Genomic DNA, 57,671 nt, shown 5'->3' on the forward strand with positions numbered 1-57,671 from the left:
CAGGAACACAACGTTTTAACGAACTTGAAAGGAATATTCCGGACATCACCAGAGCTATGCTGACCAGACAGTTAAGACAATTGGAAAATGACAAACTGATAACCAGAAAGGTATATGCCGAAGTTCCTCCCAGAGTTGAATATAGTCTTAGCGAAATGGGCGAAAAATTCAGGAAGGTCTTGGATCAGATTGAACTTTTCGGCTTTGAATATATTAAAGAAATAGAAAAAGCTGAAGGTTGAGCCCTCAGCTTTTTCATTATTGCAAATTGTTGTCCATCAAAAGAGCTTCTTTCCATCTGAAAAAGCCTCTCCGACTCTTCCGGACACCTTATAATAACCATGTGTGTAAGGATCAAAAGGCGATAGCTTCAAGAGAATCTATATTAACCTTGTCTCCAGACATATTTGCTTCCTCAATAGAGGTTTTTACGACTTTTCCGATAACTCCCATAACTGATTCATCAAAATAGTCCGGAACTCCTGAAGTGTGATTCAATAGTTGTCTTACTGTCACACAGGGATCGATGTGTTTAAGATCAAAATCCAGAATTGCTCCGATAGTATCTTCAAATTTCAGCTTCTCTGCTTCAATCAATTGCAAGATGCCCACAGCAACAAAAGTCTTACTCATGGAAGCAGACGCAAATCTTGTTTCAATCGTATTGGGAATCTCATTTGCCAAGTCAGCAAACCCGCCGCTGTAATTCAGTAATACTTCTTTGTGTTTTACTATATATGCATTCCCTCTAAAATCTTTATCCATCACCATAGTAATCTCCCCTAAGCAAGATAAAACTGAAATTAAATAGTGATACTATCCTTGTATTTTTCAAACAGCTCGTGTGAATATTCCTTCTTCATATCCGAGTCCCTTACGATACTCCAAAGAGACGCGGCTGCTTTCAGCCTTTCATCAAATATCTTCGTTGCATCATCCGCACAAAAATCTTTTACAAACTTATTCCACTGAAGTGCTGATTTATCATATTTGACGTATATCTTCTTCCCATAGTAGATATCCAGGAGATCTCCAAGCGTAAAAGATTCATCTCCATTTTCCTTTACAGCTTTAGCAGACGCAACCATGTCAACATTGAACTTGAACGGTCTTACTCCTGTCTGCTCCGCATAAAATTCCCGAAATCTGTTGCCAAAAGTAAATCCACACTCTATAAGCCCTGTACTAAGAGTCAGTTCCTTTACCGTGATCTTTGTACATTTTATTCTTCTCTTTTCAGGCAGGACTTTTTCACCGGAGAAATATGCCTTAATAACATCGTTCAACTCTATTTTGCTTCCACTGGCCTTAAGACCAAGCTCTTTACATATTTTGATCAGTTCTTCGCGATACCAATAATACTTACAAAATTCGTCGAAGTCTTTTATTTCGCTAAAATCCGGGCGTTCCATCCTGGCTATCTCTTTTCTTTATGGGCTGTAATAATTGTATAACTGCTGGCATTCACAGTGATAATGCATCCTTCGATACAAATATACCAATTCTTTCCCTGCTTGCTTATCTCCGCCTTTTTTGACATTATCTTTGACTTGCACCAATCGACAACATCGACTTCATTGAGCGAAAGATTCTTCTTTATCCGATCCACCCCCATGGCAGTTGTATGTATTCTATCAATGTTATCAAAGAGTATCTGTTTATCCATTTATATTCCTCGCTTATCCGGAAAATCAACTTTCGGTTTAAGGATGTAAAACAAATACTTGATTGGGATACCCAAACTCCTCAGTCATTTCGCCCTCTTGAAATCCGAATTTTTTATACAAAGCTCTCGGAGCAATTCCTTTTTCATCATTTTCACGAAACGTTGATACCGTGATTTCCCTACTTCTATCCAATTCAGCAAGCGCTTTTCTCAGAAGGATTGAAGCCACCCCTTGCTGCCTGTATTCAGGATCCACAGCAAGACAACAGATCATATTTCTATTACGTGAAAACAGCTCGTAGCCCAATCCTCTTTCTTTATTTCCATTTCGATGACATTCCATGGCTGTTTGCTCACTATTTCCTTATCTATAAATCCAACCTTCTTATAACATTTATGAGCCAACTCGTTGTTTTCAAAAACACCGATGGTTACAACATCAACGCCAAGAATCTCAAAGGCATATTTCAGACCAACCTGTAACATCTGGGTTCCATAACCTTTGCCACGAATAGAGTCATCTACAACCACCCATCCAAAACGAAGTATTTTATTATCTCCGTGCAAATATCTCATGATAAACTGTCCGAAAACCCCGTTTTCATCAAATGCTATCCATGGATAAAAGTTATCCGGTTCTTTACAGTCACCATTATTCAGGCGGTATTTCTCATCAATAGTTTCTGCTGATATTGGAAACTCACCAAAGAGTTCTCCTCCCCATTTGAGGAATGCATCTTTATCTTTAACCCATTCTGCTATCTTTACGGCGTCACTACTTTTGTATTGTCGTAACCTAACCATAATCAATTACCTCATCGAACGATAAACTGAAATTCAAAACTTATACTTTATACATTTATTTCAATTTATTCTTTATTCTCAGACATGCTTCAGTATGCATGATCCAATGTCTGGAAAACGGCATCTGTATAAGTCCTCGTAAATCTTTATTGCACCAGTAATCAATCAACCAAACAGCATTCTCATCCGAACTGACTACACTCAACGCTTTCAGTTCTTCCCTTCGTTCATTCATTACCTTGATTTTAAGATCATTAAATGTATCTGCCTTTTTGATCAGCGACTGCATTCTTTTATTCTGTTCAGACCACTCTTTATTCATAGCTATTATTCCTCGCTGATATGAACCGTTTGTCATCGTGCATTTAACTGAAAGATTCTTCTCCCTCATCACTCACATTTCTTAATATAATAAATGAATTCATTATCCCGACTCACTTCCACATATCCCAGCTTGGTATAAAAGGCGTTTGTTCTGACATTCCAAATGGGCGTATCTAATACAAATTCCTTTACATTTGAAAACATTGTCTCAATTTCCTGCATCATGTAGACTCCATAGCCTTTGCGATAATGCTCTGGGCTTACAAAGATCCTTCCAATGTTCAACTTGTCTTTTTCCAAAAATAGAATCGCACCGCCAACAATTAGTCCATTGTCCGTGAGCATATACAAATGATTTGTTCTGGCCATCTTTGTGTGATAAGAAACAGACATATATCCAGGTGGCCCACCAGCTGACGGTGCTCCAACCTGAACATCGCTATCAAAAGCTCTTTTAGATATTCCATTAAGTGTCAAAGCATCAGAAGTGCTTGCTTTTACAAATTGTAGGCTCATATCTTTACCCCCTTCTTTTCATCATCAGATAGCAGTTAATCCCACTCATTCGAAATATTCCTTCCGTTGCCCCTTGCAAACTCTGATTCTACTCCGTTATCTCTATCTGATTGCCTTCGATTACAACTATGCAACTTTCGTAATAATTATCACCAGTCGTACGCGGTCCACTTACAACCTCAAAACCGTCCTTTTTTAACCTTGTCGTTAGCTCATCAACTTTCTCTGTGCTACCAGCGCTAAAAGCAACATGAGCATAACCTGTACGATTCAAGTTCTTTTCCATATCTACAAGTCCAGGTTTATTCATTATTTCCAGCCTTGAACCATCCCCAAAGCTGATAAAGTACGATCTAAATCCTGTATTCTTATTGTGATAACCGGCATTAGAACTACCATCTAAATATTTAATAAAGAATTCTCTGGCTTCTTCTAGCTCATTTACATACAGGGCTACATGCTCTATTTTCATTAATCACTCTCCTGAATTTATATTTGTTGGTTTCTTTGCGCCAAATAAAATCAATATAGTTCTTCATTTGCAGCATTTATACATATGTCAAAGATCCACGGTTATCAACACGTGAATGAAGCTGATATATTTTAACTTTTCCAAATATTTCTTTTATCACCATATCCACCGTATCCTCCGTTAATCACCGCAACAATTCATTTATTTCATCCTCTCCTCCGGCTTTTTCTTTGAAAACCATCCACGGAATATTCCACCCTTTACTATGGAAACCACTGTAAAGAATATATCCGCAGCCAGAATGAACAGGAACGAAGGCAGCATTATTCTCGTGTAATGCTTTCCATATTCCTTCCCTCGATTAATATAGGAGGCTATCCAGATGTCAAAGGTAATAATTCCACATCCAAAGAACAGAACCTCTGCTACATTCTTTAAAAAATTCAGCAAAACATTTCTGTCTAAAAAGTTTCCTGAATCAATCCCTGTAAGAATAAGGTTCAGTATCGTGACTGCAAAAACTACAACGATCATGATCCGCATCACATTCATCATGACTCCGCCGCCTATTCCCAAGCCACCGCACCACTTAATTTTACTCCTTATACAGAAGTTCTCCATGATCTGCATAAGCGGCTCATTCTGTCTGCCTTCTATAAAGCCATTATTTGCAATTGTATATACCCTGATCTTCGGATTATTGCTTTTGCACCAGACTTCCATCTCCCTTAGAAAAGGAAGTACGTGGGATGGGACGCCGTCCACATAAAGCGGCATTGCAAAAACAACTGCATCCGCATCCTCAAGTTCTTTTAAGATATTCTCATAATCAGCCTTTGTACGGAGCTTCATTCTCTTTTTTGTTCCGGAAACAAAAATGCTTGTCATGTCGGCGATAAAACCTGATGCAGAAAGTCTCTTCTTGGGGCTGCAATCAATAAAAACTGTCTTCATATCTTCGATACCTCCAGGTCAGTGATATCATCCATAAATATAATTTCAGCAGACTGATATCCGTGGTTGATCCTGTTTCTCTCCACCATCAATTCCCACGTACTCTTTTCATTATCACTAATATCACCGTAGACTATTACCTTCCATGTGCCCTTTCTTCCGTACCTTAAAGTATGATGCATCTCCCCTCCGCGATATGTGCTCATGGGAGTTGATGTCCCAATTGACCTGTCAAGAATGTTCTTAACCTCCGGGCTGTATCCGCCGTAGCAATTCTCAGTGATGATCACAAGGTCATCAGCCTGTCCGATCACCCTGCACATTTGATGAAGAGAATCCATCATGCCACAGGTTGCCGGGTGTCTTGTCCAGCAGTCAAAGCACCCCTGGCAAGGTGCATACTTACCATCAGCCCATATCACATCCGAAAGCTTTGTGCTGACTTGCTTATGAAAATTCTCGTCAAGATCGTGAATTATCATCCTCATATTTGTTCCTCCTTCACAACCTGATTATCTTCTGTTTTAACCTTTCAAAAATTCAAGAACAGCCTGATTAAACCTCCCTGGTTGCTTATTAGCTATAAAGTGATTGCCCTTAATGAAAGCAAGCTCAGAACGAGGAATTCTCGAAGCAATCAGCCTTGTGTGTTCTTCTTTTATCACGTCCCTTGTACCGGCAATAACCAGGGTTTTTGCTTGTATTAGTGCCAGGTCTTCTGGCTTCACATTAGGATCGTTTACCATCAAGCCAAGCATTTCAGCATTTAATCTTGCAGATTCACTTTTTTCTGCAAATCTCATTGCAATCTTATAGCCTATTTCTATGGGAATCTGTCCTTTTTTCAGTCCGATTAACTTAAAATTGCTGATCACTGAATTTCCTTTACCGAATGTTGTTACTTTCCGTATTCGTTCACATACTTGATCACATCATTCTTTTTATTAATTTTCTCAATTATTGACGTGTCCAATAAATTAAAAAAATCTTCAAACTGAATCTGCGAATTACTTCTTATTTTCTTAAGCATTTCAGTATCTTTCAGTTTTCTTTCCGCTTCGCTCCTAGGATATCCCTGCCCAAACGGTTCAGAAAAGAGCGCTTTTATTGTTTTATCAAAGTTTTCAACGCCTGCCCAAGTATAATCTTCGCCCAATGGAAGTGAAATAGCATTACCATTATTAATCTGTGCAAACAGATAAGCGTCCTTTGGAGTAGGCGCATATCCACAAATTACTCCAGGCATACTGTTACACGCCAGCATCATTCCCTGTCCGGATGAACAACCGGTAACAACAAAGTCAACTGCGCCGCTTGCAATTAGTATTCCAACAAGAACCGAAATATCTATATAGGAGTACTTTTCCTGCTCATCTAATGTACAGCCAAAGTTGATGACCTCTGCATCTTTAGGGGCATATTTTTTTACAGTATTAAAAATAAGCTCATTTTTTTCAGCCTGAGAGCTCGCTTGAATTATCCCTATTCTCATTGCGCCATCCTTAAATCATTCATGCTAATCAATTATTTTTTTTGGCCATTTACAGATTCCCACCTCAAGAGCTCTTTCTTCCTTCAGATGAAAATCTGCATATTTACAATACCAGCAGCCTTTCAAGCTTGGAATTGCATCCTCTCTTGGAGTGTATGCAGGGCAGATATCTTCTGGCCACACACTTCCGTCTCTCTTGGGAATATCATAATTGTTTGTGTTTTTATCCATTATTTATAGCACCTTACAATGAAGTTCTGCTCTCGGCATCTATGCCTCGCCAGAACAAGGTAGTACACTAAGCTCGAAAAAACCTCGCTAAGTGATTACCTTTCAAAACCTATAATCCATATAACTATCCATAACTTCAGAATATCTGCTCTTTGTTACAGGTATCTGCTCGCCACCGCGAAGCGTAATATCTATCTTGGTCAATTTATCAATTGCTGCTATATTCACAGCTATTGATTCATGACATCTTACAAAATCTTTGCTTGAATGATTCTCTGAAAGATATTCTGCAAATCCTATCCTTAAGGTTGGAGTTGATATGATCTCACCATTATCCATGTGATATGAGACCACGTGATTGCGATATTCTATATAAAGAATGTCACTAAGGTGCAGGGTCTGCATACCACCCTTGATCTTTATACAAACACTTTTATCACTACCAATATCCACGCGGGAAATTGCCAGATCAAGAGTTGAAAAGAACTTTTCCTTTTCAATCGGCTTCAAAATATAATTTATGGGATTTACATCAAAAGACTCCAGCGCATATGAGCTCTCAGAAGTTGCAAAAATGATCTGGGCATCCGGCTGATTCCACCGTAGTTCTCTGGCAGCCTGTATTCCTGTAACCATTGGCATTACAATATCCAAAATGTAAATATGGGGTCTGTAATGCTCGCACTCCTCTATAAGTGTGTCCGGGTGATCAAATACCCTGACATGTGCTTTTATAGAGTTTTTCTTCAAATAGTCCTGAAGAAGAACATGTACCTTCTCTCTGTCAGACTTGTCATCGTCACATATAGCTATACGTAATTCAGAATTCTCGATAAAGTCCTTGTTTTCCATATGACCCCCTGTAATAGTGTGATTGACTATATCAAACCAATTATATCAGAGTTTTTCATTCTTAAAGTCTCATTTGCCCTCAAGTCTGCGTTTTGCATCAGAATTAGTACTGATAATCTGGGAAAGCTTTGAGCATGCATTCATTTCATGGCAATCTCCACAAGTCTCAACTTTTCTTCCCAGTGCGCACTGTCTGATCTCGCACATGGACTGGCAATATGGGAACTTCACCCCCGTAAGCCTGCAGCCTACGCAGTTGATCATGTCGGGTGTTATTTCTACACCATTGAGCTTTGACCACTCTTTGGCCACTTTTGCTCTTAGATCGTTGTTGTCATTAACTGTTGCTATACGCGCTTCACACTGTTCACAATCAAGTCCGCAAAATGCGATATAATCTGTCATGGCTAATCTCCTTTTCCAAATATGTTTTTCTCTTCCTGTTCTAACTTTATCACCAAATAAAAACAGACCTTATCACTTACACTGATAAAGGTCTGTTTTACACTTACTCTTATGCTTTTTGGGAGCTGCTTAGTCAAAGTTCTTTCCAAATTTTCCAAGTAGCAAAAACGTTCCCAGCACTGCATTGAAGGTTACTGCCGAAAAGGTGCTGAATCTCTCAAATAGCCCGAATACTGCCTTTGGCATGATTCCTGTCCCGATAGGTCCAAGCAGCATTGCAGCAAGGCACACACATGCCCAAATAAAAAGAGATTTCATCCCTTCTTTTTTGGCTCCAATTATTGACAGGATCAGCGCCGTCAGTGAAAAAATCACCACAAGGGCAGTCACTATAAGGTGCATCACGTTCTGAGGGTGACTACTGTCAGCATCTGCCACCCATGGAAAGAGTTTATAACCAACATCAGAAATCCATTCCATAGCAGCAAAGAAATATATTCCCAGCCTCAAAGTCTTAGTCTTAAGATTCTGAGCTGCCACGCAGACAGCCATGATTGAAACCAATCCGCATGGTCCATACAAAGCATTGAGCTGTCCGGCAAGCTCCGCAGATGGAGCTCCAACAGCACTTAGATCACTTACCGCCATGCTGAGCCAGTCATACCCCGGATAGGCAAGAGGCGAAAACACAACCATTGCCGTGTATGAAAGCAAACTGATAATTCCACATATACCAAGTTTTGATAATTTCATAGTGTATCTCCTGTTTTGGGCCTCGATTTTGTTGGATGCGCCTTTGATACGAATATCATAGCATCATATGTTTCTGATGGATTTCTCCATTGTCTGTAAGCATATGGGATAGCTCTCATAATTATACCATTAAGTCCGCCTACCGGACGCTCATCCAAACTTCCCAGTAGTATATAGCCATTTACTAAAGTTGCAATGCTTGAATCATCCGGAACCTTTGAAAAATCAAGTAAACACATATCATACCCATTCTTATATGCTGCTTTTGCCAAAGGATCGTGTGAGTAAGCTGTGAAAGTAGTACGACGTTTCTCTTTTTGAGGCACATTGCAGGTTGTTTTGTAAAAATCCGTTCCAATACTAAAGTAAGCATCACTACCAATCTTATCAGCAAGTATGTTCCCCATGACCTTATCTTTTCCGCCAACGTACGTTCCAAATTGCTCCATATGCCCGTTATGCCCACATATAAAGATCATATTATTTCCAAGCTGCTCTTCATGATTCAAAATCCACATTGCATTCTCTGCCATTAAAATATCACGCATACCATTTGAACCAGACGGATCATTTTCATACGCATCAAAGAGCTTTCTGTTTTGTATCAGTACATCCGCATAATGCGCTGCCATCTGATCATTGTTTTCTAACAAAAGATCCCGAACCTCCGAGAAAATCTTTTCTCTGTCCTCCCTGCTAAACTCATCTGAATATTCTGCTCCATCCATCAGCTTTTCAAGCTTTGTGGTACTGATCCCAGACTTTGTGAGCGCTTCAAGGACATATCTATACTCATACTCATAATCCTGCATATCGAATCCATAAAACCGCAGGTCTTGACCTTCCTGTGCCGTCTCGTTATAGGATCTCATCCAGGATATGAGATCTTCCATCTCATCTGTTCTGTAAATTGTGAATCCAAGAGTTTCAGTTGCTTCTTCCAAAGTTCCCTCACCTCCGTGGATATAACGGTTTATAGCTTCACAGCATCCAGTGTCTGCTTCAAGGGCAAATGCTCTTATTCCCTTATTTTCTACCATGTCCTGAAATACAAGTTTCTTTAGCTCCTGAAACTCCTTATTACCATGGGTTGCTTCACCAAGTGCAACAATACGCGTGCTTTCAGGAACATCTATTCCAGGAAGCTCATCATATGTAATTTTCTCTGCATACTTGGCAAATTCATCTATATCAGCACATTCCCCCGTACTAAAGCCTCCAAAGTGAGCAAATATCAGGCCAGTGATAACTATCGCCAGTAATACGGTGATCACAATGATCTTTCCAATAGGTTTTTTTTTCTCTTTTCCATCTTAACTAATATCCTCTCAATTATTCTCTTTGTTCAAATCTTAATACTCCCAAATTATCACAACAAAAAACAGACCTTATCTCTTACACTGATAAAGGTCTGTTTTACACTTACTTTTGGAATGCATCATGCATGCGTTATGGCCTGCATCATATATTCATCGCCTCTATTATCCTCAAAGAATTTGCCTTGCACAAAGAACGTAGTGTCTTCCTCGTGAAGCTCGCTTTTTTCGTAGCCACTAGCATCATTCGGGGTAAAGCAAAGAATTACCTTCTTCACCTGAGATCCAAATGCCCTAATCACTTCATCTACTGCTCCATTCCCAAGGATGGTATGTAAGATCAGTGTATCCTCCTCAATTTCTGCAATGGCATAGCTGTTGCACTCCTCAATATAGAACAGGTTCTCCGTCATGAACTGCGACAGATAGAACATATATAGTCCGGGATTATCGACCATATAAAGCTGAGCGTTCTGTTTTTTTGTATCTAAAATCTCTACAGTCCTGTCGAAATCAATCTTATCCCTCAGCGGTACATTTTGTGCAGTGCATTCGCCAGATATTGTCACATCTTTTGTAAACTGATATTCTTTTGCTTCTCTAAACCCAAATTTTGGATAGAACTCAAGTACAGAATCATTGGCAAAGAGGTAGATTCCATCAACTTTTCCGTCATAGTCTTTTAATACCTCTTCCATCAGGGCTTTTGCATACCCTTTTCCTCTGTAGTCATCGTCTGTCATGATCGTTCCAAGCTGTACCAACTTCACAATCTTGCCCTTATAATTCATGTTGCAGGCGTTGACTGAGACATTTGAAACAACCTCTCCATCTATCACCACCGAATAAGGGATATAGTTGTCCTTCCAAAATCCATTTCTATACCAGTTTTCAAAGTTAAGCCCAAAGGTCTTTTCCGCCAATCTGTTAAAAGATGCTCTAAGAGCTTCATTGTTTCTATAATTCTTTTCTATGCAAAAGTCCTTAGTCCCATCTGCTCTCTTCATAGCATTCTTAATTATTGTATCTTGCATCATACTACTTCCCCTCCAGTGCTCAATCACAGTCAAATATTGCCTTGCTCTCAAGTCTGTCTCCATAAGTATCCTTCCACTTCTTATGCACCTCAGATGCATCAAAGCTATTTAGTCCTTCCGCTGACAGATTCATCTCTATCATGATGCTGTATCTATTCTCTCTGGTACTGTTGGACTTATGTATCACAAATGACTCCACACCCGGGATTTCCAACGTAGCGCCAAACAACTCCTTGATCTCTGGGAGTAATTTCTCCGTATCGCGCCTATCTTTAAACTTAGCAATTATGTAATGCTTCATTAGTCAAATCTCCTTTGGCCACTCTGAGCCGACATCTAACCCATTTCATGTGCTTTTTTGCCTTGGTGCACCGCTTAAAGTACACTACATGCTCCAATCAAGCCAGTACAGGTATAATTTTTCCTGATTCTATACGATATATATCTGTTGCTATCCTATCCACGAAGACCTTATCGTGGGACGTAAACAAAAGCGTCCCCTCGTACTCCATTAACATTTTCTCAAGTGCTTCGACCGATGGAATATCCAGATAGTTAGTAGGTTCATCAAATATCAACAGATTAACATCTGACACAAACAGCATGGCAAAAGAGAGTTTCATGCGCTCGCCACCTGAAAGCTCAAATGCCTTTTTATTCATATCTCTTTCTGATAATAAGAGACGAGCAAGTACTGTCCTGGAAAGGCTCTCGCTCTGGATACTGACTCTACGCACATTTTCAAGCACTGTCTGTTCAAGATCAATCTGTGACATGTTCTGCTTTGCATATCCAATTTTCGCTCCGGGAACGATATGTATTCCCTCATACTCGTCACCTATCAGCTCAAGAAGGGTTGTCTTTCCCACACCATTTCCACCAAGAAGAGCTACCTTGCTGCCATTTCTAATAATAAAGTCAGCATCATCAAATATGATATGGTCATCATATTGAAAAGATATATGCTCTCCTCTAATGACAATAGGATTCCTTGGTGGATTGGTCAGTCTGAAATCCGGTCTTGCTGTGAGTTCTTCCTTCGGTTTCTCTTTAACCTCCATATGTTCAATTCGCTTGAGCACATTTGCGGCACTTTTTTCTATTCCTCGCGCTTTGTCTTCAGGCTTCCTGTTGCCGCATAAGCTGATGGCCTTTGCCTCGCTTGAAGTATGATTCCTTGGTTTTTTCTCAACAGTTTTTGCCTTTGCTTTTTTCTGGGTATAAACCCTCTGAAGCCGCTTTTTCTCTGCCTGGTAGTTCTCATACTCTGACTGCATGGCTTTAAACTGTTCTTCTTTTTGAATAACGTAGTCATCATAATTACCTGAATAACAATTAAGCCTTCCAAAAGAAATCTCTACTATCCGATCACATATATCATTCAATACCGATCTGTCATGGCTGATCATTACCAGCGTTTCTATTTCTTTTAACCGCTTCTTTAGCATCTCCACGCCTTCATAATCAAGGTTTGATGTAGGCTCATCCAAAAAAGCTACTGCATGAGGACATGAAAATAACTGGGCCAGTCTGATTCTGGTGTCCTCACCTCCACTTACATTTTCCTGCCAAAGCTTTTGGCTTACGCCCATTTTGCCCGCTTCGCTAAAGTCTGTTTCATAATATGGGTCGCTCCCGCCAAACTGCTCAAAACAGAAAGGCTCACAGTCTCTTGAAACGAAGCCTTTAGTTGGCTCTAATTCACCTGAAAGGATTTTAAGGAGCGTAGTCTTTCCAGCACCATTCATTCCAACAAGCCCCACTTTCTCTCCTTCATACAGATAAAATCTGTCAAAATTCAAAACTGTCTGCTCACCAAATGAATGTGCTATATTCTCTGCTTTGATCAATAATCTCTTAGACATATACAAGCCTCCCTTGTCGGCTTTTTAGTAAAAAACTAAAAAAATAGCCTATCCTGCGTACACAAAATAGACTCATACAAAAAAGACCTATATATGACAGGCTTAAAATGCATGATAATCCAATTTAAGCGTACACATAACACTGCTATCAGAAATAGCAGCAACATCAACATGTTCACCTAAATCAAATTATCTAATAATCATTCCTTCACCCTAACGAAAATTCGCCCTTTCTTTTATAAAAATATGGTAGCATATGCTCCGAATCAGAACAAGCCCTTACACTGATTTGGGCTTGTTTTACACTGCTTTGCATTTACTCATTATTTTTCCGTCTTTCCAGACTATATCTATGGTTTTATTCCCTTTTAGCTTAAGGCCTTTTATACTTCCGCTTTTCCATTCTTTTGGAAGTGCCGGAAGCACAACCGGTCCGTCTGAAGTGTCATGAAGCAACATATTGGCAATCGCTGCAGTAGCGCCAAAGTTACCATCAATCTGAAAAGGTGGATGATTATCAAACAAGTTATTCAGAGTAGATCTGGTCAGAAGCATATTTAAGTGCTCAAGAGCCTTCTCTCCATCATGTAGCCTTGCATAGAAATTTATTATCCACGCCCTGCTCCATCCGGTATGTCCGCCACCATTTTGAAGTCTTCTGTCAATTGTGACTCTGGCAGCATTTGCAAGCTCTTTTGTGGACTGAACCGAAATCTGATCTGATGGAAAAAGACCATATAGCTGTGAAATATGCCTGTGTCCGGGCTCCTGCTCCTGATAATCTTTGGCCCATTCCATTATCTGACCATACTTTCCAATACTTGTTGGACGCAGCCTGTCTTTGGCTTTTTGCATTTCATCAATTTCTTCATCATGCCTGCCAAGAACATCAGAAGCTGCAATACATTGTGTGAAAAGATCTCTTAAGATCATGTTGTCCATGGTAACACCATATCCATTGCAGCCTTTATGGAATGTGTCAATTATATATGTATTCTCAGGGGATACAGAAGGGCAGGTAACGAGGTATCCGTCTTTATCTTCAATAAGGAAATCCAAAAAGAATCTGGCTGATTCAAGCATCAGATAATAGTGCTCTTTCAGGAAATCCTTGTCATAAGTATACTCGTAGTGGTTCCAAATATGGGTAGACAGCCACGCAAAGCCCATTACCCAGTAAGTCCCGGGAAGCCATTGATCCTGAGGCGCAGTATCTCCCCATATATTTGTGTTGTGATGAGCAACTATTCCTCTGCAACCGTACATTGAAGATGCAGTTTCTTTTCCATGCTCATACATTCTTTCCATCAGATCAAAAAGCGGAAGATGGCACTCCGAAAGATTGCAGATTTCAGCAGGCCAATAATTCATTTCTGTATTGATATTTATGGTATATTTACTGTCCCAGGCAGGTGTAAAACTGTCATTCCATATTCCCTGAAGATTTAGTGGCAGGGATCCGGGTCTGCTTCCGGAAATCATCAAATATCTTCCGAAATTGAAATATAGAACATAAATACCAAGATCTTTTACTTCATTCCCCTTATCAACGCATTTTCTTACAAGCTCAAGCCTTTTATCTGTCGGCATTTCTTCATAGCTTCTGTCATCTGAATCCAGAGAAAATGAGACTCTGTCAAAGAGCTTTCCAAAATCATCCATATGCCTTTTCTTTAACTCTTCATATGGCAAAGTTAAACTGCATTCTTCACAAAGCTCTTTTTCAAGCTCTTTATATCTGAATGTAGATCCACCGTCTATTGTCAAAAGCACTTCGTCTGCTTCTTTAACAACAAGACTCTCACCTATTACAGCAACCTGACCTCCTACGGCATTTGCAGTAACTACTACTCCAAAGTCCATTCCATCACTGCCAAGTTTGCCATAAAGATAAATAGTATGGTCATTTATTTTCTTAACTGCCTGATACTCTCTTCCTCTTGTCAGTAATGCATCAAAAGATATACTGCCACCTTCAGAAGCTGAAATACGCATGAACATGCACTTATCAGGATAACTGGAAATCATCTCTCTCTTAAAAACGATGTCTCCAACTTTAAACTCTGTAGTTGCAACTGCATGTTCAAGATCCAGTGATCTGCGATAATTTGTTACTTCATCGTTTTTATAGTCAAAAGATATCTCGAGATTCCCAAGTGTCTGATAAGGCTGCATACTCTGAGGTGTTCCGGAAAAGGCTCTTTTTAATAGCTTTTCACCCTCTTTTATATTTCCATCCATCAAAAGTTTTCTTACTTTTGAAAGGTTCTTCAGTGCATCAGGATTATTCCTGTTTTTATAGCCTCCCAGCCAGATGGAATCTTCATTCATCTGTATAAGCTCTTTTTCCACCCTGCCAAATATCATAGCTCCAAGCCTTCCATTTCCTACAGGCAAGGCTTCATTCCAATTTTCAGCCGGATGTTCATAATATAATTTTGTATTCCCCATTGTGACATTTACTCCCCATTTTCTCTTAGAAAGGATTCGCATACATTCTCAAGGGCATCCGCTGCAGCCCAGAGATTGTAACTAAACCATGAGCTATATGGCCTTCCATCGCTGTATCTCTCAACAGTAAGACCATCACTTGGACACCACCGCTCAGATAACACCCCGTACCTTCCATAACCTGTTTTTTCCGGATACAGTTCAAGTGTCTGCATGAGCCATGAGATACCATCCTGTCCTCTTAGTCTATAATACTCATCATTCAGGCTATTTCCAAGATACAATATATCTTCGTTTACAATAGCTCCCATAGGATGTATATGGGGATTAGATACCGATGTCACGCTACCACCACAGCTGTTCCAATCGCTATATTCTTTTTTTAATGGCGCAAAATCAGGTCTGGTCTTATATCCATATCTCCATAAAAACTCATAGTCTGCTCCATCCTTCAGATAGTCAAGATATTTATCGTTCCCTGTTAGTTCATGCATGATCCTGGATGCCCTGATAAAGCTTAAGTTTCCTTCTTCATCCACGGACTTCCAGGTATCCATAGGTGTGCCTGAGCAGCATAAATTACGCACATCCTTATAATAATAATCAAGTGCCTTATCTGCTGATTCAAGATATTTTTCATCATGTGTCAGTTCATAACAATATGCTCCTGCAGCAGCAAACCAGCACCCAGCAAATCCATCCCAATCAAGAACTTTAGGCTTTTCAACACTGTAAGTATATCCATAATTCCCATCTTCCCTCTGAAGCGAGATTACAGTGTCCATCACTTTAAGTGCTGTTTCAAGCCATCTTTTATCATAGGGCTTCCCTTTTAGTTTTAAATATCTTATGGTCTTAAGAATATAATGAAGCGCGCTTCCATTAGTGTATGAACAGTGACAGTCTTTGGTCAGCCCAAATCCTGACCACCAGCCATTAACGTTACTGCCATCAATTGGTGTCATAATATCGTTATATAGTCCTGACTGTTCATTAAAAGAATCTGTTATCCTGTCTATTATCTTCTCTCCAGACATAGCTTCATTTAACAGCTCATCCGCCTCATTTCCAAGGACTTCTCTTGTCAATACAAGTGGGTAAGCCAATACTCCTCCACCTGTCCACCCAATCTCTACAACGTTTCTCCATGGCTTAAGTTCCATATCAAGTGGCGGTTTGCATTTTACATTGGTATATTCACCTTCTTCTTTATTCCAATTGACTTTTACAAAGGCTTCCAAGAGTCCTCTTGCAGCTTCCTTATATGTTTTTTTATAGCAAGGTTCCTCATGCCTGGCTTCATATTCCATCCTAACTATTTCATGAATGAGCCTCCTGTCACTTCCCTCAAAGAAATAGATATATCCGGATGTTTCCGCTTTATAGGCTCTATCATAAGTTGAGGGCGTTGGTATCCTTTTGCACGTTGCAGTACAAGGATAGTTCGTATATCCAAGTGATACTCCGATATAATCCGGTAACTCCGACAATAATCCGTTGTGAACTTCTCCTGAATATGGCTCCACTGACATGCCTAAAATTCCTTGTTCAGTGCATACCGCAGATATTGGCATTGCCGCTCTGTCCGCTCTGAATTCCCATTTTGGACTGCAGAAAAAATATCTATTGTTATTATTTGTTAAGAGAGGGAACTCTCCAGGAACCACGAATGGCTCATTGTTATTTCCAAAAATATTGCATGGAATCACATGAAAAGCTTCCCCACTATTTTCAGCAAGCCTTAGTTTGAACCTCAAGGCTGTAGGATATTTTGCCTCAAAAGAAACTCTATAGAATAGTCTTTTATCTCTTTTTTCAAGAACCAGGCTATAAGTCCCCTGATTGTCATAGTCACTGAAATGAATCCCTGAGTACGCATCTCCTTGTGCCTCTTTTACCGGAATCCATACATTTTCCTTTACATATTCAAATTCAATTTCAATTCTAGTGTTTTTATACTCAAACTGCATGTTTTAACTCCTTGTCTATGATAAAATGAATAATAGTTTTTAACTTGGGGGAATTTCTGATGGGGCTTTACAAAATCGTTGTTGCTGATGACGAATCAAAAATCAGAGAAGGACTTGTTAATCTTTTTCCGTGGAATAATTTGGGCTTTGAGGTAGTTGCTGATTTTTCAAATGGTCATGAAGTTCTGGATTATCTTGACATGCATAAAGATGTGGATGTGGTTCTTACTGATATTCAGATGCCTGACATCAATGGAATAGAGCTTTCTGAAGCTCTTCTTGAAAAAGATATCCGTGTAATATTCTTTTCAAGCTATCAGGATTTTGCTTACGCAAAGGCTGCTATTACCAATCATGTCTTTGAATACCTCACCAAGCCAATCAAATATGAAGATCTGGTGTCATGCTTCAACAAACTACGGACTGTTCTTGACAAAGAAGCGGAATCAAAAGTTTTTTCCTCACAAAAAACAGAAGCATCCTTCGCACCTTCTACTGACAAAATAGATCTTGTAAAAAAAGTCTTAAAGTATATTGAAAATAATTACAGGAAATGTTCCCTTGAGGAAGCTGCTGGAGATGTCTTTATGTCGCCCAGCTATCTATCAACTGTTTTTAGCAAAGAGACCGGAATCACATTTAGTGAGTATCTGCAAAAAGTACGCATGGAACACGCTTGTGACATGCTAAAAGACCCATCTGTCAAACAGTACCAAATTGCATCGCTGGTTGGATATGATAATCCCAAGAACTTTTCTCGCGCTTTTAAAGCATATTTTGGAATATCTCCACAAGACTATCGCGCCAGGCATTTTTCAAAAACAGAGGACAGTCCATTATGATGCTTCGAAAATTCTTCCTAAAGAGATTAAAAAAATATACTCTGATTCTGTTCCTTCCTTTATTTGCAGTTATGCTGGCAACACTATTTTTCTTTTCCAGAAATCAGATCAACTATATCAAAGTTGAATCTAAATCTTCAGCTGATCGACTTGAAACCAACATAGATCAGCTCTTTTCTGATGTCATATATCAGCAGAGCATCATAACCGGCAATCCCAGTATTATTCTCTCACTTAGAAAAATGCTTACTGATATGACTATGGATTACAGCAACTATTCCATGTTTAATACCATGACCGGGCTTATACGCAGTGTCAACATGGCCAATCCTTATATCATTAGTATCTACTACTATCAGGACGGATGCAGCAGAATATATAGCTCAGAAGATGGGATTGAAGAGATCAGCACTTTTCCAGACAGCACCTTCACCAATTATCTGGGGCGTGCCAATTCGGGTAAAAACTACGTAACTACCAGAAAATACATAACTGATTCCTTTTCAAAGGAAAAAGAAATCCTGACCTTTTATATGTCAATGCCGACAATGAAAGGAACTGCTGTAATAAATATCTCCATGGACAACCTTATATCAAGAATGAACTCTCTTAGGGCCAATCCTTACGAGTCTCTTTTTGCACTAAATGACAACGGAGAGATTCTTTTTTACTCCTCTGACAACGTACGTTTATCTAAAGAAGACTTGTCCATTATCACTAATAAAGCAGCAAACAACAAAAATCTCTCAAAAGAATGGATAAAACTTGGGGCAAAAAACTACTGGATCAGCACATACTACGGCTCCACAACAGACATTTTATATGTATCTCTTATCTCTTCTGATGTTATTTTGGCATCCATGAGAACCACTTTATTTGGATTCCTTATAATATTTGTTGCCGCTTTTGTTGCTGTATTTATTATTTCTTACAGAGTAACCAATGATTCCTTCTCACATATCCAAAAGATCATTGATACTTTTTCAGATGCCGAAAAGGGAATATACCCCGGTGAAATTGATCAAAAAATCAACGATGAGTACGATATCATCCTCATGAACATACTTAAGCTATTCCTTAATTCCACATTGCTAAAAAGTAATTTGGAAAGGCAGCAATTCGAAAAGCAGGTTGTTGAACTTGCCGCACTTCAGCTACAGATCAATCCTCACTTTTTGTCTAATACTCTACAAACCCTTGATTTTGAATCGCGCAAGTTGTCGGGAGGAAAACCTACTCAGCTCAATCGTATCATTACAGATTTATCTGATATTTTGCGCTATTCATTAAGGCCATCAAACACGCTTGTCCCTCTAAAAGAAGAACTTAATGCACTGAAAAAGTATATAGACATCCAACAATACCGCTTTGGAGACGCTTTGGTGTTTTATACAGAGATAGATGATGCAGCTCTAAACTTCTATGTTCCAAGGCTAATATTGCAGCCCATCGTTGAAAACAGCATATCGCACGGAATCCTGCCTTCTAACAGGACCGGATTTATAAAATTAAAAGCTCTTTCAAATGGCGAACGCCTTACAATTAGTGTAACAGACACAGGTGTAGGCATGAATCGTAATGAGCTGCTAAAGCTCCGCAAACAAATAAACTCTAGTAATAACAATAATATAGGTCTTTCTAATGTTAACCGCAGATTGATTCTCACATATGGTCCTGAATCCGCTCTTCACATCATCAGTAAAGAAAAATATGGGTGCAGCATTAGCTTTTCAGCCTTTCAATCCCTGAGTAGCAATGCCTTCAACAAAGTATTTTTGAGCACTGAAGAAGAGAATAATAAGCGGGATATTTGAAACAAATGCCATTGCCATTACCTTATTCCATGGTATTACCGACTCAGCATCTATCGAAAGCTTAAGTGCCAATGAAATCGTGTATTTTTTAGCCGAGTTGATATACAAAAGGGGATTCAAATAGTCATTATAAGTCCATATGAACTGAAAGAGCCCTGCTGAAAATAAAGCCGGTTTCATCAGCGGAATTAGTATCTGTACAAAAGCTTGAAAAGATCCGCAACCATCGATATACGCGGATTCATCAAGTTCTTTTGGCAATCCTCTCATGAACTGTACAAGCATAAACACAAAGAAAGGATATGTTCCAAGTACAGCCGGTGCATAAAATGGCATATATGTATTGACCCAGCCAAAGCTGTTAAAAAGCGCATATCTTGGAATCATTATTACAGCATTTGGCAACATAAGAGTTGATATCAAAAGCATAAATAAAGGTTTTTTCCCCGGAAATTTAAAGCGAGCAAATCCATATGCTACCAGTGAACATGACGCCACTGTAAATATTACAACCGGAATTACAATAAGAAATGTATTTATGAAATAGGTTGAATATGTAATTCCTGCTGTTCCTTTCCAACCTTCGATATAACCGCTAAAATCAAATGAATTTGGTAACAGTTTAAGCGAGCCAAATATTTCCTCATTTGTCTTAAATGTAGCAAGAAACATCCATAAAATTGGAAAAAGCATCAAAACGCCCGCAACTGTAATTATGATATTAGCAATATAATGTCCTATCTTATTTTTCTTCATAGTATTAGAAATCTCCCGCATCTGAATAATACACTTTTCCTGATGAATATCTGAACAGAAGTAAAGTCACCACCATGATTGTGGCGAAAATAACCCAGGATATAGCGCTTGCGTATCCCATTTTGTAATAAGAAAAAGCCTCCTGATATAGCTTCATTCCGAGAAGATAGGTCGATTTTAGAGGCCCTCCTTTTGTTATTACAAAAGCATTAGTAAATGCCTGAAGCGCATTGTTGGTCTGCATTATCACGTTAAAGAAAATAATTGGCGATATCTGTGGAATAGTCACATTCTTAAACTTATCCCATGCGCCTGCTCCGTCTAGATCAGCTGCCTCATAAAGATCCTTGGGAACATTCTTAAGCGCAGCAAGCATCATAACCATAGATGAACCAAACTGCCATATTTCCATCATGCATATGGTGGGAAGCGCTGTTTTTGTATTTCCAAGCCACTGTAGCTTGGGAAGTCCAAAAGCACCAAGAATGCCATTTATTACGCCAGTATCCATGAACATCAATCTCCAAAGAATACAGATAGCCACACTTCCTCCAAAGAGTGATGGTATGTAATATATTGTTCTAAGTCCATTAATGCCCTTCATATCGCGATTCATAAGCATTGCCACTATCAGGGCCATTATTATTTTTCCTGGTACTGTATAAAGCGTGTATATCCATGTAACTTTAAATGAATTCCAAAACTCAGGATCAACAGTAAACAAAGTGATATAGTTCTTCAATCCAGAAAATTTGGGGCTGGACATTATGCTATAGTCCGTAAAAGAATAGTAAAAAGACTGAATAAAAGGTATCAGCTGAAGGACCAAAAAGCCAATAAGCCAAGGTAGGATGTAAATATATCCTTTCAGCTGCCTCCTGTCATGACTGGATATTTTATTTTTCATTTTTAATTTCTCCGTGAATTTTATAAGAAAGGGGCTTCGGATTATTGAAGCCCCAAAAGAATACTGCAGATTGTTATTTTTTGCTATCCAGATAATTCTGGAATAAGATAATGGCATCATCAGCAGCTTTTTCAGGTGTTTTTTCTCCATAAGCAACCTGCATGATCATATCGCTCATAATAGCCATCGGTTCCTCTTCTGTAGAAAGGCCCATTTCATATGTTCCATTATATTTTTGGCATACATCAACTGTCTCTTTTGCTATTCCATCAAGAAGTCCATTCTCTGCGCATACCTTCTGTCCAACTGATGTAGGTGGTACTGAACGAACTGTTCCAAGTATAGCGGCTGCTTCTTCATCATTATAGAAATAGTCAAGGAACATCATAGCTTCCTTTACATGTTCTGACTTTTTGCTCACAACAAGATATTGAGGGCAATTGCAGTAGAATCCATCGTCCTTAGCTCCTTCCATGACAGGAAGATTTGCTGCTGCATAATTAAGTCCTGATGCCTTAACCGCAGGTTCTGCTGTAGATGTATAGCAAAACATTCCAAGATATGAGCCGTTAATCCAATTAGGATCTGTCTGAAGAGATTCATTGTAGGACTCTGTGCTTGATGCTGATGCTATAACTCCGTTGTCATAAAGCGATTTTATATATGACAATGTCTCAACCAACTGGTCTCTGGTAAATCCCATCTCACAGGTTTCATCAATAAAGAATGTATTTCCTGTAAGCTGTAATAAATATGGTCTTAAAACAGCTGTTGTCATCATTGTTGAATCGATTGTAAGAAGGTATTTATTGCTATCAGCTTCGTGAACTTTTTTACCAATCTCAACAATTTTATTCCAATCAAGATCTCCAGCCATATCTTCTGCAATGCCAAGCTCATTTGCAGCATCTGAATTATAAATAAGGGCTGTCCCCGCAAGACCTGTAGGAAGTCCGTACTGATGTCCATCAAAGTATCCATTATTCTCAAGGAACTCTGCCTCAAAATTTGATAGATCTATAACGTCTGAATAATCGTTAAAATCTTCAAAATAATCAGCTCCTGAGCTTACAAAACCTGGCATCCAGCCAACACCCATCTGTATAATATCAGCTTCTGTTCCTGCTGATAGCTGAGCTGTAAGCTTCTCCTGGTATCCATCTGATGAGCCATACTCCGGTTCAATCGTGATATATGGGTACTTTTCCTGGAACTTATTAATAACAGCTATAGTAGCTTCTGCTCTTTCATCTCCACCCCACCACATAAATCTGAGTGTCACAGGGCTCTGGTCGACATTTTCAGAACTCTGAGTTGCAGCATCATTTGCTGCAGTTACCTGAGATGTTGTACTTGTGTTCTGACTTTCATCAGTTGCAGCAGGAGTCCCTGTTCCACAAGCTGTTCCCATTGTTGCCAAAATTGATGCCATCAAAATTGAAACTATTTTTTTCTTCATATCTAGCATCCTCCCTTCTCTATGATCAAATTCTAAATCAGGCAGGCCTTGGTTTGAACTTCATAGAATTTTAATAGGGTATCCTAGTTTTCGAAATATTTAATAAAAGGTATCATTTTATCAAATTTCAAATAAAATGATACCTTTTGCAATTATTTATGTATCACTAATGTATATCATAAACACTTCTTACTTTCAGCTCATCCGTCTGGCCTCTCTTAACTTTTATGATTCTCTGTCCCGGATCCATATCAAAAAAGTTATCTTCAAGGACAAGATCATCATTCCTGTTTCTGATTTCTACATTCTTTGCAAAAGTTTTTGCCTCAACCATCAGCTCTTTTTCAGAAACAACCGTTATCTTAAGATCAGGATCTTTAAAACGGAAATACTTAGCAGGAGCAAAAAAGGCCGTTCCTGCAGATATAATCTTTCCTCTCTCTTTTATTCTGAAAGATACATAATTCGAGTATATGTCGATTCCTGGAAAGCTCACTTTTTCCTGCCAGATCGCAGACAGAGCTGCAATCCTAATCTCTTTAGCATCCCTTGTTTTAATTTCCTGCCTTTCAGGACTAATCATCTTCCCGGCTGCATCCCTCAATTCCCACTCCAAAGTCAGTTCTTTGTCGCTCATTGTTTCATTTGAAATATTTAGTCTTATCGAAGGCGTAAAATCAGTTTTTTCTGAATTGACTAAAATCCCCTCGGATACAGTACTTGTCTCCTCACAGCTCACCAAAACCGGTGAAAAGAACCTTTGAGCATAGTAATGAAGTGCCTTCCATCTGCCATAATAGTCTATTGAAGACCAGCTTATAACAGGCCAGCAATCGTTAAGCTGCCAATAGATGGCGCCCATACACCTTCCGCGATTTCTCCTGAAATGCTCAACTCCGTATCTGATCGCTTCCCCGGCCAAAAGCTGGGATGCATATGTCAGAACATCAAAATCACATGGATATTTAAAGGTTGACTGCATATACTGCATGATCTTGGCGTTAGCAGAGCTGTTTCTCTGGTGTTTTTCCATATTATAGGAAAAGAGATTAAAATCCTCCTCCTTCTCCATGACTTTTTCTAAGGTCTTTCTTGATGGAATTGACTGAAAACCAAATTCAGAAAGATATCTGAAGAAATGCTTTCTAAACTCAGTAAATGGCTTATTACTGTGCCATACCTCCCAATAATGTACATCACCCCTGCTATCGTCATTCGGATTGTCAAAGGAGCCTCCTGAAGATGGGCTTGAGGGCCAATAAAAGGTATCCGGAGCATATTCATGAATCCATTTTGGGAAAAGATACTCATACATCTTGATGTAATCAGCCTTTTGCTTATGCGTCTTTACCCAGACACCTTCTTTTACAAACTGCTCCATCTCATTATTTCCACTGATAAGCCCAAGACAGGCATGGCCTTCGATTCGCCTTATGTTATCTTTTATTTCCTGGTGTATATTATCTTCAAAATTCTCATTCAGATCATAGACGGCACAGGCAAACATAAGATCCTGCCAAACAATAAGTCCCAGCTCGTCACATATATCATAGAACTCATCTCCAGGGAAGAATCCCCCTCCCCAGACTCTTATGGAATTAAAGTTCGCCGTTTTGCAGTCTTCTAAAAGCTGCCTTGTCCTTTCCGGCGTAATTCTGGATAGGTAGTTATCCTCCGGAATGTAATCAGCGCCAAGAGCAAAGATATCAACACCATTAACGCAGTGTGAAAAACTCTCACCCCACTGGTCCTTTTTTCTGGTGATGGCCATAGTTCTAAGGCCAATGCGCTTTGTGACTTTATCGGTAATCTCATCTCCTGCCCTTTGTATTACGGTAACAGTATAAAGATTCTGCTCCCCAAAGCCATTTGGCCACCAGAGCATTGGATCCTCAATAGGAATCATCTGCCCTTTATAGTTATTTATTTCTTTTTCATCTCCATCCGGCGAAGTAATTCTCACATCATAGCTGATGTCTACATTGTCTGTTATTACTTCATCATCTATATACAGGCATAGATCTACTTTTCCTTCTGAGTGTTCCTGATGGATTCTTACATTGTCTATTTTTGCCTTTTCAATCCCAATAAGGCTTACAGGCCTAAAAAGTCCGGCATCTGGGATTCTTGGGCCCCAGTCCCAGCCAAACATATAATGTGCTTTTCTTATGTTGGCAAAGCCCACCATTGCATCCTCAGAGCCGTCGCACTCGCACTGTTTATATGCTTCTCTTATATATTTTGTTGGAGAATGGAAATATACTTTAAGAGAGTTCTCTTTTTCCTTAAGGCTTTGTGTTACATCAATCCTGTAAGTCCTGTGCATGTTTTCTGCATGCAAAATAGTCTGATCATTAAATATGATATCTGCAATAGTGTCTATTCCTTCAAATACCAGCTCTTTTTTGTCTGTGGCAAAAACATCCTCATCACAGTCAAAGCTCGTCGCGTATTCAAAGTCCTCTTCCATCACTTCAAGGGCATATTTTTCATTGTCACCCACAAACGGATCCGGAATAACCTTGTTCTCCTGTAACGTACTCAGCACACTTCCAGGTACTGACGTATCATAAATCGTGTTGTCCTTTATTCTCTTTATAGTCCAATCAGATATTACTGTCTTTTTCACGCTATATTAGTCCCCCTATTGCAGTAATCGCTATAAACATTAAGGAAATTATATCACGTACTCTTTTTAAATAAAAAAGGAAACATACCATATTTGATATGCTCCCTTAATATTCAATCCTTGTTCTTCATGTATTTATCCATATCTTCAGCAATCTGCTTGGATACTGCAACCGCAGCCACTACAGTCTTAGCTCCTGTAACCACATCTCCTGAAGCAAATACTCCGGGAAGTGAGGTTTCTCCTTTTGAATCTGTTGCAAGATTACCTTTTTCATTTAATTTCAGGTCCTTATCATGATTTACCAATCGGTCCTGAGGCACCTGAGAAATAGCGATTATTATGCTGTCTGCAGGAATGAGATGCTCCGAATTTGGAATAACTTTAAATGGAGTCTTTTTCAGTTCCTCTCCCTTAGCCTTGCTTGCTGCTATCTTCTCTTCATCGGGCTCCATATCGCTAAATACTGCCCCATCGTCTTCTATTCTGACAATGGCTTTACGGAACTCAAACTTAACTCCGTCAACTTTGGCATATTCATATTCTGCCTCAGAAGCGCCTACTGAATCGCCCCTCACATATACAACAACCTCTTTTGAACCATGTCTTATGGCAGTTCTGGCTACATCCATAGCCGCGTTTCCGGCGCCTATTATGGCTACCCTGTCACCAAGCTCGTATACATCAGGGTTGTTGAGATAATTTATCGCATAGAATACATTGCCAAAGGTCTCACCAGGAACTCCAAGGCGTTTAGGCTTCCATGCACCGGTACCAATAAATACGCTCTTATAGCCGTCATCAAGAAGATCCTGTATTCCTGTTGAACCTCCAACGGAGAAATTAGGTCTGAACTTGATTCCCAGCTCGCGCATTTTTTTATAATATCTGTCTAATATTGATTTCGGCAATCTGAATTCCGGAATCCCATATCGAAGGATTCCGCCAATCTTATCGTGTGTTTCAAAAACAGTTATGGAGTATCCCTTTAGGGCAAGAATAATAGCAATTGTTATTCCTGCGGGGCCTGCACCTATTACAGCTGCCTTCATGCCATTTGAAGGAGCAGGATTAAGTTCTAATCTCTCAAAACAGGAATCGGAAATGTAATTCTCAATTGAAGAAATATGAATAGGCTCTCCCTTAATACCCCTTACGCAATTGCCTTCACACTGATTACCATGGTTACATACCAAAGAACACACCATTGAAAGCGGATTGTTCTCAAAGAGCATCTGAGCTGCTTCCATCATACGATTTTCCTTAAAAAGACGTATCATTTCAGGAATATTTGTATGAATAGGGCATCCATTTTCCCTGCATCTGGGATTTGGACATTGTAAACAACGATTTGCTTCATCAATAACGTGCACAGACATATAATACTCCTCCATTTTTTATCACTTTGTTCAAGTAATACATACGATTATGTTATGTTAATTTATATCACTTGAACATATGCTAGTGTAAGCGCTTACACTAGCAAAAATGTGGAATATCATGAACATTAAAAGAATAGGAATAACCTAAAGAAAAATGACAAAATCTGCAGGATAATAAACCATCTAAAAACTTTAAACAACAATGATCCGCCATAAACCGGTGTTCTGTTCCAGCCCGACCAATTATTCCAGGTATTCCAACTTTCATCAGGCCTGCCATAATTCCTGTTAAAATCTGCATTTGTCCACTGCCAATAAGTACCATAGTTTTCAAAAGGATTCTCCTCCTGACTATAGGTCCTCTCCTGCGATTGTGATTGAGACTGAGTTTGTGACTGTGAATATGCATATGTACTTCTGTATCTCTCAGCACCCGGTCGTGTAAGAATATCATATGCAGCGTTTATCTCATTCATTCTTTTAGCTGCAACTTCATCTCCCGGATTTAAATCCGGATGATACTTCTTGGCAAGTCTTCTATGTGCTTTTTTTATCTCTTCTTCCGAAGCTCCGGGACTAATCTCAAGAACTTTATAAGGATCCATTACCATACCGTTTCCTCCATACTGATCAGGTCTTTTTGATAAATCTCTCACCACACTTAGGACATCTTATTTCAATGCGTCCTTTGCCCTTTGGTACCCTGATCTGCTGATGACAGCTCTTGCATAAATAATATCTGCTGACAGAACGGTCTCTCCACTGAAGTTTTGCAAGATTTGCATATCGTCTTGGAACCTCTGTGAGCTGCAGGAATTTCTGGTTCTCAGCATATCTTTTTGAAATGTTTTTTGAATAAATCCTAAAGATCGTATATGCGAATAATGCCACCCAAATGAAGTAAATTACTGCACTTTGAGCAAATATATTGATCACGAGCATAAGAATCGCTAACGCATTGCATGTCCTTGCTAAATTATCAAAGCCATTTCTTCCGTAAAAAAACTGTGCCATTTTATACATCATCTGATTACTAAACTGTCTGAATCTATTCATAGTCATGCCTTTCTCTCTATAAAGATTTTAAATTGAGGTTTCTCAATTATCATCCTATAATATCACCGCCAAAACAAACATAACAGCTTTTGCAAAATCAATTAGTTTATTTTGCAATTTTTGTTATGTACAATACTACTCCTTAAAACTTAATTCAAGCTAAAGATAACTTGCTCATGAAAAAACTTTCCACTAATCCCCATGCTTGTGATATGATACTTTCCGGAATACATATTTAAAACTCATATTCTAGGAGGTTTCCATGGGAGGATTTTTTGGAGTAGCATCTCGTGAGAGCGCAGTTTTTGACTTGTTTTACGGAACTGACTACCACTCACACTTAGGAACCAGACGCGCCGGAATGGCCGTTTATGACAGCAAGAAAGGATTTGACCGCTCTATCCACAATATCGAGAGGTCATATTTCAGACCAAAGTTTGAAGACGATATGCTCAAAATGGAAGGGCATCTTGGTATCGGAAGTATTTCAGATTTTGAACCCCAGCCACTTATCGTAAGATCACATCACGGAACATATGCCATCACTACTGTTGGCAAGATCAACAACATCGAAGAAATAACCAAGAAGCTCTTTACCGACAATCACTCACATTTTCTTGAAATGAGTGGCGGTGATATCAACCCTACAGAGCTTGTTGCTTCTATTATCAATCAGAAATCTACAATCGTAGAAGGTATTCGCTACGCTCAGGCTATAATTAAAGGATCTATGTCTCTTCTTCTGATGACACCGGAAGGCATTTACGCTGCAAGAGACCGCTATGGTAGGACTCCTGTCCAGATTGGGCATAAGGACGAAGGGTTCTGCGTCTGCTTTGAAAGCTTTTCTTATTTAAATCTCGGATACACCCATTATAAAGAACTTGAACCTGCTGAAATTGCATTTATCACACCTGAATCTGTAGAAATCGTTGCTCCGGGAATGGGTGATATGAGAATCTGTACCTTCCTCTGGATTTATTACGGATTCCCAGCATCAACATATGAAGGTTTAAATGTAGAGAGAATGCGTTATAATTGTGGCAGTAAGCTCGCTCAGCGTGATATGCAGCGTGGCATCCATCCTGATCTTGTTGCAGGTGTTCCGGATTCTGGCGTTGCCCATGCTATTGGCTATTCAAACACTTCAGGAATCCCCTATTCAAGACCTTTTGTAAAATATACAGCTACCTGGCCAAGATCATTTATGCCAACTGTTCAGTCAAGACGTGACCTTATAGCTAAAATGAAGCTCCTCCCGGTTAACCAGCTCATTAAAAACAAGAGCCTTCTCCTTATAGATGACTCAATCGTAAGAGGAACACAGCTTAGAGAAACCACGGAATTCCTGTATAAGAGCGGTGCAAGCGAAGTTCATATTCGTCCTGCCTGCCCTCCTTTAATCTATGGCTGCAAGTACCTTAACTTCTCCCGTTCCAATTCAGAAATGGAGCTTATCACAAGACGTGTGATTGAAAAGCTTGAAGGTTACCCTTCTCCAAACGAGGAAACTATTAGAAAATACACCGATCCTGATTCACCACAGTATGAGGCAATGCTTGAAGAAATCAGAAAAGAGCTGAATTTCACTTCACTTCATTACCACAGACTGGATGATATGATCGAAGCTATACCGCTTGAGCCATGCAAGCTTTGCACATACTGCTGGAGCGGAAAAGAATAACTATCTGGAGAGAAAAATGTATTATTTGATAAAGAACACTTTAGAAGAATGTAGCGCAGAACAGTGCCATGACGCAGATTCGCCCTATGTTGCGATCCTGACCCCTGAGCAGTGGTTGGAACAAAATGAGAACTTTGACATGGGTATTGATTTTGATATGAACAGCGATGATATTCTTACCACTAAAGCCGATGTCAACTATGATTCTCTTACAGGAACGTTTTGCCTGCCGGTACAGTCAACCGGCAGCGAAACGCCAGAAAGCTTCTCTTTTGCTCTTGATGAAACCGGAATTGTTTTCATTGATCAGGGTAAAAGCGCTTTGAATATTGTAAAACGCATTAAACAGAATAAAAAATGGCGCAAGCCCTCTCTTGAGAGATTTCTCTATGATTTCCTTGAACAGATCATTCATAACGATCTGCAGCTTATGCAGCTTTATGAACGTGAGCTTAATGATATAGAGAAAGAAATCATGGAAAACGCTGAAGACGCCCATATGCAGCGCAACAACGAAATCCGCGGTGACATAAGAGATCTTCGAATCCACTATGAACAGCTACAGGACTTTGGTCAGGAGCTGGAAGAAAACGAAAACGGATTTTTCAATGAAGAAAACCTGAGATACTTCCACATGTTCTCAAACCGGGTTGACAGACTTTATGATGCTGCAACTCATCTTCGTGACTATACCATACAGCTAAATGACCTATATCAGTCACAGCTTGATGTTAAGCAGAACCGCATCATGACAGTCCTCACAGTGGTTACCACTATTTTCATGCCTCTTACACTAATAGCCGGATGGTATGGTATGAATTTTAAATATATGCCTGAGCTTGAATCCCGTTTGGGCTATCCTGTCATCATCGGACTGAGTATCCTTATTGTGGTAGGCAGCCTGACATTCTTTAAAATTAAGAAGATCCTGTAAAGTCCCATAAACAGTGACGATGCCCTGTCCTAGACAATCGGTGCAGCAATGAGTATTTTCTTCTATAAATTTGGAAATTGTAGAAAAAAAGGGATCACCATTTATGCCTAAAATAACAGGCCCTTGTTCACTGATGTGACAAAGGACCTGTTTTAATATCTTGTGTTATTTAATTACATGGCAGTTACAACAATCTCTTCCATGACTTTGGGGATCAGGTTCTTCAACCTTTCCCCATATTTTATTTCAATATAATCACAAAACTCTTTTGGATCAGCACTATTGTCCGCAAACATATCCCAATGTCCCGGGATGACAAGTCCTGTCTCGCAATCACCTGCAAAATCTGCCGCCTCCTGATAGGTCATATTACCTATGCAGTTTCTCCTGTAACGCACTGAATCACGCCCGTTTATAGGAAGAAGCTGGGCATCTATTTTACCAAATGCTTTAACCTTGCCCAGCATTCCCTCGTAGCGGACCGTATCACCTGCATGATGTATCCTTACTCCATTACCTTCAATTATGTACTGAAGATGCGGATATAGCAAAGATTCCGGATCCTGCTCCAAAAACTCGTGGGCAGCTGCAACAGCAGTTATTGTCACATCTCCCACTTTTATCTTTTCACCATCATTAAGCCCTAGCGCATTATCAGCACTAATCCCATCCGCAAGAACGCTTTCCATATTCTTTCTGGGAAAAACAAACTTCGCCATTGGGTTGGTTTTAGCCCATATTTTCCAGGCTTCATGATCTATATGGTCAAGATGATCATGAGTCCCCAAAAAAGCTGAAATTCCCTCAAGTTCCCCGGCCGGAACTGGCGGCTCAGTCTGTCTGGAAGGATCCGGCGTTGCATAATAATCTATGCAAAGCACTGTATTCCCCATCTTTACAATAAGCCCCATCTGGCCCATCCACCACAAAGAAGCTGTTCCCTTTGGTGTATTTGTATCTAAAATTCTTTTTACCAGTTCATTCATACCTACTTGCCAATACCTTTTGAATATTATTGAATATCATCCACTCTGTCCACTGTAAACAGGCAAGGAATAACTAGGAAATTGCTTCCTCTGCCCTTCTCACGATCAAAATGAGATTCCGGGTCAGCTTTAAGCCAGTCATTTATGACAACAGACTCCTCGTCCACCCCTTTGATATTCACATTATTTCTGGGTTCTTCATAATATGAGAAAAGAAGATTCTCATGAAGTGATATATATGCATACTTATCCCCCTTGAGAAGTCCTTCATTCACTATTGCAGTGTGATGCATTACATATGACGGAAGTTTTTTAGGAAAAACAAAAGCTATTCGCCCTACACGTTCTTTTTTATCTTTAGTTCGCTCAAATTCCCACTTATCAAGATTTTCTTCCGGAATATGGTGATAATACACATTTATCATAGGTGCAAAATATCTGTCACCATCCTCTTCAGGCCATGGCTTTAAATATGGCTGGATATCATACATGTACTGATCCACTGAAAGGTATGGTTCGCTGTAATCGTCAACAATCTCTTCAACATAAAGAAATCCCATGCTATTATATTTATAAAAAGAGGCATTGCAAACTCTGCCATCTCTTATAAGCTTTTTAAACTGATCCTGGCATCTTTCTATAATGTTATCCGGCAAAATATCTGCTGTAAGCAATTTAAAACTGCATCTGTACTGTGAACGTCTGATCATTATAATCTCCACCCATTCTATATAGTTTTTGTCCCTTTATTTACTATATCCTTTTTTTCACCTCTTGTCTTTATCAATTGACTCCAAAAGAAAAACTGTAAGGATCACATAGACCACTGTCCACATCAAAAGCCACCCCCAGCATCTTAATACGATTTCCGGGTCAAAATCATAATCATGATTTTGGTTTAACTCACCAGTCTTCAGCAGAAGATCATCCCTCATATTATTGGACTCTATTTCCCTGAAAACGGTCAAAAGAGGCTTTTCTCCTTCAACTTCCACATCCTTCATCTTTAGTGCGCTGTTCCACACGCTTACCATTGGAAGCGAATTATACTCCCCCTGCGCGCAGAGGGCTGTCAGTCCCCATTTGGTAGCTGTCAGATTAGTGAGCGGCATAGCTTCCTGCGGCAGGTTGAAAAATGCTCCTGAAAACAACAGCTGTACGATCAAAAGAAATGGCATTATAGTCATGGCTGTTGTAGTCGTTTTGGCAAAAGCTGAGATCAAAAGTGCCAGCATATCTGCGCAATAAGTTATAAGGAAAAGTGTCAGCCCAAAATCCACCACTGCCCAAGGTGTTATCAGGCTTTTATGCGGTATTTCCACTCTCATGAGCATACATACGCCAATTGTTATCGCAACCTGTAGTATGCACAAAAATGCCTGATATATCATGTGTGCAGCAACGTAGGCGCTTATGTGAAGTCCTGATCTGTGTTCTCTTTTTACTATAGTTCTTTCCCTGCAGATAACCTGAATTGAGTTAAAGAATCCATTCCAGATACATATACAGGAAATAGCGAAGGTCCCCATAAGAGTCCCTTCCATGGTCTTGTAAATATTCTGACCTACAGAAAATGCGACAAGCCCTGCGATCACTGCCGCCATGGGCAGAACCTTCCAATCATTTTGGAATAAAAACATTCTGAAGAACTTTCCAAGATAAATAAGTGTCTGGAAAAACCTTCCTCTATGTCTGACTTTGTATTCTTTCATCGAAAGTCACCCCACCTTTTCTTTGATGCGATCAGCATATTTCTCAACAAATTCATCAGCTTTTCCTTCTCCGCCTTCATCCTTCTGATTTATGGAAAGAAGTATCTCCTCCATCGAGTTTTTACCAAAAAACTCATAAGCTTCTTTTACCGGTCCATACCAGGCAAGGCGCCCTGTCCTTGTGGCATCCTTTGCCAAAACGATCACATCATCAAAAAGATCTATTACTCTGTCAGGAGTGTGTGTAATAACTAAAACTATTTTTCCCTCATCCGCTATCTCTCTTAGCTTTTCAAAAAGGCTTCTTGCTACAACACCATCAAGACCTGAATCAGGCTCATCAAGGATAAAAAGAGACGGATTGGAAATAAACTCCATGGCAATGGACAGCCTTTTTCTTTGTCCTCCCGAAAGCTTTTCCACTAAGGAATTCCTAACAGCCGTAAGCCCAAACTGATCCAACATGTTTGCAATCCGATTTTCTCTTTCCATAATAGATGCATCTGCAGATAGCCTCATAAGAGCAGCATCTGTGAGGGTCATTTCAACGGTATCATTCCCTCTCATCAGATCCTGTTGAGGAACAAAACCTATATCATATTTCATTTTCTGGTAATCTTTATATACATCATTATCATCCAGCATTACGCTGGCATCAGCTTTTTCATAGCCTGTAACTGCATTTAACAGAGTTGTTTTTCCTGCTCCTGACCCTCCAAGAAGAAGTACCATATGTCCTCTTGGTATTGCCATATGTATGTCTTTAAGCAGAGTCTTTTTCCTGAAAAAGTCTATGACTGTCCTCTCCGTGATATTGACCGTAAGTCCTTCCGAGGCAGCCATAATGTTCTTTCCAAGCTCTTTTGCACCATTTTTAGCGACCTGGACTACCTTTTTTTCAGGCACATATTTGGGAACTACTCCCCAAAGTATAAGTACCGGGCCATCAAAAATAATCAGTGGTATTATCCACTTCTTTTTAAGTCCAAACATCTTGATCAGCCCTAAATAGATTCTGATCGTATAAATAACGTTTGTGACGTATAAAGCTATAAGTGGAATTAACAGAAGTAGCTCAACTTCTTCCGGACCGTCAATAACAATCAGGGTCAGCATGATCAGATAATAAAAAAATGTAGTTACGGCAAAAACCCTTCCCTCTTTCTCTTTGTCGGCACAAAGAGCCATGTGATACTCTCTGGCAAAAGGGATCAAAGCCCATATTCTTTTAACACCACATTTCTTAAACAAAAACCAGCAGCCAAAGATCATGAGAATATTATTGCATGTAGAGAATATATCATTAAAAGTCTGATTAATACTTAAGATAGTAGTACCTGATTCAAACATGATGCTCTCCTTTTGATCTTCCATAAAACGTTTTGATATTATTATTTTATCATCCATGAAATCAATCGCCAAGCTCACACATAGCAGAAAAAGCTGCCATCCCAGATTTAGCACCTGAAATGACAGCTTATTAATGAGAGGCCTGTTATAAAACTTATCAGTCATAGCTCTGGAGCTGTGAAACTGCATAGCTATCAAGGTATTCACATGCAAACACTTTTCCATCATCCAACATAATGCATGGAATATCTCCTGCCATAAAGAAATTAAATACCAGTGTTCCTTCAACTGCATATCTCTGTACCTGTCCAATGCCCTTTATTGTTGCATCAGATACAGTATATGAAGTATACACATGGCTCATTCCATCGTTGATATAGGCAATGTCTTCACCATTTTTCTCATAAAGGGCTATGACTATCTCGCTGTTATCATCAGCCTGGCCATGAAGTGCTGTTAAAAATCTCGCGCCGCTTATGTAAAGCGCAGCGTCATTTGCTGCCAATACATTTGTAGACATTAGATTTCCACTCAAAGCCATTGACAATGCAAGAACTATACCAGCTAAAACCTTAATAAATTTTCCCATAATACTTTCACCATCCTTACCATGTATTTTTGATTGCAATAATTTATACGATATGAATTGTGAAGATGGCAATAAATTTTCACAATGATTTTATTTTATAAATTTTTTATAATTATTTTCTTTATATTCGGTTAAAATATGTCTAAAGATTTTTTGTCAGGGGGGAGTTTCATATGGGGGAAGAGTTAAATTATATTGTTATGACATGCAACGGTGGTAAAAACGGGTACATTGCCGAAGATATAGATACACATATTCAAGTTCACGGTTACGATTACTACAGAACTGTAGAAAAACTCAAGGATCTGGTTAAAGAACTTAAAAAGGGAGCATAACACATATTTTATGTGTTGCTCCCTTTATATATTACTATGGCCGCTGCCAAAATAAGCATTACTGCTACTGTCACTTGTATAATTGGAAACTTTTTCTGTCCTTCATTATTATAGCCTTCACCCTCTTTTGCCTCTTTTATTTCTTCAGTTTCAAAAATGCCCTCTTCTGAATTAGCTGACATTTCTTCTCTGCTTTCTTCCAAGACTTTACTTGCATTTTCAAGCTCTAACAGGCCTTTGGCGCTGAATTTCAGGAAAGAGCCCAGATCTATTTCCCCATCACTTGTCCTCATATTCATGGCAACAGCTAAAGGGTCATTTACATCTGCCACCGGTGCCTCAAGAGAATCAAACCAATCATCTTCAATTATTACATCGTCAACATTTCTTGACTTTTTTCTAATCCAAAGAAAATTGTTACTTCTATAAATATCCTCTTTGTTCTGAGTCTCTCCAGGCATTATCTTTTCCTCAACATCCTTGTTCTCAGTCCTATATGAAATAAGCCCGTCCACATAATAGGCCGTATCCTGCGAACTATTAGTATAAAGAGACACATTATTAGCGCCATTGTTAAATGTCTTACAGTCATATATCTGAATATCAGGGCCGGAGTTGGAGTCGATTCCCTTTGCCTTGTTTCCCCATGCCACAGAATTTATAAGCATATGCTGGCCGGGCATATTGGATCCACCCATTTTAAATCCATTTCCATCTCCCTGCTCCGAACCATCAATTCCATAGCCATTGGCAAAAGCCACACAGTTCTGAATCGTAACTTTCCCGATCATTCCTGTTTCAACTTTAGCAAACAGATCCCATCCATCATCGGCATTGTTATAAGCTATACACTCATCGAATATATTTCGGTCACCAACTGTCAGTTTCGCAGCAAAACCATCTGCATCCTCATAACCTGAATCTGCATTTCCATATGAAATACATTTAGTAATAAGATTGTCACAAGGCCACTTTTCATAGCCATCGTCGATTAAAAATCTACTTATCTGAATCCCGGTGTTCCCATTTTCATAGGCATACACATCTTCCAGAATATTACTGTTCCCGGAAACCTGTATTCCTTTTTTGCCATTGCCCGAATGAGTACAATCTATTCCTTTAATGTGCCAATAATCACCAGCAAAAATAAATCCGGCACATTCCCTGTTAAAATCAAAGACTGCTCTTCCACCATCAGCTATCAGATTTATAGGATCAGATTCCGTTCCGTTGATACCTCTATACACGGTTACTGTCTCATTAAGACTATAATCTCCTGCTTCGATAACTATTGTTTGTCCGGGCTTTGCATATTTGACGGCAGAATATATATCCACTTCATTGCCTTTACTACCATCTCCGTCAGCTGTACCATTAGCAGAAACATATATCTTCTCATCTTCATTTATTGATTCATATTTTACCGCATAGTTAAACTCTTTCGTTTCATATGAGGAAAGACACTTATATTCATCATCATCAGGTAAATAATCCTCTAAAGGCGTAACAGAGACCTTAAATGAATTAATACCATCCTTAAGCAACGTTTCAATGCCTACCGTTTCACCGGCAACAACTTCCTGTTCATCAAAAAGTTTTTCACCATAAGAATTTGTAACAGTAAGATAGCCATCAGCATTGCCTGAATACTCAAACATGTACAGTTCAGAGTTCGCATATGGTGCCGATACAACTTTATAATCAGGATCCACATATGTGATAGGTCTCTCTTCTGCCGGGGCATCAATTTTTGCATCAGTAACTGAAAGGACAATATCGCTAAAAGTTGCTGTTACAGTACGGGAAGCGAAAAAGCCCAGGTAAATATTTTTTTCATCCAGCTGCTCAAGTGCCTCAGGATCATAGAATTTTTGGGTACAAAAAGCGTTATCTTTATTATCCAGATAACTTAAAAAATATCCCGTGTTATTTTTCTGGATACGTAATCTAACCTCTGATTTGGAATCCTCAATTGTGCTTATAGAGCCTGTTTTCTCATTTTCCCAAAGATTATATACACCAGATCCCTTCCTTGCACATGAGGTCTCAAGAGGATACATGATTGACGAAAAAAACTGATTAACCGTAACTGTATCATTTGATTCAAATAAAGAAAGATTATCTTTGGTAACGCCCTTTTTCTCCTGCGCACCAAGACCATCTTTCATTGTGATTTTCTCGTAATTCCCCTCATTTGTAACCTGCCCCTTTAAAGGGTCAAAATAATATTCGACCTTAGTACCCATAACCATGTATGAGTTATTCCAAAAGGGAGTTTTGTCACCATGTTCCCCAACTCTGTCTGCAGCCATAAGCCCAAAGCCTTCCTGGCCATTTGTAAAGGTCCAGGAATCAACTTTTACTGTTGCTGTGAGGGTAAAATTCTTATCAGCAGAAATTGGGACGTAATAAAAAGAAAAGCTGTCCGTACCTGCCGGAACGATCTTTCCTTTCCCATTAAGATTCCATACGGTGACAGAACCATCATCATTTAATTTAAATCCTGAATCTTCTTCGTCGACTGAGATTCCCTGTCCAAATGCCGCAAAATTCCATCCGGCCAGCTCTACTTCAGATTTGGCAACCGCAATACTTCCTGACTGAACGTAATTACTTACAGTTAGACAAAATATAAAAAACAGTGCAAAAAAAATTCTTTTCATAATGCTTATTATAGGCTATTCAACTCCCATTGTTTGTTTTGCTTATAGTTTATATTAAGAATTCAGTTTTGTGGTCACTGTTTAGAAAACTATAATAATAATTTATTCCTTTTTAACTAGTGTAATATCTCATTCCTTAAATTCTTCTGAATAATACGGCAAAATGATGCATTCCCCTGCCATAATTGAATCCTCATCTTCAAGATTATTTATTCCGCATACCTCTCTTATAAAAGATGCTTGGTCTCGGTATTCTTCAGTAATATATTCATCAGCAAGGCTTTCCAGAGTATCTCCCGAATGTACTGTGACAGATGTGTAATACTTATATCTGACAGCTTCAGAACGGGCTTCTGACACAAGTGTTGAAGCAATGCATGCTATCATCACAATCAATATTGATATGCCAGCTCCCAATATAAAACGCTGTCTTTTTACTATTTTCTGTCTTCTTTTCTTATTCTCTGCTATTCTGATTTCCCTATAATTCATATATACCTGATCCATAACAAATCCCTCCTTCTGATGGTACTATAATTGCAGATATATAGGGGTATAAAAAGTACAGTACATTTTATTGGACATTATGCATAAATTTCCATTCGTAACAAAAATTTTATAATCTGTTCGATTGAAACATTTGTTCGATAGGGGTATTATAAAAATACCCAACATATGTTCGGAACATACATTCGTTTTTGGAGTAAGGATATACCTATGGACAATAATTTCAAGATCATAGAGCCAAATGATCGCTGTTATCTAATCATAGATCTCAAGAGCTTTTTTGCCAGTGTCGAATGCGTTGACAGAGGACTTGACCCCATGACTACACTCCTTGCCGTTGCAGACAAGGACAGAAGCAAGAGCACTATATGCCTTGCCATCACCCCCGCAATGAAAGCCCTTGGAATAAAAAACCGCTGCAGGATCCATGAGATTCCCAAGCACCTTGACTATATAATCGCAACTCCCAGAATGAAGAGATATATCAATATTTCCGCCGATATCTACGAAATATATCTCAGCTACGTTTCAAAAGAGGACATACATGTATATTCCATTGATGAATCTTTTCTTGATGTAACACATTACCTTGGGCTCTATGGGCTATCCGCTCATGACCTGGCCCTTAAGATAATGAATGACATTAAAAAAAAGCTGGGACTTAGGGCTACCTGCGGTATCGGTACTAATCTGTACCTCGCCAAGGTAGCCCTTGATATCCTTGCCAAACATTCACCGGATTTCGTTGCCGAATTAAATGAAGACACATTTAAACAGCGGCTATGGACACATCGACCTCTCACAGACTTTTGGAGAATTGGTCCCGGGACACAGCGCCATCTCAATTCTCTTGGTATGTATACCCAAAAAGATATAGCTAACTTTCCGGAAAATATTCTTTACAAGCAATTCGGCGTAAATGCAGAATATATCATCGACCATGCATGGGGACGGGAGTCCTGCACAATGCAGGATATAAAAAACTACCAGTCAAGGTCCAAATCTTTATCCTGTGGGCAGGTGCTGATGCGTGACTATAACTTTGATGATGCGCTTATCATCGTAAAAGAAATGGCTGATGAGCTCTCACTTGATATGACAGCCGCCCATGTAGTAAGCAACAATATCTCTCTTTTCATTGGATACAGTGCTGAAACTTTTCCTCCAACGGGAGTAAGTGCCACTTTGCAGGTGACCACCAACTCTTACAGGATACTCATGGATGCCTTTGTGCAGCTTTATACCAGATCAGCAATGCGAGATGTACCCATAAGACGTATAAATGTTAGTGCCAATTCTGTCATGGACGAATGTTTTGAGCAATATAGCTTTTTTGTTGACCCGTCCGTTATGGAAAAAGACAGAAAAGTCCTACAATCTGTAAACGAAATCAAGGATCGCTACGGGAAAAATTCTGTTATCAAAGGTATGGATCTGTATGAAGCAGGCACTTCCATACAAAGAAATGTCCAAATAGGAGGACATAAAGCCGGATTTTAGCTAAAAGGAGGTAGCCATGCCAAGAGCAGACAGAGCTAGCCAGTTCTTACCATTTGCCGCCCTGAAGGGCTTTGAAGAAGCACTGAGAGAACGTGAGAAAAAAGAGATAAAAAAGGTCGCGCTTACCGATGAAACTTTAGACAATCAGGAACATGAGGAGCATGAAATTTTTATTATGAGTAAGATTATAAATGAAGTAGATGTTATCTGCGAACACAAGTCAGATGGAAGCATAATCCCGCTCAAGTTCAGATTTATGAATGAAGACGGAGAATATGACACCTTTACCGTTAAAGGTTATCGGGAATCCAAAAGAAAAAGCACCTATACAACTGCAGATGGAATCTATGCCACAGATTCCACAACCATATTTGAATGTATGATCACTGTTTTGGGAATGAAAAGAGTTGTAAGGCTTTACTATGATCCAAGAACCAATACAACATGGCGACTTGCAATCTGAAGTATATTAATATATAGCATTTTTTGAATTGTTTTAGGTGCATATTGATAAGCAAATTTTGCCTGGTAGATGTATATTATTACTTGAGAATGTATTTTTGGCTTTTAAGGAGGGCGAAATGAAAATAATAAGTGTTACAGATCCAGAGTTTACAAACTATGGACGAATCATTGAGGGGTACGAAGAAGAAAAGAAACAGATCATGGAAGCTTTAGGCGCCAACACACCCATCCCTGAAGGAACTGAATATGTTGCTGAAGAAAAGGCTCTTCAGGAACTTGAAGCTTCAGTTAAGATGACAAACACACTCTTTGGCGGATCACCAATGCAGTACGGATGGTGCAACGGTCACAACACAAAGCTCAATTGCCTTGAGTATCACCGCTCAAGCGAAATCAACCTCGGTGCAACAGATTTTATACTTCTTTTAGCAAAAAGAGAAGAAATATCTGACTATAAATTGGATTCAAATAAAGTTAAGGCTTTCCTCGTTCCAAAGGGAGTAATGGTAGAAGTATATGCAACAACTCTCCACTACGCTCCTTGTCAGGCTCATAAAGATTCTGGATTCCAGGTTCTTGTTGGCCTTCCACAGGGCACAAATGTAGGTAAACCTGAATACACAGCTGTGAACCAGGAAGACAAGCTTCTTAGAGCTACCAATAAATGGCTCCTTGCTCATGCTGATTCAAAAGAAGCAAAGGACGGAGCATGGATTGGTATAACCGGTGAGAACATCGATATTGCCGGAGACATCCAGTAAACTTCTGACCATATTCATAAGCAAAAAACTGAGCAATCAAGGCAGACTGCTCAGTTTCTTTTTATTATGATAAAGTTTCATTCATACTTCCGGTTCTATAACCTTTAAGATCCAAAGACACATAATTAAAGCCATACTCTTTAAATGCACTATATACAGAATTTCTAAATTGCAAATCCATAAAGCGGTCAAAATCTTTAGGAAGGACCTCAATCCTTGCAACATCTGTACCATGAATTCTGACCCTGAACTGCTTAAATCCTGCATCTAAAAGATATTGTTCAGCCTTATCTACCATATCAAGCTTTTTATCTGAAATAAGCTCCCCATATGGGAAACGACTGGCAAGACAGGCAAAAGAAGCCTTTTCTGCAGTAGGGATTCCTAAATATGCGGACATTATCCTTATTTCCTGTTTAGTAAAGCCTATTTTTCTAAGGGGACTTAGTATACCAAGTTCAGCAATCGCTCTGTGTCCCGGTCTGTAATCGCCCATATCATCAAGGTTTGATCCCTCAACTACACTTGTTATTCCATGCCTTTTTGCCTCTTCCAGAAATTGCTCAAAAAGCCTTCTCTTGCAATGATAGCATCTGTCTGGTGGATTATCTGAAAAACCCTCTATAGAAAAAACGTCAGCCTCAATAACGAAGTGTTCTATCCCAAGTTCTTTACAATAATCTGTGGCTTCATGAAGCTCTCTTTTTGGAAAAAGACAGGATGAAGCAGTAAGTGCAATAACATTTTCTCCAAGCGCAGCGCTGGCTGCATACAAAAGGAAAGTGGAATCAACACCACTAGAATATGCTACTGCAACAGTCCCCAGACTTTTTAAATAATCCTTAAGCTGGCTGTACTTGCCCAAAAGTTCCTCGCTTGGAGCGTCAAAATGCGTCTGTGTCATAAAATTCTCTTATTTTTACTGTAATACAAGCTTATCCCATGAGTCTGAAGGAATAAGTCCAATATAGGTCTTTCCCTTATTTATGGAAAGTTCCTGTCCATCAGAGCTATAGTAATGTGTCATGCCCGTTTCGCTGGCCTTTGACCACATTATAGGTATAACCTTGCCATTAGTTATATAGTAGCCTTTATCTGAACCAATAACGTTATATGTAAGATATCCGTTCTTATCAAGCTGCTTGAAAGAGACGTTCTGTAAGATAACGTTCTTGAATGTCATAGCCTGTCCGTCTTCTGCATCCTGATGCAAAGCGCCATATTCATAATAATCATAGGTTCTGGTCTCAGGATTAAATACAAGCTGGCTCTTATTATGAGCAAAAACTCCTGACATATCCACAGTTCCTGCAACCACATCACTTGGAAGCTCTGTATCTGCTTCATTAAACAAAAAGTGTGTGCCTCTCTCCATCTGCATATTGTATGTAGTAGAAAGTCCACTCTTAGCAAATCTATCCACAAGTTCTGAGCCAAAAACATACTCAGTGTACTCTGTCGGCTTTCCATTTTTGATTCTGCTAAATCCACCACTTATGTGTTCAGCATAAGGCTTCGTAAGGTAAGACTTAATGTAAAATGGTCCCCCATCATGGATCAGAACAGCATTGTATTCATCAGCAATCATAATATTAGTTGTTCTTGTGCTTCTAATACTTCCAGTCTGCTGAAGATTCGCCCAGTCCTTATAAAGACACATAAGTCTCGTAATGCGTCCATTGGCAGTACTGTTCATCATCTCATAAACCACATCAGCTTCTGCTGTTCCATAATGAGAAAGAGCCTTCTTTTCATTATCTACCATGATTGCTACAGGTCGCTGACCAGCAATAGCATCATCAACCTCAAGCCCTGTAAGCTCTGAAGTCCCTGCATAAACAGTGGTTGACAAAGTCAAAGCCCCAATAATACCAGCAAAAACAGCTACAACACTTTTGAATTTCATAACATTCCCCTCTTAAATTAAAAATTATTTTAATGTATCAGATAACTTACCACAGGACAAAACAACAAGTCTTTGTGTAGCACGTGACATCGCCGTATACAGGCAATGTCTTCCAAGTTCTTTGTCCGGATAAGATTCCCGGTCCACATCAGCAAGAATAACATTGTCAAATTCAAGCCCCTTTGCCAATGATAATTCTAATAAAACAATTCCGCTTGACGGAAGTGCATCCTGCTCAGATATAATCTTTATATCTAAATTATTTATAGAAGCACTGATCTTTTCAAGAGAATAGGCATTTCTACAGATAACAGCCGTTATGCCATCTTTTTTGCCAAACTCACTTATGTGCGCCTCCAATTCAGAAAAATACTCTGCTTCTGAACTGCATTCTTTTACGATTGTCTTTTCACCGGGTCTTTTAACAGAAGAAACTGACATCTTTTTCTCCGCAGGTAGCAAAGATGAAAACATCTCTGTGATCTCAGGGGAACTTCTATAGCTTGTCATAAGCGGTAGTTCCACAAATTCTTTGCCATCTTTTTCTGCCATTTCTTTTATTTCAGCAAAAGATATCGTACCTTCGCGAATGGACTGGTATTCATCTCCAAGCAGCATAAAACGTGCATTTGGGAAAAATTTTCTAAATACAATCATCTGCGCCATTGTATAATCCTGAACCTCGTCAATCATCACATAGCGCATATTTCTGTCACATTCACCTGTCAGCTCCATCTTGGTATACAGCCATTCAGCCGCTGTAATATGCGATTTCCCAAGAATTCGCTGTGCTATATGCATAACATTGATAAAACCACATTTTTTAATGGTACGTATAGCTCCGCCAAAGTCATTTTCCAGACGATTATTATCTGCATTTTCTGACTTTGCAACGCTATCGGACTCATTATCAGCGTAATTGTCAGAGTTTTTCAGAATGTTTTTGGCTCTTTCCAAAAGCTCATCCGATGCAATCTGGAAAAGTCGAACGCCCATAGGGAACTGGCTAAATCTGTTAATAATTGAAAGCACATCCTTTTTGGGCATCACCATGGTTTCTTTTTGAGTAATATCAAAAAAGTCATCCACTTCGGGTGTCAGTGTTGGTAATACATCATGGATCTTTTTGAGATTCTCTGCCTCTGTGTAATCATAGTCGTTATCAATAAACGGAACGCTCACCATATCAAGGAACTCATGCCATGTTATGGTAAGTGGATTAGACTCACCAAGATCCGGAAGGACATTGTCAATATAGTCACGGAAAACCGGATTTAATGTCATAAGGCATACCTGATCAGGACGAAGAGTTTTTCTCTTTTGGTAAAAAAGATATGCTATTCTCTGAAGCAGAACAGAAGTTTTTCCACTTCCTGCAATTCCATTTACTAAAAGAAAAGGAACATCCGGATATCTGATAACGATATTCTGCTCTTTTTGAATAGTTGAAGTAATTGCCTGCATCTTGTCTGATCTTATCTGTGATAAGGACTGCAGGAGCATAGGATCTTCAATAGCAATCTGAGTGTCAAAATATGATAGTAGTTTATCTTTCTTTAAGTCAAACTGCCTTCGGAGCTTTAAATCCACAGGAATCTGTCTGTCCTCAACAGTATAGTGAGTATTTCCCATTTCCTGGTTGTAATAAACTTCTGCAATAGGCGACCTCCAGTCAACCACCATCTGGTCATAACCATTCTCAGAAATGGCCGCTCTTCCAATGTAGTAGCTTTCAGGCTCCTCAGAGGGGTCAAACTGAAGCTCTATCTTGGCAAAATAAGGGGATTCAAGAAGTTTGTTAACTGTATTCAAACGCTTTCCCAAAGAGGAACTCTCTACATTATAGGTATCAATATAGCGATTCCATACCTCAATCTCTGCAAGAGTTTCCATTGTAGTCTCTATATCAGCATAGTCGAAACGGATATTATCGCGAATATCATTCTTATCATCTACTGCCTTTTCATCAAGCGCAGCTATCTGATCTTCAAGTTTTTTCTTCATTTCCAGAAGCTTGTCATAGACTAAAGTCAGATGCTCCTGTTCTTTAATAAGTATTTCTTTTTCCATAAATATCACCTTAAAAATTACAAAAAAGTTGCTGGTATCTTTTAAGTATACCATAGAAAAAATAAGACCGGAAACTAATGATTCCGGTCAAAAAATCACATATGATAATTAAGTAAAAACTGCTTTGTGCGCTCATTCTGAGGATTGTCAATTAACTCAGATGGGCTGCCCTTTTCAGCGATAACGCCTTCATCCATGAAAATAATCTCATCTGAGACTTCTTTTGCAAATTCTATCTCATGGGTAACAATTATCATTGTTGTATTCTGCTGTGCAAGCTCTCTTATAACCTTAAGAACTTCTCCTGTAAGTTCCGGATCAAGTGCAGATGTAGGTTCATCAAAACAGAGAATATCAGGTTTTAATGCAAGAGCTCTCGCTATAGCAACTCTCTGCTGTTGTCCACCTGAGAGCTGATGGGGATAATTGTCCATTCTGTCCAGCAATCCCATCTTACTTAAAATTGCTTTTCCTTCCACTAACAGCTCTGTCTTATCTTTTTCAGGCTTAAGTATCCCCGGAGCAAGGATAACATTCTCAAGAGCTGTGTATTGGGGGAAAAGATTGAACTGCTGAAAAACCATTCCAAAATGAAGCCTTTTCTCTCTAAGCTCCTTTTCGCTGAAACCCGGACTTTTACCATCAAATAAAAGCTCTCCATTTACACTAATAGTGCCGCCATCCGGTGTTTCAAGGAAATTGAGGCACCTTAAAAGAGTAGTTTTCCCGCTTCCTGACCTTCCTAAAATCGAAAGCGTCTTTCCTTTTTCAAGATCAAAGCTTATATCCTTCAGAATTTCTGTATTATCAAAACTTTTTGTTATATTTTTTACTTCGAGTATTGCCATAAAACGCACCGCCTAACGATCACTTAAAATAATCCAGTTTCTTTTCAATATATCCGAAAAGAAGTGTCAAAAGTCCGCTGAATATCAGATAGAATACACCTGTATAAAACAGAGGCCAGATTATTCCACTACTTTTGATAAAGCGCTCTCCCTCCCAAATTATCTCGTAGAACGCAATAACCCTGGCTAAAGAAGTATCTTTCACCAAGGTAATAACTTCGTTGGATATAGGTGGCACAATTCTCTTTACTACCTGTAAGAGTATTATTTTGAAAAAGGTCTGTGTTTTTGTAAGACCAAGAACAGCTGCAGCCTCATGCTGCCCCTTAGGAATAGACTGAATTCCGCCCCTGAATATTTCGCTAAAATAACATGCGTAATTAAATACAAAGGCTACCAAAGCGGCTGTGAACCTTCCTGTTGATCCGGAGCCCCATAGGTTATTTCCAAAGAAAATGCCAGGGCCATAAAAGATAACAAGAAGCTGTAGCATGAGAGGCGTGCCTCTGACTACCCAAATAATGAACCTAATGGGTAGTCTTATAATCGCGCGTTTACTCATTGAGCCAAGACTTATCAAAAGCCCCAGCGGCAATGAAAAAACAAGCGTAAGAATGAAGAGTTTTAATGTACCTAAAAAACCCCCAAGAAGTGATAAAGTAACTGTTGAAAACATATATTGATATTCCTTTAATATTACTGCTCTACAAGCGCGTCCTGAACACCATATTTTGTGGCTATTTCTTTCATTGTGCCATTAGCATAAAGACTCTTCATCTCATCATTTATAAATGCTGCAAGATCTGAGTCTTTTCTGCATCCAATTCCATATTCTTCTGTTGTAAGCTCAACAGTGTGTGTAAGATCAGCATATCCTGTTCCTTCACCAACCATTGCTCCTGCCATCAAAAGATCAATAATGCATGCATCTGATGTCCCTGCTGCAACTTCCATAACAGCGTCAGCCTGTGACTTAAGCGCTGTTGTGTTAAAATTGTTTTCTTTTGCTGCAGCCTCTCCTGCAGAGCCTGACTCAACAGCAAAAGTAAGGTCAACCAAAGATTCAAGTGTGCTGTATTTATCAGCATCTTCCGCTTTAACAATCACAACCTGTGCATTATTGCAATATGCATTAGTACAATTCATTGAGTTTGTCACTTCCGGTGTAAGTGTCATACCATTCCATACAACATCAATTGACTTGTTATTGAGCTCAAGTACCTTGTTGTCCCAGTCAATCTCTACAAACTCTGCTTCTACACCAAGAGCTTTTGCTATCTCTTTTGCCATATCGGCGTCAAATCCTATCCACTCTCCATTATCATCTTTATAGTCCATAGGCGCAAAGTCTGTGATGCCTACAATGAGGTTTCCTTTTCCTTTGATGTACTCAAGATCGCTCTCTGCAGATACACTCTCTGTAGCACTTTCCGCATTTTCTGTAGTAGCTGACTGTCCGCAAGCAGTAAACATCATAACTGTAGTTAAAGCCATAAGTACAGATACAAATTTCTTTTTCATAAAGTCTCCTTTTTCGAATTCCATTTTACTCTGCTTTTACTTTACCACATTATCATACTAAATTGTCCGTGTAAAGAAGACTTTTATAAAAAAAGAAAAACTTTTAAGTCATTCTACGTTTTTAAGTGCCTCACTCATCGGGATATTTCCTATCTTTCGGTACTCTATAAGGGCTGTTATTGCATAAGTAGCTACTCCCATAAGGAACATTTTTATATAAACCGAAGGATCCAGCCATATTACCATCCAGCCACTCATCATCTGCTTTAACATCATTCTGAATATACCAACCATCACATACGAAAGGATCGGATAAGATATCAAAAGTGAAAATACCACCACGATCGCTGTGGGCAAGATATATAGAAGAGCTATTTCCTTTCTTGAATAGCCAAGTATCTTTACCATGGATATTGACTGCACATTACGCTCAATAATCAGTTTTGACAAAAGATATATAAGTACAATGAACAGAATGATTGAAAAGCCATCAACCATATACATGAGGTTACCCATAGATATCATAAGCTGCCTTGATACCCTTGTAAGGGATTCCTCGTCAACAGTTGTTCCAATGTACTTACTGTCAATATCTGTTATCTCGCTGTCCGAGAAATATCCTGAAAAATAGTCTTCGCCAAGGCTCATAGTTTCATTTAAGTGCTTCTTACTCATAAACACTGCTATTCCACCATCATAATCGTAGGTTCCGGTGATCTTAAACCCATAGTATTTATCTTCGTATGGTTCTTTAAGTGTTATGATATCGCCTTCTTTTAGCCCATATTTATCCTCATAGGCCGATGATATAAGCACAGTTTTCTCATCAAAATCAGCATCTATGTACCTGCTGTCATCTACAATGCCATACAAAGTCACATCTTCAACTCTCGCGCCCTTTTCACCTATTGTTTTCAGACTATAAGCAGAAAATTTCTCGGCATCCGGGTTGTTAGTCGAAATCTTATTTTCATAGAAAATATATGAAAATGCAGCCGATAATTGATCATCTGTATCTATCGCCCCCGCAGGAACCTGGAAAATATAGATGTGCTTTGCAAGCATGCTCTGCGTAACTATTCCCTGAAAATGCACAAGCAAAGGTGGAAGCATCATTCCAAAGAACAAGAGCAGATTGGCAAAAAGAAGGCCTATGAAAAGAGTTATGTAACTACTTTTATTCTGAATTAGTATTCTTATCCTGAATCTGTCAAAAAACCTTATGGATTTACTAAGCTTTATTGAATTAAGCCTTCTTTTACCTGAAATATCCCTTCTTATAAGCTTAAGCGGACTAAGAGAAAGCTTCTTTTTCAGTATCACATAAGTAATGACAAGCATTATTGCCAGCGGTATCAGGGTTGTCTTTAAAAAAGCCTCAGCACTCCATATAGTCACATACGTAGGAAGTGAATAGCTTCCATAGTACATGCTAACGCATACGTTCTTAAATATCGTATATCCAAGGATATTACCTATAACAGCAGAAAAGCATGTCACAATAACAGGCATTTTCATGTAGTGACTTATAAGTTCATTTATTTTGTAACCTGATGCCCTAAGAGTACCAATAACGCAGGCTTCTTTATGTATAGTGTTATTTATAGTAATTCCAAAAACAAAGGCCGTAATGATAATGATTATATAAAGAAGCACCTCCATCATAGCCTTATCACCAACAATATCTTCACCCGTAAAAGTGATTGCCTGATTTAAATATCTTGGGATAAAGCTTTCCAATGATACCTTCTGAGCTATTGCTTCCATAAGGTCGTCTGATACTTCTTTTTCCTCGGCTTGTGTCTCTGGTTCATTATCATAGATCCATGAGTAGTTGTATCTGATGCCATCATCCAGGTAATCCTTGAACTGCGTTTTGTCTACCACTGCAACTCCAAAGGCAGATGCATCAAACATCATGTCATTGTTGCTGTAAAAAAGCGCGCTGTAGTCAGGAAGCGCAATATAGCCCACTATTCTGTAGGGGACATCTTCTGAAATAAGTTCATCTCCTACCAAAAGTCCATTGTTCTCAGCATACATCCTGTCTATAGCTATCTCATTTTTGTCCTCAGGAAGTCTTCCTTCCATCACGCAGATTTTATCTATCTCTTCTCTGTTTGAATATATCCTTATGGTTGTATCATTGCTGAATTCTTTTTCTATATAATAGTTCTCATATAATGTGACTCCTCTATTCTCAATCCACTCTTTCTGAGCATCAGTAAGTTCTTCTTCGGTCCTGAAATTGCCGTTTTCTATTGTATATTTTTCAAAACTGTCATTATAGGCCTTGATCATGCTCTCTCCTGCCACCAGAAACCCTGATACAAATCCAATTGACAGAACCAGCAGCACAAAGATTACAAAATATTTGCCTATATCACTTTTAAGTTCTCTAAACAGCCTTTTATTTAATGGATTTTTCATGATATGCCTCTTTACCAGTCAAGTTCTTCTGCTTTCAGTTTTACTTCGTTTCTATAGCTTTTTCTTATGACCCCGTCTCTTAACTTAACCACGAAATCCGCCATGTTCTTGATGGCATCATTGTGAGTTACCATGATTACAGTATTCCCATATTTCTGATTTACTTCTTCTATCAGTGCCAGGATTTCTTTTGACGTCTTATAATCAAGAGCTCCTGTGGGCTCATCACAAAGAAGTATGTCCGGATTTTTTACTATAGCCCTACCTATAGCACATCTTTGTTGCTGTCCGCCGGAAAGCTGGCTCGGAAGCTTATTCTGATGATTGGTCAGCCCCAAGACATCAAGCAGTTCATCTATATTAAGGGGATTTTTTGACAGGTATGCCCCTACTTCGATATTCTCTCTTACATTTAGATTTGGAATCAGATTATACATCTGAAAAATATATCCCAAATGCTCCCTCCTATAGTTTGTGAGAGCCTTCTCGTCCATATCTGACATACTCTTTTCGCGAATTATTATCCTTCCCGAATCCGCATTATCTATTCCCCCGATTATATTTAGCAGCGTGGACTTTCCTGATCCGGATGGTCCAAGGAGCACAACAAATTCACCCTTTTCAACGCTAAGACTTATGTCCTTTAGAACTTCTATCCTGCTTTCATTTTCTCCATAGGATTTTTTGATGTTTTGTAATTCCAGTTGCATATATCATTTCCTTCTTTTTGATTACTATTAGATATAAAGCCATTACTTTTTGTTAGCTTTAGCTAACCCTAATACATAGAATATTCCTAATAAAATTTGTTGTCAACAAACTGATGCTGTACAAATTTTGAATTAGGTAATATAATTTTGTGTTATAATATTGTAAGCAATTTAAATTATTATCTAAAAAGGAGACAACATGATTTTCAATATTGCAATAATACTGATAACTCTTCTGTACATCGTCATTTTAGAGTTATCAAAAAATGTACTTGCAGGATGGGCCATTGCAGTAATAGCTGCAGTACTGATGCTTGCACTAAAAAACACGATCATGAAAAGCATAACACATAAGTCCCTTTCCACTTGTCTTATGTGGCTCGTTTTTATAGCTATTCTGGTACTGAACTACAAACTTACTGCTCCTCCATTTAAAAGAGTTCCTGCTGTTGACAACAAGAATCCCAAAGTCACAGAAGAAATAACTATTGATCAGGGTGTCTTAACCGGCGTGTACAATGCAGACAGATCAGTAAAAGTCTACGCAGGTATTCCTTACGCAGCACCTCCTGTAGGTGATCTGCGCTTTAAAGAGCCCCAGGCGCCCCTGCCATGGGATGGCGTACTTGCATGCGATCACTTTGGTCCTATGGCTATGCAGCCAAGGAGTTCAGCTCTCTATGATTCTCTTTCCCACATAATTGGATGGAATGACTACCGCATAGAATTCGGGGATGAATATCGCGAAGAAATGAGCGAAGACTGCCTTTATCTTAATGTCTTTTCACCTGAAAAAGAGTCCGATGAGCTCCTGCCTGTCATATTCTATATTCACGGTGGCTCCCTAACTACCGGACAGCCTTCCTATACTGAGTATCGCGGAGAAGATCTGGCTAAAAAAGGTGTAGTATTCGTTAACATTGCATACCGACTTGGCGTTTTTGGTTACTATGCCTCTGATGATCTAAAGGCTGAGTCTCCAAATGGCACAACCGGTAACTACGGTCTTTTAGATCAGATAGCAGCTCTTAAGTGGGTACGTGAAAATATTGAAGCATTCGGAGGGAACCCGGACAGGATAACAATTGCAGGCGAATCTGCAGGTGCATCCAGTGTTAACGCTATCTGCGTATCACCACTTACAGATGGATTATTCAACTACGCAATCGCTGAGTCTAGTGGAATTGTGGCCAAAAAGCCATTTCATACCTTCAGATCCTACGATGAAGCTGTAGAACAGGGCAATATTGTAAAAGAGGAATTCTCTGTTTCATCTTCTGATGAGTTAAGAAGCATACCTGCCGAAAAGCTCGTTAAGACTTCAGCTAACAATTCAGCCATGACACTTGACGGCTACGCTATAGCAGAAATGCCTTATCTCACATATGAGAAAGGTAATAATCACGAGAAAGCTCTTTTAAACGGCTTTAATACAAAAGAAGCTGATGCATTTATGCTTGGAACAAAAGCTACTAAAGAAAACTACGTTGAGCTTCTCTCAGAGGATCTCGGAAGCTATGCCGAGGAGATGGCTGACGTACTCCCTTATGACGCAGTTGAAAGAGATGAATATATCATTATCGACAAGAAAGGAGAAGCAAAAGGGTCACTAAACGCCGCCTACAGCGCTATGTGGTTTACTTATTCCCACTATGTATGGACCAATTACATGATTCAGCAAAATAAGCCTGTTTACGAATACTATTTCACAAAAACAAACAGCAGAATTTCCAATCATCACGCAGGAGAATTGCCTTATGCTTACGGAAATCTTCACAGACATGCCGGAAATTATGATGAAAGCGATTTTGAGCTTTCTGAGATAATGCAAAACTACTGGGTAAACTTTGTAAAAACCGGAAATCCTAATGGAGAAGGGCTTCCTGAGTGGCCTTTAGTTACTTCCGACTCCCAGCTTTTATTACAGTTGGACAATAAAATAGAGCCCGTTACGGACCCTAATTTACCTTTGTATGAAGTTATAGACCATTACATGGACAGCGCAGAATAATTCTTAATCCGCTAGTTTCATTCCCATGTTAAATGCAACAGGGAACATGAATTTTTTCTGTGTATGGTCATCAAATTCAACAACGAATTTTGTTGGGATCTCATCTTCGTCCCAATCAACATCAATGATCGTTCCGGTACCATATTTACTTTGTACTACACGATCACCGATAATAAGATTAGAAGGCACATTTTCTGAGGAAAGTGGCGCCTTCTTTTGCTTTAGGTAAGAAATCGGCTTTTTAAGCTCGTTACCTGCCTTCTTTTTGCTCTTTTTTACAGGTACTTCCTGCTCTTCGTTGACCCATTTTTCCTTAGGACATATCTCACCAACAAATACAGACGGCTTGTCTTTATATTTAAATATGATCAGTTTATCTTTTGCTCTGGTCACTCCGACATAGAATATACGCCTCTCTTCCTCGTTCTCTCTTTTCTCCTCAGGAGTAGCTGTAGCAAAAGATTTAATGATCTTACCCGGAAAAACGCCATTTACTACATCCATCAGGATAACTGTGTCATACTCAAGTCCCTTACTTGAATGAATTGTCGAAAGAATAAGCTTACTTTTATAGTTCTCTTTTTTCTGAGTAAGAGTATTTTTCAGCTCTTTTAGTCTGTCCAGGAATCCTGCTATAGTACTTTCATTTTTGGCGAGCATTTTCAGGGTAAACAGCTTATTATCATCTATATTATTGTCCTTTAGATACTCTCCATAGCCCATGAACTTTTGAATCCTGCCTATTGCTTTGGCAGGTGTTTCCTGAGCCATATGCATAAAGTGCGTCCTTAGTGACCTGACATTTCCAAGGATACGTTTGTTTATATCAATCTCTTCTGCAGCATCAAGAATACCGCAGTGCCTTCGGTCAGCGATATCGCACATTAAAAGAGCGTCCTGCTTGCGGAGGAATGTTTGAAACTTGAAATATATTTTTAAGAAAAGCTCCGGATCCATCGGACTTAATGCAAATTTGAGCATGTTTTCAACATCCACAACTACTCTGTGGCTGAAAAAGGCCATGTCGGAGCTCTTAATCCTGTAATCAACATTTTCCCTCTCCAGAATGTCAACTAATGGCAAAATGCACTCATTATCTCTATATAAAACAGCTGTTTGTACAGAAATATTCCTGACGATGTCCAAAAGAAAACTATATTGAGATTCTCTGCTGTTTAAAGTGACATAGCTTATATCCGCGCCCTCATCCCTTGTTGCTGTCATATGCTTTTTATGACGATTGAAGTTTTTCTGGATAAACCTATCAGCTATCTCTACTATTTTTGCATTTGATCTGTAATTTTTGTCCATTACAAGGACCTTCGCACCCACATGCTCTTTTTCAAAATGTAAAAGAGCTTCAGGGTAAGCTGCTCTGAATCCATATATGCTCTGGTCTTCGTCTCCGACCATGAACAAGTTACCGCTTTCCCCAGCCAAAAGAGCTATGATCATATGCTGGATCTTAGATGTATCCTGCGCTTCATCCACGCAGATATATCTGTACTTATCGCGGTAGAATTTAAGTAGATCAGGCGTATTTTTAAGCATCCTGTAAGCATATATCATCTGATCATCATAATCCATAAGGCTCCTGGCTTTTAATTCTCTGTTATACGCCTCATAGATCTTCAGCAGCTCTAGTCCCTCATCTTTTCCGAGTTTTTCTATGGCGTCTTTATCAAGACACATATTTTTACAATAAGTTATAAGTGTCCTTACCGCCTTGATATCACTCTCTGTAGGATAATCATTCATAACCTTGACATAAATATCTGTCAGGATTTTTCCGGATATCTTTTCATCTGTAATTAGTTCAAAAGATGTTTTGCCTATAAGTCTCGCATAATGGCTGATTATCTTGGCGCAGATTCCGTTTATGGTACGAAACTCAAGATTCCTTGCAGCGTCTTCTCCAAAGACCTTAACAAATCTCTCCGCCATATCTCTTGTTGCTGCAACTGTATACGTAAGTGTAAGTATATTCTCCGGCGGTATTTCTTTTACCATAAGCATATAACCGAGCCTATGGACAAGAACTGTTGTCTTTCCACTTCCCGGAACTGCCAATAAGAGCACGGGCCCATCCACGGTTTTTACTGCTTCCAGCTGCTGATCATTTAGTTTAGCTGTATATTTTTCAAAAAAGTAATTCTCATTCATAGTGTCTACTATACAATAATAATCGCAGCTAGTGAAGAAATAAAAAAAGAGCCATATATAACATATTTATTATATATGTTATATATGGCTCTTTGTATTATTTAGTCTCTACAGAAACGTCTGCGCCTGTAATATTGATATTCTTATTAACCTTTGCATCATATGTTCCGGCTCTCATAATCTCTGTAAAATCTACACCTGTAGCTTCTGACATTGTATCAAAAACCTGCTTCATAACGATGGGCATATTTCCTGAAATCTGGCTTGCGCCATTTGTTCCATCACCTGTTCCATAGATATTGATCTTATCAATCTGTGAGAGAGGTTTTGCAATTTCAGCAGCCATTTGAGGCATGATTTTGATCATCATCTCTGCCATAGCAGCACCGTTGTACTTCTTATAAGCTTCTGCCTTCTTTTCCATTGCTTCGGCTTCTGCAATTCCTTTTGCCTTAATAGCCTCAGCTTCTGCTTTACCTTTTGCAGCAATACCTGCAGCCTCTGCGTCATACTTAGCTTTTATACCTGCAGCTTCCTGCTCAGCTGCATATTTCTGAGCCTCAGCCTGAGCTTTTTTAGCATCAGCTTCTCGTTCCTGTTCATATTTGGCTGCCTCAGCTTTCCTCTGTCTCTGAACAAGCTCTGCTTCAGCTTTCTTTTCAGCCTGATACTTTTCAGCATCAGCTTTTTTCTCGATTTCAGCTGCAAGTTCCTGCTGTTTAACAAGAACTTCCTTCTGTTTTAGTTCTGCCTCACGTTCTGCTTTGGCAATCTGGGCATTAACAGTTGCTGTCTGAATGGATTTTTGCTGTTCCTGCTGCTGGATCTCATAAGCTGCATCAGCTACAGCACTTGCTGTATCTGCTTCTCTTTTAAGTTCTGCCTGCTTGATTGCAAGAGCGTTATTCTTTTCAGCAATCTCTGTCTGTGCAAGAACTCTTGCATCATTAGCTGCTTTATCAGCTTCAGCCTTTGCAATAGCCACGTCTCTGTCTGCCTGTGCCTTAGCAATGGCTGCATCTTTTTTGATCTTGGCTGTGTTATCCATACCAAGGTCATTTATAAGACCATTTTCATCTGTAACATTCTGGATGTTACATGAAAGGATCTCGATACCAAGCTTACTCATATCTCTTGAGGCTTTTTCCATTACCTGATCTGAAAAGCTGTCACGGTCTGTATTGATAGTCTTAAGAGCAAGAGTACCGATGATCTCACGCATGTTACCCTGTAAAGAATCCTGAAGGTCCTCTGTGATCTGCTGAGGATCTTTATTGAGGAAGTTCTTGGCAGCAAGCTGAATTGATTCAGGATTTGTTCCGATTCTTACCTTTGCTACTGCATCTACGTTTACATTGATGAAATCGTTTGTAGGTACTGACTGCTCTGTTTTGATATCTACAGTCATCTGTCCAAGATAGAGTTTATCAACTCTCTCGAAGAAAGGAATCTTAACGCCCGCCCGACCAATAAGAATTCGTGGATTCTTGCGCATGCCGGAAATAATATAGGCTCTGTCCGGAGGAGCCTTTACATATCCTGTAGCAATCACCATCACTACAAGAAGAATAAGTGCTGCTAAAATAATAGCTGAAATTGTCATTGTTCCACCTTTCTTAGGGCTCTGCCCTAAAACAATACTTTTTTGTTGATAAAAAAAGTGTACAACGCTCTATATCAGCCTTAAATATGCACATAAGTGTGTTTTTTCACTATATTTTGCTTTTTTGGCAATTTATGTTAATATGCACTAGTGACTTTTTATTTGGAAAGGAAAAGAATAATGAAAATTGCAGTTACTTATGAAAACGGTGAAGTTTTCCAGCACTTTGGACATACAAGCGAGTTTAAGATTTATACAGTAGAGGAAAAAAAAGTCGTATCCTCTGAGATAATAAGCTCAAACGGAAGCGGTCACGGTGCTTTAGCCGGACTTCTTGGCGATAAGGGAATTGATGTTCTTATCTGCGGCGGAATCGGCGGAGGAGCTTTTTCAGCTCTTGAAGAGAACGGCATTGAAGTATGCGCCGGAACATCCGGAAATACTGATGAAGTAGTAGAAGCTTACCTTAGCGGAAACCTTGTGAGCTCTGGTGTAAATTGCGACCACCACGGTGAGGGCCACACATGTGGCGACCACGAGGATGGACATAGCTGCGGACACCATGATGAAGGTGGTTGCGGAAGCGACTGCGGAGATGAAGAAGGCGGTTGTGCTTCAGGTGGCTGTGGCGGATGCAGCGGTTGCCATTCAGCTCCTTCATTCGAGGGAAAAAATGTTGGCAAGACATGCCGTACACACTACATTGGTACTTTCAACGACGGAACAAAGTTTGACTCATCCTATGACAGAGGAGAGCCTCTTGAGTTCGTATGTGGCGCAGGCATGATGATCTATGGATTTGACAAGGCTGTTGCTAACATGAACGTAGGTGAGACACTCGATGTGCATCTCATGCCTGAAGAAGCTTATGGAGAAGCAGATCCTACAGCTGTCTTCACTGTAGAGATTGCTGAGCTTCCCGGTTCAGAGGACCTGTCAGTTGATCAGAAAGTTTACCTTCAGGATATGT

Annotated in this window: 56 protein-coding genes and 1 pseudogene (1 of these 57 running past the window's edge); 11 read left to right on the forward strand and 46 right to left on the reverse strand. The window is 39.3% G+C overall.

Annotated elements, in window-relative coordinates; translation table 11 throughout:
* On the forward strand, window positions 1-242 hold a 242-nt coding region (locus BM146_RS04225; RefSeq protein WP_074884838.1), incomplete at its 5' end, for a winged helix-turn-helix transcriptional regulator.
* A 112-nt stretch (window positions 243-354) separates the two neighbouring features.
* Here the strand turns inward: BM146_RS04225 and BM146_RS20270 are convergent.
* From BM146_RS20270 to BM146_RS04335, 22 genes and pseudogenes are all read right to left on the reverse strand, one after another.
* Complete coding sequence (locus BM146_RS20270; protein WP_330367360.1) at window positions 355-765, reverse strand: serine hydrolase domain-containing protein; 411 nt, start codon at window positions 763-765, stop codon at window positions 355-357.
* A 38-nt stretch (window positions 766-803) separates the two neighbouring features.
* Window positions 804-1,412, reverse strand: a complete 609-nt coding sequence (locus tag BM146_RS04235) for an SAP domain-containing protein (RefSeq protein ID WP_022775666.1) — start codon at window positions 1,410-1,412, stop codon at window positions 804-806.
* 5 nt (window positions 1,413-1,417) lie between these two features.
* Window positions 1,418-1,666, reverse strand: coding sequence for a DUF3781 domain-containing protein (locus tag BM146_RS04240; protein WP_074884840.1), 249 nt, complete (start codon window positions 1,664-1,666; stop codon window positions 1,418-1,420).
* A 37-nt stretch (window positions 1,667-1,703) separates the two neighbouring features.
* Complete coding sequence (locus BM146_RS04245; protein ID WP_177201585.1) at window positions 1,704-1,940, reverse strand: GNAT family N-acetyltransferase; 237 nt, start codon at window positions 1,938-1,940, stop codon at window positions 1,704-1,706.
* Window positions 1,937-2,470: a GNAT family N-acetyltransferase gene (locus tag BM146_RS04250; RefSeq protein WP_074884843.1), complete on the reverse strand. Its 534-nt coding sequence runs from the start codon at window positions 2,468-2,470 to the stop codon at window positions 1,937-1,939. Before BM146_RS04250 ends, BM146_RS04245 begins: the two co-directional genes overlap by 4 nt.
* Before the next feature lie 55 nt (window positions 2,471-2,525).
* A pseudogene (locus tag BM146_RS20380) lies at window positions 2,526-2,720 on the reverse strand (phage head-tail adapter protein); the annotation flags it as partial.
* Between the two features lie 140 nt (window positions 2,721-2,860).
* Window positions 2,861-3,310 (reverse strand): GNAT family N-acetyltransferase, encoded by a 450-nt coding sequence (locus BM146_RS04260; protein ID WP_024865553.1) that lies wholly within the window; start codon window positions 3,308-3,310, stop codon window positions 2,861-2,863.
* A gap of 88 nt (window positions 3,311-3,398) precedes the next feature.
* The gene (locus BM146_RS04265) at window positions 3,399-3,782 is read right to left on the reverse strand and encodes a VOC family protein (RefSeq protein WP_022773459.1); all 384 of its coding nucleotides are present in this window, start codon (window positions 3,780-3,782) and stop codon (window positions 3,399-3,401) included.
* Between the two features lie 201 nt (window positions 3,783-3,983).
* Window positions 3,984-4,736, reverse strand: coding sequence for a hypothetical protein (locus tag BM146_RS04270; RefSeq protein WP_074884846.1), 753 nt, complete (start codon window positions 4,734-4,736; stop codon window positions 3,984-3,986).
* A complete protein-coding gene (locus BM146_RS04275) occupies window positions 4,733-5,224 on the reverse strand; it encodes a hypothetical protein (RefSeq protein ID WP_074884850.1) in 492 nt (163 codons plus the stop codon). The genes BM146_RS04270 and BM146_RS04275 overlap by 4 nt, the downstream gene beginning before the upstream one ends.
* Window positions 5,225-5,260: 36 nt before the next feature.
* Window positions 5,261-5,611, reverse strand: a complete 351-nt coding sequence (locus tag BM146_RS04280) for an alpha/beta fold hydrolase (RefSeq protein ID WP_177201586.1) — start codon at window positions 5,609-5,611, stop codon at window positions 5,261-5,263.
* Between the two features lie 23 nt (window positions 5,612-5,634).
* The gene (locus BM146_RS04285) at window positions 5,635-6,228 is read right to left on the reverse strand and encodes an RpiB/LacA/LacB family sugar-phosphate isomerase (RefSeq protein ID WP_074884855.1); all 594 of its coding nucleotides are present in this window, start codon (window positions 6,226-6,228) and stop codon (window positions 5,635-5,637) included.
* Window positions 6,229-6,252: 24 nt separating this feature from the next.
* Window positions 6,253-6,459 (reverse strand): hypothetical protein, encoded by a 207-nt coding sequence (locus tag BM146_RS04290; RefSeq protein WP_074884858.1) that lies wholly within the window; start codon window positions 6,457-6,459, stop codon window positions 6,253-6,255.
* Window positions 6,460-6,561: 102 nt separating this feature from the next.
* Window positions 6,562-7,311 carry a LytR/AlgR family response regulator transcription factor gene (locus BM146_RS04295; RefSeq protein ID WP_074884861.1) on the reverse strand — a complete coding sequence of 250 codons (750 nt, stop codon included), beginning with the start codon at window positions 7,309-7,311 and terminating at the stop codon, window positions 6,562-6,564.
* A 69-nt stretch (window positions 7,312-7,380) separates the two neighbouring features.
* On the reverse strand, window positions 7,381-7,716 hold the full coding sequence (locus BM146_RS04300; RefSeq protein WP_074884867.1) for a DUF3795 domain-containing protein: 336 nt from the start codon (window positions 7,714-7,716) through the stop codon (window positions 7,381-7,383).
* Between the two features lie 129 nt (window positions 7,717-7,845).
* A complete protein-coding gene (locus BM146_RS04305) occupies window positions 7,846-8,469 on the reverse strand; it encodes a DUF998 domain-containing protein (RefSeq protein WP_074884870.1) in 624 nt (207 codons plus the stop codon).
* The gene (locus BM146_RS04310) at window positions 8,466-9,743 is read right to left on the reverse strand and encodes an erythromycin esterase family protein (protein WP_242949336.1); all 1,278 of its coding nucleotides are present in this window, start codon (window positions 9,741-9,743) and stop codon (window positions 8,466-8,468) included. Before BM146_RS04310 ends, BM146_RS04305 begins: the two co-directional genes overlap by 4 nt.
* A gap of 164 nt (window positions 9,744-9,907) precedes the next feature.
* Window positions 9,908-10,822, reverse strand: a complete 915-nt coding sequence (locus BM146_RS04315) for a GNAT family N-acetyltransferase (RefSeq protein ID WP_177201587.1) — start codon at window positions 10,820-10,822, stop codon at window positions 9,908-9,910.
* Between the two features lie 19 nt (window positions 10,823-10,841).
* Window positions 10,842-11,123 (reverse strand): Dabb family protein, encoded by a 282-nt coding sequence (locus BM146_RS04320; RefSeq protein WP_074884876.1) that lies wholly within the window; start codon window positions 11,121-11,123, stop codon window positions 10,842-10,844.
* Window positions 11,124-11,220: 97 nt separating this feature from the next.
* Entirely contained in the window at window positions 11,221-12,687 is a 1,467-nt protein-coding gene (abc-f, locus tag BM146_RS04325; protein WP_074884880.1) for a ribosomal protection-like ABC-F family protein, read from the reverse strand.
* A gap of 300 nt (window positions 12,688-12,987) precedes the next feature.
* Complete coding sequence (locus BM146_RS04330; RefSeq protein WP_177201588.1) at window positions 12,988-15,138, reverse strand: glycoside hydrolase family 95 protein; 2,151 nt, start codon at window positions 15,136-15,138, stop codon at window positions 12,988-12,990.
* Window positions 15,139-15,146: 8 nt separating this feature from the next.
* Window positions 15,147-17,108 carry a hypothetical protein gene (locus BM146_RS04335; RefSeq protein ID WP_074884886.1) on the reverse strand — a complete coding sequence of 654 codons (1,962 nt, stop codon included), beginning with the start codon at window positions 17,106-17,108 and terminating at the stop codon, window positions 15,147-15,149.
* Window positions 17,109-17,167: 59 nt separating this feature from the next.
* Between BM146_RS04335 and BM146_RS04340 the strand changes: the two genes are divergently transcribed.
* Together BM146_RS04340 and BM146_RS04345 are read left to right on the forward strand one after the other, a co-directional pair.
* A complete protein-coding gene (locus BM146_RS04340) occupies window positions 17,168-17,950 on the forward strand; it encodes a response regulator transcription factor (RefSeq protein ID WP_074884889.1) in 783 nt (260 codons plus the stop codon).
* Window positions 17,947-19,764, forward strand: coding sequence for a cache domain-containing sensor histidine kinase (locus tag BM146_RS04345; protein ID WP_074884894.1), 1,818 nt, complete (start codon window positions 17,947-17,949; stop codon window positions 19,762-19,764). Before BM146_RS04340 ends, BM146_RS04345 begins: the two co-directional genes overlap by 4 nt.
* Here BM146_RS04345 and BM146_RS04350 read toward each other — a convergent pair.
* From BM146_RS04350 to BM146_RS04380, 7 genes are all read right to left on the reverse strand, one after another.
* A complete protein-coding gene (locus BM146_RS04350; RefSeq protein WP_074884897.1) occupies window positions 19,681-20,520 on the reverse strand; it encodes a carbohydrate ABC transporter permease in 840 nt (279 codons plus the stop codon). The genes BM146_RS04345 and BM146_RS04350 overlap by 84 nt on opposite strands.
* 4 nt (window positions 20,521-20,524) lie before the next feature.
* A complete protein-coding gene (locus tag BM146_RS04355) occupies window positions 20,525-21,427 on the reverse strand; it encodes a carbohydrate ABC transporter permease (protein ID WP_074885265.1) in 903 nt (300 codons plus the stop codon).
* Between the two features lie 73 nt (window positions 21,428-21,500).
* Window positions 21,501-22,886: an ABC transporter substrate-binding protein gene (locus BM146_RS04360; protein WP_074884900.1), complete on the reverse strand. Its 1,386-nt coding sequence runs from the start codon at window positions 22,884-22,886 to the stop codon at window positions 21,501-21,503.
* A 166-nt stretch (window positions 22,887-23,052) separates the two neighbouring features.
* On the reverse strand, window positions 23,053-25,515 hold the full coding sequence (locus BM146_RS04365; RefSeq protein ID WP_074884903.1) for a beta-mannosidase: 2,463 nt from the start codon (window positions 25,513-25,515) through the stop codon (window positions 23,053-23,055).
* 113 nt (window positions 25,516-25,628) lie between these two features.
* Window positions 25,629-26,894, reverse strand: a complete 1,266-nt coding sequence (locus BM146_RS04370) for an NAD(P)-dependent oxidoreductase (protein ID WP_074884906.1) — start codon at window positions 26,892-26,894, stop codon at window positions 25,629-25,631.
* A 128-nt stretch (window positions 26,895-27,022) separates the two neighbouring features.
* A complete protein-coding gene (locus BM146_RS04375; RefSeq protein WP_074884909.1) occupies window positions 27,023-27,508 on the reverse strand; it encodes a J domain-containing protein in 486 nt (161 codons plus the stop codon).
* A gap of 19 nt (window positions 27,509-27,527) precedes the next feature.
* Entirely contained in the window at window positions 27,528-27,953 is a 426-nt protein-coding gene (locus BM146_RS04380) for a zinc ribbon domain-containing protein (RefSeq protein WP_207649893.1), read from the reverse strand.
* 262 nt (window positions 27,954-28,215) lie between these two features.
* On the opposite strand from BM146_RS04380, the gene BM146_RS04385 reads away from it, so the two are divergent.
* Entirely contained in the window at window positions 28,216-29,637 is a 1,422-nt protein-coding gene (locus BM146_RS04385) for an amidophosphoribosyltransferase (protein WP_074884912.1), read from the forward strand.
* Between the two features lie 16 nt (window positions 29,638-29,653).
* Window positions 29,654-30,571, forward strand: a complete 918-nt coding sequence (locus tag BM146_RS04390; protein WP_074884915.1) for a magnesium transporter CorA family protein — start codon at window positions 29,654-29,656, stop codon at window positions 30,569-30,571.
* A 173-nt stretch (window positions 30,572-30,744) separates the two neighbouring features.
* On the opposite strand, the gene BM146_RS04395 is transcribed toward BM146_RS04390, so the two are convergent.
* The 5 genes from BM146_RS04395 to BM146_RS04415 are packed head-to-tail and all read right to left on the reverse strand — an operon-like array spanning window position 30,745 to window position 35,208.
* Window positions 30,745-31,557: an MBL fold metallo-hydrolase gene (locus tag BM146_RS04395; RefSeq protein WP_074884918.1), complete on the reverse strand. Its 813-nt coding sequence runs from the start codon at window positions 31,555-31,557 to the stop codon at window positions 30,745-30,747.
* 26 nt (window positions 31,558-31,583) lie between these two features.
* Complete coding sequence (locus tag BM146_RS04400; RefSeq protein WP_074884920.1) at window positions 31,584-32,267, reverse strand: hypothetical protein; 684 nt, start codon at window positions 32,265-32,267, stop codon at window positions 31,584-31,586.
* A 57-nt stretch (window positions 32,268-32,324) separates the two neighbouring features.
* A complete protein-coding gene (locus BM146_RS04405; RefSeq protein WP_074884922.1) occupies window positions 32,325-33,269 on the reverse strand; it encodes an ABC transporter permease in 945 nt (314 codons plus the stop codon).
* 6 nt (window positions 33,270-33,275) lie between these two features.
* Window positions 33,276-34,784 (reverse strand): ATP-binding cassette domain-containing protein, encoded by a 1,509-nt coding sequence (locus BM146_RS04410; RefSeq protein ID WP_242949337.1) that lies wholly within the window; start codon window positions 34,782-34,784, stop codon window positions 33,276-33,278.
* Window positions 34,777-35,208 carry a hypothetical protein gene (locus tag BM146_RS04415; protein WP_074884925.1) on the reverse strand — a complete coding sequence of 144 codons (432 nt, stop codon included), beginning with the start codon at window positions 35,206-35,208 and terminating at the stop codon, window positions 34,777-34,779. Before BM146_RS04415 ends, BM146_RS04410 begins: the two co-directional genes overlap by 8 nt.
* Window positions 35,209-35,381: 173 nt before the next feature.
* Here BM146_RS04415 and BM146_RS19345 point away from each other — a divergent pair, with 173 nt between their 5' ends.
* The gene (locus BM146_RS19345) at window positions 35,382-35,543 is read left to right on the forward strand and encodes a hypothetical protein (protein WP_177201589.1); all 162 of its coding nucleotides are present in this window, start codon (window positions 35,382-35,384) and stop codon (window positions 35,541-35,543) included.
* A gap of 8 nt (window positions 35,544-35,551) precedes the next feature.
* Here the strand turns inward: BM146_RS19345 and BM146_RS04420 are convergent, their stop codons facing one another.
* Together BM146_RS04420 and BM146_RS04425 are read right to left on the reverse strand one after the other, a co-directional pair.
* Window positions 35,552-38,206, reverse strand: coding sequence for a right-handed parallel beta-helix repeat-containing protein (locus BM146_RS04420; protein WP_074884928.1), 2,655 nt, complete (start codon window positions 38,204-38,206; stop codon window positions 35,552-35,554).
* Between the two features lie 129 nt (window positions 38,207-38,335).
* The gene (locus tag BM146_RS04425; RefSeq protein WP_074884930.1) at window positions 38,336-38,713 is read right to left on the reverse strand and encodes a hypothetical protein; all 378 of its coding nucleotides are present in this window, start codon (window positions 38,711-38,713) and stop codon (window positions 38,336-38,338) included.
* Window positions 38,714-38,923: 210 nt separating this feature from the next.
* Here BM146_RS04425 and BM146_RS04430 point away from each other — a divergent pair, with 210 nt between their 5' ends.
* The 3 genes from BM146_RS04430 (at window position 38,924) to BM146_RS04440 (ending at window position 41,439) form a co-directional block, all read left to right on the forward strand.
* Window positions 38,924-40,213: a Y-family DNA polymerase gene (locus tag BM146_RS04430; RefSeq protein WP_074884933.1), complete on the forward strand. Its 1,290-nt coding sequence runs from the start codon at window positions 38,924-38,926 to the stop codon at window positions 40,211-40,213.
* Window positions 40,214-40,229: 16 nt separating this feature from the next.
* Window positions 40,230-40,676 (forward strand): hypothetical protein, encoded by a 447-nt coding sequence (locus BM146_RS19945; protein ID WP_242949338.1) that lies wholly within the window; start codon window positions 40,230-40,232, stop codon window positions 40,674-40,676.
* Between the two features lie 118 nt (window positions 40,677-40,794).
* Entirely contained in the window at window positions 40,795-41,439 is a 645-nt protein-coding gene (locus tag BM146_RS04440; protein ID WP_074884935.1) for a DUF4867 family protein, read from the forward strand.
* A gap of 64 nt (window positions 41,440-41,503) precedes the next feature.
* Here the strand turns inward: BM146_RS04440 and larE are convergent, their stop codons facing one another.
* The 8 genes from larE to BM146_RS04480 form a co-directional block, all read right to left on the reverse strand.
* Window positions 41,504-42,343 (reverse strand): ATP-dependent sacrificial sulfur transferase LarE, encoded by an 840-nt coding sequence (gene larE / locus BM146_RS04445; RefSeq protein ID WP_074884937.1) that lies wholly within the window; start codon window positions 42,341-42,343, stop codon window positions 41,504-41,506.
* A gap of 15 nt (window positions 42,344-42,358) precedes the next feature.
* Entirely contained in the window at window positions 42,359-43,345 is a 987-nt protein-coding gene (locus BM146_RS04450) for a DUF3048 domain-containing protein (RefSeq protein WP_074884940.1), read from the reverse strand.
* A gap of 24 nt (window positions 43,346-43,369) precedes the next feature.
* Window positions 43,370-45,415, reverse strand: a complete 2,046-nt coding sequence (locus BM146_RS04455; protein ID WP_074884942.1) for a HelD family protein — start codon at window positions 45,413-45,415, stop codon at window positions 43,370-43,372.
* 95 nt (window positions 45,416-45,510) lie between these two features.
* Entirely contained in the window at window positions 45,511-46,263 is a 753-nt protein-coding gene (locus BM146_RS04460; protein WP_074884945.1) for an amino acid ABC transporter ATP-binding protein, read from the reverse strand.
* Between the two features lie 19 nt (window positions 46,264-46,282).
* Window positions 46,283-46,939, reverse strand: coding sequence for an amino acid ABC transporter permease (locus tag BM146_RS04465; protein ID WP_074884948.1), 657 nt, complete (start codon window positions 46,937-46,939; stop codon window positions 46,283-46,285).
* Window positions 46,940-46,959: 20 nt separating this feature from the next.
* A complete protein-coding gene (locus tag BM146_RS04470) occupies window positions 46,960-47,784 on the reverse strand; it encodes a transporter substrate-binding domain-containing protein (RefSeq protein WP_074884951.1) in 825 nt (274 codons plus the stop codon).
* Window positions 47,785-47,892: 108 nt separating this feature from the next.
* Window positions 47,893-50,214, reverse strand: coding sequence for an ABC transporter permease (locus BM146_RS04475; protein ID WP_074884954.1), 2,322 nt, complete (start codon window positions 50,212-50,214; stop codon window positions 47,893-47,895).
* A gap of 11 nt (window positions 50,215-50,225) precedes the next feature.
* The gene (locus tag BM146_RS04480) at window positions 50,226-50,924 is read right to left on the reverse strand and encodes an ABC transporter ATP-binding protein (protein ID WP_074884956.1); all 699 of its coding nucleotides are present in this window, start codon (window positions 50,922-50,924) and stop codon (window positions 50,226-50,228) included.
* Between the two features lie 199 nt (window positions 50,925-51,123).
* On the opposite strand from BM146_RS04480, the gene BM146_RS04485 reads away from it, so the two are divergent.
* Window positions 51,124-52,935, forward strand: coding sequence for a carboxylesterase/lipase family protein (locus tag BM146_RS04485; RefSeq protein ID WP_074884958.1), 1,812 nt, complete (start codon window positions 51,124-51,126; stop codon window positions 52,933-52,935).
* A gap of 3 nt (window positions 52,936-52,938) precedes the next feature.
* Here BM146_RS04485 and BM146_RS04490 read toward each other — a convergent pair whose 3' ends face one another.
* Entirely contained in the window at window positions 52,939-55,098 is a 2,160-nt protein-coding gene (locus tag BM146_RS04490; protein WP_242949339.1) for an ATP-dependent helicase, read from the reverse strand.
* A 97-nt stretch (window positions 55,099-55,195) separates the two neighbouring features.
* A complete protein-coding gene (locus BM146_RS04495) occupies window positions 55,196-56,701 on the reverse strand; it encodes a flotillin family protein (RefSeq protein WP_074884964.1) in 1,506 nt (501 codons plus the stop codon).
* Window positions 56,702-56,881: 180 nt separating this feature from the next.
* On the opposite strand from BM146_RS04495, the gene BM146_RS04500 reads away from it, so the two are divergent.
* On the forward strand, window positions 56,882-57,671 hold the 5' portion of the coding sequence (locus BM146_RS04500; protein ID WP_074884967.1) for a NifB/NifX family molybdenum-iron cluster-binding protein. It continues 122 nt past the right edge of the window; 790 of the gene's 912 nt are visible here — the first part of the coding sequence; its start codon is at window positions 56,882-56,884; its stop codon lies beyond the right edge, outside the window.

It is taken from the genome of Butyrivibrio proteoclasticus, from assembly GCF_900115735.1.
In the GTDB taxonomy this organism is placed as follows: Bacteria; Bacillota; Clostridia; order Lachnospirales; family Lachnospiraceae; genus Butyrivibrio; species Butyrivibrio proteoclasticus_B.

Bases quoted from the DNA above. Each gene is read 5' to 3' on its own strand.
- BM146_RS20270 (WP_330367360.1), bottom strand. From the start codon at position 765: ATGGATAAAGATTTTAGAGGGAATGCATATATAGTAAAACACAAAGAA.
- BM146_RS04235 (WP_022775666.1), bottom strand. From the start codon at position 1,412: ATGGAACGCCCGGATTTTAGCGAAATAAAAGACTTCGACGAATTTTGT.
- BM146_RS04240 (WP_074884840.1), bottom strand. From the start codon at position 1,666: ATGGATAAACAGATACTCTTTGATAACATTGATAGAATACATACAACT.
- BM146_RS04245 (WP_177201585.1), bottom strand. From the start codon at position 1,940: ATGATCTGTTGTCTTGCTGTGGATCCTGAATACAGGCAGCAAGGGGTG.
- BM146_RS04250 (WP_074884843.1), bottom strand. From the start codon at position 2,470: ATGGTTAGGTTACGACAATACAAAAGTAGTGACGCCGTAAAGATAGCA.
- BM146_RS04260 (WP_024865553.1), bottom strand. From the start codon at position 3,310: ATGAGCCTACAATTTGTAAAAGCAAGCACTTCTGATGCTTTGACACTT.
- BM146_RS04265 (WP_022773459.1), bottom strand. From the start codon at position 3,782: ATGAAAATAGAGCATGTAGCCCTGTATGTAAATGAGCTAGAAGAAGCC.
- BM146_RS04270 (WP_074884846.1), bottom strand. From the start codon at position 4,736: ATGAAGACAGTTTTTATTGATTGCAGCCCCAAGAAGAGACTTTCTGCA.
- BM146_RS04275 (WP_074884850.1), bottom strand. From the start codon at position 5,224: ATGAGGATGATAATTCACGATCTTGACGAGAATTTTCATAAGCAAGTC.
- BM146_RS04285 (WP_074884855.1), bottom strand. From the start codon at position 6,228: ATGAGAATAGGGATAATTCAAGCGAGCTCTCAGGCTGAAAAAAATGAG.
- BM146_RS04290 (WP_074884858.1), bottom strand. From the start codon at position 6,459: ATGGATAAAAACACAAACAATTATGATATTCCCAAGAGAGACGGAAGT.
- BM146_RS04295 (WP_074884861.1), bottom strand. From the start codon at position 7,311: ATGGAAAACAAGGACTTTATCGAGAATTCTGAATTACGTATAGCTATA.
- BM146_RS04300 (WP_074884867.1), bottom strand. From the start codon at position 7,716: ATGACAGATTATATCGCATTTTGCGGACTTGATTGTGAACAGTGTGAA.
- BM146_RS04305 (WP_074884870.1), bottom strand. From the start codon at position 8,469: ATGAAATTATCAAAACTTGGTATATGTGGAATTATCAGTTTGCTTTCA.
- BM146_RS04315 (WP_177201587.1), bottom strand. From the start codon at position 10,822: ATGATGCAAGATACAATAATTAAGAATGCTATGAAGAGAGCAGATGGG.
- BM146_RS04320 (WP_074884876.1), bottom strand. From the start codon at position 11,123: ATGAAGCATTACATAATTGCTAAGTTTAAAGATAGGCGCGATACGGAG.
- abc-f (WP_074884880.1), bottom strand. From the start codon at position 12,687: ATGTCTAAGAGATTATTGATCAAAGCAGAGAATATAGCACATTCATTT.
- BM146_RS04330 (WP_177201588.1), bottom strand. From the start codon at position 15,138: ATGGGGAATACAAAATTATATTATGAACATCCGGCTGAAAATTGGAAT.
- BM146_RS04335 (WP_074884886.1), bottom strand. From the start codon at position 17,108: ATGCAGTTTGAGTATAAAAACACTAGAATTGAAATTGAATTTGAATAT.
- BM146_RS04340 (WP_074884889.1), top strand. From the start codon at position 17,168: ATGGGGCTTTACAAAATCGTTGTTGCTGATGACGAATCAAAAATCAGA.
- BM146_RS04345 (WP_074884894.1), top strand. From the start codon at position 17,947: ATGATGCTTCGAAAATTCTTCCTAAAGAGATTAAAAAAATATACTCTG.
- BM146_RS04350 (WP_074884897.1), bottom strand. From the start codon at position 20,520: ATGAAGAAAAATAAGATAGGACATTATATTGCTAATATCATAATTACA.
- BM146_RS04355 (WP_074885265.1), bottom strand. From the start codon at position 21,427: ATGAAAAATAAAATATCCAGTCATGACAGGAGGCAGCTGAAAGGATAT.
- BM146_RS04360 (WP_074884900.1), bottom strand. From the start codon at position 22,886: ATGAAGAAAAAAATAGTTTCAATTTTGATGGCATCAATTTTGGCAACA.
- BM146_RS04370 (WP_074884906.1), bottom strand. From the start codon at position 26,894: ATGTCTGTGCACGTTATTGATGAAGCAAATCGTTGTTTACAATGTCCA.
- BM146_RS04375 (WP_074884909.1), bottom strand. From the start codon at position 27,508: ATGGTAATGGATCCTTATAAAGTTCTTGAGATTAGTCCCGGAGCTTCG.
- BM146_RS04380 (WP_207649893.1), bottom strand. From the start codon at position 27,953: ATGAATAGATTCAGACAGTTTAGTAATCAGATGATGTATAAAATGGCA.
- BM146_RS04385 (WP_074884912.1), top strand. From the start codon at position 28,216: ATGGGAGGATTTTTTGGAGTAGCATCTCGTGAGAGCGCAGTTTTTGAC.
- BM146_RS04390 (WP_074884915.1), top strand. From the start codon at position 29,654: ATGTATTATTTGATAAAGAACACTTTAGAAGAATGTAGCGCAGAACAG.
- BM146_RS04395 (WP_074884918.1), bottom strand. From the start codon at position 31,557: ATGAATGAACTGGTAAAAAGAATTTTAGATACAAATACACCAAAGGGA.
- BM146_RS04400 (WP_074884920.1), bottom strand. From the start codon at position 32,267: ATGATCAGACGTTCACAGTACAGATGCAGTTTTAAATTGCTTACAGCA.
- BM146_RS04405 (WP_074884922.1), bottom strand. From the start codon at position 33,269: ATGAAAGAATACAAAGTCAGACATAGAGGAAGGTTTTTCCAGACACTT.
- BM146_RS04410 (WP_242949337.1), bottom strand. From the start codon at position 34,784: ATGACTGATAAGTTTTATAACAGGCCTCTCATTAATAAGCTGTCATTT.
- BM146_RS04415 (WP_074884925.1), bottom strand. From the start codon at position 35,208: ATGGGAAAATTTATTAAGGTTTTAGCTGGTATAGTTCTTGCATTGTCA.
- BM146_RS19345 (WP_177201589.1), top strand. From the start codon at position 35,382: ATGGGGGAAGAGTTAAATTATATTGTTATGACATGCAACGGTGGTAAA.
- BM146_RS04420 (WP_074884928.1), bottom strand. From the start codon at position 38,206: ATGAAAAGAATTTTTTTTGCACTGTTTTTTATATTTTGTCTAACTGTA.
- BM146_RS04425 (WP_074884930.1), bottom strand. From the start codon at position 38,713: ATGGATCAGGTATATATGAATTATAGGGAAATCAGAATAGCAGAGAAT.
- BM146_RS04430 (WP_074884933.1), top strand. From the start codon at position 38,924: ATGGACAATAATTTCAAGATCATAGAGCCAAATGATCGCTGTTATCTA.
- BM146_RS19945 (WP_242949338.1), top strand. From the start codon at position 40,230: ATGCCAAGAGCAGACAGAGCTAGCCAGTTCTTACCATTTGCCGCCCTG.
- BM146_RS04440 (WP_074884935.1), top strand. From the start codon at position 40,795: ATGAAAATAATAAGTGTTACAGATCCAGAGTTTACAAACTATGGACGA.
- larE (WP_074884937.1), bottom strand. From the start codon at position 42,343: ATGACACAGACGCATTTTGACGCTCCAAGCGAGGAACTTTTGGGCAAG.
- BM146_RS04450 (WP_074884940.1), bottom strand. From the start codon at position 43,345: ATGAAATTCAAAAGTGTTGTAGCTGTTTTTGCTGGTATTATTGGGGCT.
- BM146_RS04455 (WP_074884942.1), bottom strand. From the start codon at position 45,415: ATGGAAAAAGAAATACTTATTAAAGAACAGGAGCATCTGACTTTAGTC.
- BM146_RS04460 (WP_074884945.1), bottom strand. From the start codon at position 46,263: ATGGCAATACTCGAAGTAAAAAATATAACAAAAAGTTTTGATAATACA.
- BM146_RS04465 (WP_074884948.1), bottom strand. From the start codon at position 46,939: ATGTTTTCAACAGTTACTTTATCACTTCTTGGGGGTTTTTTAGGTACA.
- BM146_RS04470 (WP_074884951.1), bottom strand. From the start codon at position 47,784: ATGAAAAAGAAATTTGTATCTGTACTTATGGCTTTAACTACAGTTATG.
- BM146_RS04475 (WP_074884954.1), bottom strand. From the start codon at position 50,214: ATGAAAAATCCATTAAATAAAAGGCTGTTTAGAGAACTTAAAAGTGAT.
- BM146_RS04480 (WP_074884956.1), bottom strand. From the start codon at position 50,924: ATGCAACTGGAATTACAAAACATCAAAAAATCCTATGGAGAAAATGAA.
- BM146_RS04485 (WP_074884958.1), top strand. From the start codon at position 51,124: ATGATTTTCAATATTGCAATAATACTGATAACTCTTCTGTACATCGTC.
- BM146_RS04490 (WP_242949339.1), bottom strand. From the start codon at position 55,098: ATGAATGAGAATTACTTTTTTGAAAAATATACAGCTAAACTAAATGAT.
- BM146_RS04495 (WP_074884964.1), bottom strand. From the start codon at position 56,701: ATGACAATTTCAGCTATTATTTTAGCAGCACTTATTCTTCTTGTAGTG.